Below are 56,373 nucleotides of genomic sequence, written 5' to 3' on the forward strand. Positions count from 1 at the left end.
AGAGGTTCGCCGTCAAATACCCGAGGTGGGAGCCGTATGCGGGAAAGCCGCACGTACGGATCTGTGCGGGGGGCGCTCAGCAATGAGCGTCCCTACCGCGATCCCCGAAGCGTAACGGAGGAAGCCCGAGGTGGACGGATGTCCGCCGCCCGGCGTGTGAGGGACAAAAATTTAAAGCAGGGCAACCGGGTTCACCCGATTGCCCTGCGCCCCCTTGCCGCAGGACGGTTTCATGGCCAGATTAAGGGTCGTCGTCCGCGATCCTGCCGCGCCTTGACGGAGGGGTCCGGCAAACTTTAGAGTCGCGGCTCAAGATTCGAAGGCCCTGCGCCTGGTCGCTGCAAAGGTAGGAAGATAATGAAACATATCACGGATAGCTCGTTTGAGGCGGACGTGCTCAAGGCGGGCGGACCGGTGCTCGTGGACTTCTGGGCGGAGTGGTGCGGTCCCTGCCGGCAGATCGCCCCGGCCTTGGAGGAGTTGTCCACCGAACTGGTCGGCAAGATCACCGTCACCAAAATCAACATCGATGAAAACCCGCAGACCCCCAGCAAATACGGTGTCCGCGGAATTCCGACGCTGATGATCTTCAAGGACGGTCAGGTCGCCGCCACCAAGATCGGCGCCCTGCCGAAGAGCAAGCTCTACGAGTGGGTCCAGTCGGTGCTCTAAGGCGGCCGGCACCCCTCGTCGATGTCACAGGCCCCGCCTCCGCCAGGAGAGCGGGGCTTTTTTTAACTCCTCCGCCTCGGCGATGGGAGTCGTATGATGAGAGTGGTCACCCTGGGGAGAAATAAGCGTGGAACCGGCGCCGGCGGCTGAAAACATTCCCCCACGTCCGACCACCATGGGTGCCAAGGCGATTGCCGCCGCCACGGTGGGCAACCTGCTGGAAATCTACGACTTCATTGCCTACGCCATGTTCGCCGTACCGATTTCCAAGGCTTTTTTCCCGCCGGGTAACGACTATGTCGCCCTGATCCTGACCTTCGTGACCTTTGGCATGGGGTTTCTGGCCCGGCCGCTGGGTGCGCTCGTCATCGGCGCCTATGCCGACCGGCATGGCCGGAAGGGCGCCTTGAGCGTGACGATCCTGATGATGGCGGCCGGGACCGCCGTCATCGCTTTTTGCCCGACCTACCACAGCATCGGGCTGGCCGCCCCCATTCTGGTCACCCTGGGGCGTATCCTCCAGGGGTTCTCGGCGGGCGGCGAAGTCGGCGGAGCGGTGGCCACGCTGCTCGAAAATGCGCCGTTGAAGCGGCGCGGCTTTTATTCCGCCCTCCAGCAGACGTCGCAAGGCTGCGCCGTCCTCGTCACCGGCCTCGTCGGCGTCGTGATGACCCAATTGTTTTCGCAAGACGAGATCATGAACGGCTTCTGGCGAATAGCCTTCATGATCGGACTGCTGATCGCGCCCGTCGGCTTCTATATCCGCTCGCGCGTCGAGGAGACGCCGGCCTTCCTGTCGGTCAGGAAAGAGGCGCGGGAGTCACGCATATTGACGCTCGTCGTCCGCCATATCCGCTCCGTTCTCCTCGGCATCTTGGTCATGGTGCTGTGGACGGTCGCCACTTATGTCTCCAATTATTTCACCACCTACGCCGTTCGCGAAATTCATCTCAGTCTGCAGCAAAGCTACATCGGCCAGATTTCCTACGGCATCACCATGCTGATCGTCTGCCCCCTGGCTGGCCGGCTGAGCGACGCCGTCGGCCGGCTCCGCTGCCTGATAACGGGCGCCATCGGCATCGGCCTCGTCGCCTATCCGGCCTTCTGGTTCCTGATCAATCATCCCGGTCTCGGCAGTCTTTGCCTCGCCCAGATCTCCATCGCTCTTTTCCTGGCGCTTTACGCCAGTACCGCATCGACCGTCCTCGGGGAGCTTTTCCCCACCACGGTCAGGGCCACGGGCGTCTCCCTGTCCTATTCGTTCGGAGTGACGATCTTCGGCGGCTTCACGCCGGTCATCGTGACGGCGCTGCTGGGCTACACCGGCGATAAACTGGCCATCGCCTATTATCTGATCGGCGCGGCCCTGTTCAGTATCCTTCCCCTACTTTTGATGCGACGGCGCCCAGCCCTCCCGGCATAGCCGTCTTGACATTCTGTATGCCAGCATGCTGTATGTCAGTCTTCAAGATCAGCCTTGATGTCATTCCCGTCCCAGGGGGCAAGGCATTGGGAGGAATCGCCAATGATAAGAACGTCCGTTTTCCCCAGACGCTATGTGCAAGGCGCCGGGGCGCTGCATCAACTCGGTCCGGAACTCAAGCGGTTGGGCAGCAAGGTGTTCGCCCTGGTCGATCATTTCGTCGCCGACCAGATCACACCCTATCTCGACGGCTTGACCGACGTTTCCGTCGTCAGCCATCTCTTCACCGGCCATTGCACTCATCCGATCATCGAAAATATCGCCGCCATCGCCAAGAAAAGCGACGCCACGGTCCTGGTGGCCTTCGGCGGTGGCAGCGTCCTCGACGTCGGCCGCTCGGCGGCATCGGCAGCGGGCATGGCTTTCGTCAGTGCCCCGACCATTGCCGCGTCCGATGCCCCCTGTTCGGGAATTTCCATTGTCTATGACGAGAACGGCGTGATGAGCGGACGGCTCACTCTACGCAATCCCGACCTGGTGATCGTCGATACGGCCCTGATCGCCAAGGCCCCCGTCCGATTTTTCGCCGCCGGCATCGGCGACGGCCTGGCGACCTGGTATGAAGCGGATTCCTGTCGCCGCTCCCATTCGGGCACCATTTCCGGGGTCACCGGAACTGCCCTGGCCCACGCGGCCGCCAGGCTCTGCCGCGACACCATTCTCGAGCGCGGACGCCAGGCGGTGAACGATTGCCGGGCGCATCTGGCCACGCCGGACCTGGACGCCGTCGTCGAAGCGACCGTCCTGCTGTCGGGCATTGGCTTCGAATCCGGCGGTCTGGGGGCGGCTCATGCCATCCATAATGGATTGACCATGCTGCCGCAGACGGCCCGCTACATGCACGGCGAGAAAGTCGCCTTCGGTCTGCTCGCCTCCCTTTTCCTGTCCGAACGCGCCGAGGAGGAACGCCGCGCCCTGTTCGCGTTCTGCCGCGACGTCGGATTGCCGGTCCGGCTGAGCCAGATCGCCTGCGACGCCGGCGACGACGAAGCCCTGACGACCGTCGCGGCCAAGGCTTGCCAGCCCGGATCCAACATCCACAACGAACCTTTTCCGGTCACCCCGGATATGGTGGTCACGGCGTTGAAGGCAGCCGATCTTTTTGGAGCGCACTATTCGGCCGCATCCCCTTCGGAGTAACGCCGCCATCCCGGCCGGAGAGACCGTCGTCGAGATTCCAGAACGACCCCTCTCTCCGGGCGATATGGGCGTCGAGCAGTTCCAGCGCCTCGCCCAACCCGCCCCGCGCGATTAGCTCGGACAAGCGCAAATGCTCGGCGAACCCTTTCTTCAAATGGTCGGGATGGGAGCCGAGGCGGTTCCGCAGCGCGGCGATTTTCGACGCGACCGTCTGATAGGCGTCGTTGAGAAAGACATTGTCCGCATGGTCGAAAATCCGCTGATGAAACTGCGTGTCGAGCCGCAGATAGGCCCGGGTCTGGCCCGTCTCGCGGGCCTCGGTCATCCGCCTCGTCGTTTCGGCCAGGGCGGCGGCCAGATCCTTCCGGCGCCGCTCCATCGCCAAGGCCAGCGCCTTGGCCTCAAGGCAACAACGCACATCGCAGATATCGGCGAAATCTTTCGGTCCCAGGGTAAAGACGCGGGTGTTTTTTTGCGGTTCGGCGAAGACCAGGCCTTCGATTTCCAGGCGGGCGAAGGCTTCCCGGACGGGGGTCCGGCTGACGTCCAGGCGGCTGGCGATCTTCGACTCGGACAAGGCTTCGCCCAGCTCCAACTCACCCTCGACGATGGAATGGCGCAGGGTGTTGGTGACAAGCTCGGTCAGCGACTTCGCACGTTCTATGCGCTCCATCCAATCCTTCCTTCGAATTCAATGGGCGCCGCCGATTGCCCTTTTTTAATGAAATATCCAACGCCCGAAGGCCTACCCTCCGGGCGTCATCATGGACCAGAACCGTCGTCGGGCCAACCCGTCAGGCGCGCATCCGGGACCGGTCGAGCAGGTCTCCATTGACGAGATTGCGCAGTTTTCCCTCGGTCAGATAGGTCATCACCGTCTCGATCGACAAACGGCGGGCGTCAAAGCGGCTTTCCGGGCTGTTCCAGGCGCCGTGCGGGGTCAGCAAAAGGCGTCCCTTGAGCCAGTCGGCCTGGGCGAGATAATCGCGAATGAGCGGCTCATCGGGTGAAGGCGGTTCCGTGGGCAGCACATCGAGCGCCGCGCCGGCAACCTGTCCGCTCCGCAAGGCCTGATGAAGCGCGTCGAGATCGACGACCGGCCCGCGGGCGGTATTGAGGAACAGGGCTCCCGGCTTCATGGCGGCGAAGGCCGCCGCATTCATCAAACCGGTAGTTTCCGGGGTCAGAGGGCAGTGCAGGCTGACGATATCGCTGAGGCCGAGGAGGGCTTCGAGCGATTCGACCCGTTGCACGCCGACGGCGATCTCGGTTCCCCGCGACACATAAGGATCATAGACGACCACATGCAGTCCGAAGGCTTTCGCCCGCAAGGCGGTCGCCGTTCCGATACGGCCGAGACCGACCAGACCGAGCGTGGTGCCCCGGATGCGCCGCATGCAGGTCGTTTCCGGATATTGCCAGGGACTGCGGATGTCCCGGCGCATGCGATCCTGAAATTCGGGAATGCCGCGGGCCAACGACAGCAGAAAGGCGATGGTGTGATCGGCCACTTCGCTGGTGCCGTAGTCGGGCGTGTTGCACACCGGAATTCCGGCGGCGGCGGCATCCTCCAGATTGATATGGTTGAACCCCACCCCGGCCCGCACGATGACGCGGCACTTTTTCGCCTTCCCGATCAGAGTCCGATCGATCTTCATCTCGTGCCAGACGAGGAAAGCGTCGCATGCCTCGAGATCCTCCAGCGGAATCGCCGCCGGGTCGCGCGTGCGGTGAAGACGGAATTCGACGTCCGGACCGGCGACTTTCCGTTCAACGAGAGCGTCATCCGGGTATTGGGCATCCGGGGTCAGGATGGTGAAACGCATTCTGGATTCTCTCCTTCCACTTATTTTTACATTTTATCTCAAGGTATTATGTCCTGACGCGAGGACCGGAATGCCGGTCATCGCCCAGGTGCGTGGCAATTCGGCAGACAGACCGTGTCTGTGACATTCTGTATGTCAGTATGCTAGTTTTCCGGATCCAATTGAAGTCAAATATGGCGATGAGGACCGATGCGATGACCGTTACGATAGCGGTCTGAATTCGTGGCCGCTTAACCCTCGCCCGCTTTGCGGGAGAGGGTGGCCGCTTTAGCGGCCGGGTGAGGGGGACTTAGCGTCCGCGCCACATAAAGACTTGTTTGTTTCTGCACACTTCTTCCGCGCTCGACGCGCGCAAGTCCCCTCTCCCGCAAGGGGCGAGGGTTAAGGCGTCCCTGCCGGTGTTCCGGCGGAAGCCGGAAAGGGTCCGCCTGTCGGCGGATCACCGGCACGGAGAGACCGGTGCCACTGTTTTATCCAAGGATGACAATGCACTGATAAGACGACAAATTAGCCATGCGTGAATGCCATAGCCTACAAGGGGCGGGCTTATCCTGCACTTATAGGCGAACCCGTCAGCCATTCTCGGCCAGCACCGTGCCGGCCAGATAGAGGCTGCCGCAAATCAGGATGCGGCCGACATCGGGTTTTCCGCACAGATCCGCCAAGGCGTCCGCCACGCTGGCGGCGGGCTCGGCGACCAGCCCTTCGTCGCGCGCCGCGGCACAGACCTGTTCGGCGCTCCGCGAATGGGCCTCACCGGGAATGGAGACACCCTTCATGCGACGGACCAGCGGCGCCAGGGGGGAGAAGAACCCCCGGCTGTCCTTGGTATCCAGCATCCCGGCGACCAGATCGAGCGATCGGTCGGTCCAGTTTTCCGCGATGAACCGGGCCAGCGCCTGACCGGCCGAGGGATTGTGTCCACCGTCCAGCCACAATTCGGCGCCGTCGGGCAAACAGGAGATCAGCGGACCGCGGCGCAGCCGCTGCAATCTCGCCGGCCATTCGGCCTGCCGCAGGCCGGCGGCCAGGGTGGCGGTGGCCGGCGCCATGACGCCCGCCAGAAGCCTGGTCGCGGCGACCGCCAGACCGGCGTTGTGGATCTGGTGCGGACCGGGCAGGGCGGGAAGAGGAAGGGAAACCACTTCCGCCCCCATGATAAAGCGGAATCCGCCGGGGGTCGGCTCGACCCGCCAATCGCGATCCTCGACGAACAGCGGGACGTCCAGGGCCTCGGCGCGCCGGCCGATGACGGCCATCGCCTCCGGCTCCTGACGTGCCGAAACGCAGGGAACGCCCGGTTTCATGATGCCGGCCTTCTCGAAGGCGATGGCGTCCAGGCTGTCGCCAAGGAAGGCCTGATGGTCGAAGGATACCGGCGTCAACAGGGTGAGCGCCGGCCGCTCGATGACGTTGGTGGCGTCGAAACGGCCGCCGAGACCGGTTTCCAACAGGCAAAGATCGGCCGAAGCGCGGGAGAAGGCCAGGAAGGCGGCCGCCGTGGTGATTTCGAAAAAGGTGATCGGACGGCCGGCGTTCCGCTCTTCGCACAGGGCCAGGATGCCGTCCAATGCCGCATCATCGATGATTTCCCCGGCGACGCGGATGCGCTCGGCGAACCGCACCAGATGCGGCGAGGTATAGACGTGAACGTCCTTCCCCGCCGCCTCGGCGATGGATCTGAGATAGGCGAGCGTCGAGCCCTTGCCATTGGTGCCGGCGACATGCACCACCGGTGGCAGGGTCCGTTCCGGATGGCCGAGGGCCTCCAGCAAGCCGAGAAGGCGGTCGAGCGCCAGGTCGATGACCTTCGGATGCAGTCCCTTGAGACGCTCGAGTGTGGCGTCAATCACCCGTATCGGTCTCGAAACTATCTGGAATATCCACCGGCAGGCTCAAGACCTGGCCGGCCGGACCGCGATGGCGCAAAAGGCCGAGCAGCGTCGCCAGGGTCTCGGGCAACTTGTGGCGATGCACGACCATGTCCACCATGCCATGCTCCAGCAGATATTCGGCGCGCTGGAACCCGTCGGGGAGCTTTTCGCGAATGGTCGTCTCGATGACCCGGGCACCGGCGAAACCGATGACCGCGCCGGGTTCGGAGATATGGATGTCGCCCAGCATGGCGAAGGAGGCCGAGACGCCGCCGGTGGTCGGATCGGTGAGCAGGACGATGTAGGGAAGCCCCTTCTCCTTCACCTTGTCGACGGCGACGGTCGTGCGCGCCATCTGCATCAGGCTCAGAATTCCTTCCTGCATACGGGCACCGCCCGACGCCGGAATGAGGATCAGGGCGGCGTCCTGCAATATGGCCAGTTCGGCGGCGGCGACGATGCCGTCACCGACGGCCATGCCCATGGATCCGCCCATGAAGGCGAAATTGAAGGCGGCGATCACCGTGTTGGTGCCGCCGATCTTGCCATGGGCGACAACGATGGCGTCCTGCTCCGAGGTCTTGGCCTGAGAATCCCGCAGACGGTCGACATAGCGCTTGCTGTCGCGGAACTTCAGCGGATCGACCACGCTCTTCGGCAATTCGATGCGCTGATATTGGCCGCCATCGAACAGCGAGGCGAGGCGCGCCTTCACCTCCAGACGCATGTGATGGTCGCAATGCGGGCAGACCGACAAGGTCTTGGCGAGATCGCGATGAAAAATCATATGGCCGCATTGCGGGCATTTATCCCACAGATTTTCCGGCACCTCGCGCGGACGAACCAGTCGCTGGATCTTCGGACGAACGAAATTGGTAAGCCAATTCATGGAACTAGTCCTGCTCTCATCTGCATCATCTGCGGAGTATTCAAGCCTTCACCAGCCGCAGACCCGCGGACAGTTCACCGACGAAGGCCAGCACCTCACCGACCAGGCCGGGCTTGGGCTTGCCGTCCGGCATCAGGCCATCGGCCAGTTTTTGCACGATGGCCGATCCGACCACCGCGGCATCGGCGAGCTTGCCGACCGCCGTCACCTGTTCGGCCGTTTTCAGTCCGAAACCGACCGCGATCGGCAGGGAGGTATGCCGGCGCAGACGCGCCATGGCCCCGCCGATGGTATCCAGGCTGGCCGAGGCCGTGCCGGTAACACCGGCGATCGAGACGTAATAGACGAAGCCGGAAGCGCTGGCCAGGACGACGGGCAGACGCGCGTCGTCGGTGGTCGGAGCCGTCAGGAAGATGAAATCGATTCCCTGATCGCGGGCCGGCCCGGCCAATTCCTCGGCCTCCTCCGGCGGCAGATCGACGATGATCAGGCCGTCGACGCCAGCGGCGGCGGCCTCCACACAGAAAGGGGCCACGCCATGGGCGTGAACGGGATTGTAATACCCCATCAGGATGATCGGCGTCAGTTGGTCCTTGGTCCGGAATTTACGGACCATCTCCAGGGTGCTGACCAGATTGGCGCCGCCGTTCAACGCCCGGAGCGACGAGGCTTGGATGGCCGGTCCGTCGGCCATCGGATCGGAAAAGGGCATGCCGATCTCGATCAGGTCCGCACCGGCGGCCGGCAACCCGTCGAGCAGGGCCTGGCCGGTGGCGCGATCCGGATCGCCGGCGGTCAGAAAGGTGACCAGCCCGGCCCGGCCTTCGGCCTTGAGCGCGGCGAAACGTCCCGCGATGCGGCTCATGACAGATCTCCCGGGGGAAGGGCCCCATCGGCGAGGGCCTTGGCCACCGTCGCCACATCCTTGTCGCCACGACCCGAGAGCGATACCACCATCAGATGATCAGGCCCGAGATCACGGGCGACCGTCTTCGCATAAGCGATGGCATGAGATGATTCCAGCGCCGGAATGATTCCTTCGAGGCTCGTCGTCAATTGAAAAGCCTCAAGGGCTTGATGATCGGTCGCCGAGACGTATTTGACGCGGCCGATATCGTTCAGCCAAGCGTGTTCCGGGCCGATGCCGGGATAGTCGAGGCCGGCCGAAATGGAATGGGCTTCGTTGATCTGGCCATCATCGGTCTGCAGCAGATAGGTCCGGTTGCCGTGCAACACCCCAGGAGCGCCGCCCTTCAGCGAGGCGGCGTGCTTCGCGGTGTCCAGGCCGTAGCCGGCCGCCTCGACGCCGAAGATCTGCACGTCCGAATCGTCGAGGAAAGGATGAAACAGGCCCATGGCGTTGGACCCGCCGCCGATGCAGGCCACCAGGGAATCCGGCAGCCGCCCCTCGGCGGCCATGATCTGCGTGCGGGTTTCCTCGCCGATCACCGACTGGAAATCGCGTACCATGGCCGGGAAGGGATGCGGCCCCGCCACCGTGCCGATCATGTAATAGGTATCGTCGACATGCGCCACCCAGTCGCGCATGGCGTCGTTCATGGCGTCCTTCAGGGTTCCGGCTCCCGAGGTGACCGGCCGGACCTCGGCGCCGAGCAGCTTCATGCGGTAGACGTTGGGCGCCTGCCGCTCGATGTCGGTGGCCCCCATGAAGATGATGCATTTGAGGCCGAACAGCGCGCAGACGGTGGCCGTCGCCACGCCATGCTGGCCGGCGCCGGTCTCGGCGATGATGCGCCGCTTGCCCATGCGCTTGGCCAGAAGGATCTGGCCCATGCAATTGTTGATCTTGTGGGCGCCCGTATGGTTCAGGTCTTCGCGCTTCAGATAGATCTTGGCGCCGCCGAACGCCTCGGTCAGACGCTGGGCGAAATAGAGCGGACTCGGACGGCCGACATAGTTCGACAGATAATAGGAGAGTTCCGCCACGAAGCCCGGATCGGCTTTGGCGGCGGCGTAGGCCCGCTCGACGGAGAGGATCAGCGGCATCAGGGTCTCGGCGACATAGCGTCCGCCATAAATGCCGAAATGCCCGCGCTCATCGGGACCCGCGCGAAGGGTGTTCCTGTTCTGCATAAACCTGCCTAATCGGCTCGAAAGGTGGCTAATAAAGCACAAACCGGCGACGATGCGGAGAAATTTTCGAGCCCTCTAAACGCCAAGGCGCCGAACGGACTCGGGAAAGATCGCTATGGTGTCTCCAGGGTCTGGCTGAACCGCCAAGGCTTCAAGACGGCAAGGACCACACCGGCCCCTATTTTCCTTTCGCGGCCGCAATGAATTTGGCGATGAGGTCGGCGTCCTTTACCCCCGGCGCGCTTTCAACGCCGGAGGAGACGTCCACCGCCTTGGCGCCCGAAAGACGGATCGCCTCGGCCACGTTCGCTTCCGTCAGTCCTCCGGCCAGAAACCAGGGACAGGGCCACTTGCGGTCCTTGAGGATGCTCCAGTCGAAGGCCTGCGCGTTGCCGCCGGGGCGCGAGGCCCCGGCCGGCGCCTTGGCGTCGAACATCAGCCAGTCGGCCACCTCGGCATAGGCTGCCGCGGCATCGAGATCGGCCGCGGCGGAAATCCCCACCGCCTTGATCACCGGCATGCCGAATTCCTGCCGGACCTGCTCCACGCGTTCGGGCGTCTCGGCTCCGTGCAACTGAAAGAAATCCAAACGGACCTGGTTCATCACCTCGTTCAACAAGGCATCGTCCGGCTCGACGAAGAGACCGACCTTGCGCACCTCTTCGGGGACCCATTGCAGGATCTCGGCGGCGCGGAGGGGCGACAGCCCGCGCGGACTCTTATCGAAGAAGACCACTCCCAGGAAATCGGCGCCGGCCTCAAGCGCCGCCTCCACCGCATCCTCGTCGGTCAAGCCGCAAATCTTCACCTTGACCGGATCGGTCCGGCTCACGATATCGCCCCCGCCAGTTCGTCCTGGATACGACGCGCCGCCTCCGCCGGATCGGCGGCGGCGGTGATCGGCCGGCCGATCACCAGCCAGTCCGCGCCCTTGGCCAGGGCTTCAGCCGGGGTCAGGACGCGCTTCTGATCGTTGGCCGCCGCCCAGGCCGGACGGATGCCCGGAATGACCAGGCGGAATTCGGGGCCGCATTGGGCACGCAGAACATCGACCTCGTGTGGCGAACAGACGACGCCGTCCACTCCGGCTTCCTGGGCCAGGGCGGCCAGACGCCTGACCTGATCGACCAGGGGACCGGTCACGCCGCTTTGCGCCAGATCGTCCTGACTCATGCTGGTGAGCACGGTGACGGCCAGCAACTGGGGCCGCGCCACCCCCCATTTCGTCGCGGCGTCCGCCGCCGCGTCGACGGCCGCCTTCATCATCTCGCGACCGCCGCAGGCATGCAGGGTGGCCATCTGGGGACCCAACCGTACAGCACCACGAACGGCACCCGCCACGGTGTTCGGAATATCGTGGAATTTAAGATCGAGAAACAGCGGCAAACCGCCGTCGGACACCGCGCGCACCCCCTCTGGGCCATTGGCCGAAAAGAATTCGAGACCAAGCTTCAAGCCGCCGACCAGACCGGCCAGACGCCGCGACAAGGCCAGCGCCGCCTGGGGATCGGTGGTATCCAGGGCGCAAAAGACGGGATTACGGGTCATGGTATTAAGCACGGTCTCCGGATAAAGGCGGCGGAAGCGCCAAATCGGCCGGCGAAGCGGATGGCCTCGCCGCCTCCAACTGACGTTCGAGATCGGCCACGCGCTTCGTCTGCCGGCGGGCGGTCCGGCGATATTTCAATCCCTTGAAGCCGGCAAACGCGGCACCCGCCAGAAAACCGGCGATCAGCGGCGCCAGCGCGATCAGATAGACCGGCAGATCCATTCCGTCTTCGAACGGCCACAGGCCGATGATCGCCCCTTGGCGATTGGATAGGGCGAACAGCACAACGACGACGGCCAGGGGCAAACCCACAACCCACGAGACGATCTTCACCGGGGCCCCATATCGCTCAGGGCAAACCGCGCGTCGACGGATACGGGCGTCATTTTCCCGTGTTCAGCCGCTCGCGCAACAATTTGCCGGTTTTAAAAAACGGAACGGCCTTTTCCGAAACGTCGACGGATTGGCCGGTCCTGGGATTGCGCCCCAGACGAGCGTCACGCCTTTTCACCGAAAAGGCTCCGAACCCACGCAGTTCAACGCGATCGCCACGCGATAGCGCGGTGGCGATTTCATCGAAAATGGTGGTAACGATCCGCTCGACGTCGCGCTGGTAGAGATGAGGATTCAACTCCGCCAGGCGGGCGATCAGCTCCGACTTGGTCATGGGCGTTTCTGGCTCCTGGCTTGAGAGGTAATCTCAGATACGCGGAAGAGCCTGCCAAAGCCTGGGCTCACCGTCAAGATAAGCCTTTATGATGGTTAGTTTTTTTATAAAACCGCCGGACGTGAAAAAGGCGCCCCGGTATCCCCGAGGCGCCCTTTTCCTGGTTCAAGCGTCAGTCCGCAAGACTTACTTGTCTTCCGAATGAGCCTTCTCTTCCTTGGCGCGGTTGAAGGCCGCACCCAGGATATCGCCCAGCGAGGCGCCCGAATCGGACGAACCGAATTCGGCCATCGCCTGCTTCTCTTCCTCGATCTCGCGAGCCTTGACCGACAGGGTGACCTTGCGGGTCGCCTTGTCGATGGCGGTCACCTTGGCGTCGAGCTTCTCGCCGACGGCGAAGCGATCCGGACGCTGATCGGAACGATCGCGCGCCAGCTCGTTCTTGCGGATGAAGCCGGTCAGACCGTCGACGGCCACTTCCAGGCCGTTCTCGGTAACCTGGGTCACCGTGCAGGTCACCACGTCGCCCTTCTTGACATGGGCGATGGCTTCCTTGAACGGATCGGCGCCGAGCTGCTTGATGCCGAGGCTGATGCGTTCCTTCTCGACATCGACATCCAGGACCTTGGCCTTGACCATGTCGGCCTTCTTGAAGTCGAGAATGGCTTGCTCGCCGGGACGCTCCCAGGCGATGTCGGACAGATGGACCATGCCGTCGATCTCGCCGGGCAGGCCGATGAACAGGCCGAACTCGGTGATGTTCTTGACCTCGCCCTCGACCTCGGTTCCGATGGGGAACTTCTCGAGGAAGCCTTCCCACGGATTGGCCATGGTCTGCTTGAGGCCCAGGCTGATGCGGCGCTTCTGGGCGTCGACGTCGAGCACCAGAACCTCGACCTCCTGGGAGGTGGAGACGATCTTGCCGGGATGGACGTTCTTCTTGGTCCAGGACATCTCGGAGACGTGCACCAGACCTTCGACACCGGCTTCCAGCTCGACGAAGGCGCCGTAGTCGGTGATGTTGGTGACGCGGCCGACGAACTTGGCACCCACCGGATACTTCTGCTCGACGCCATCCCACGGATCGGCCTCAAGCTGCTTGATGCCGAGGCTGATGCGCTGAGTCTCGGAGTTGAAGCGGATGACCTGCACCTTGACCGACTGGCCGATGTGCAGCGCTTCCGACGGATGGTTGATGCGCTTCCAGGCGATGTCGGTGACATGCAGAAGACCATCGACGCCACCCAGGTCGACGAAGGCGCCGTAATCGGTGATGTTCTTCACCACGCCCTCGAGGATCTGGCCTTCCTTCAGGCTTTCGATCAGCTCGGAACGCTGTTCGGCGCGGGTCTCTTCGAGAACGGCGCGACGCGACACCACGATGTTGCCGCGCGAACGGTCCATCTTCAGGATCTGGAAGGGCTGCGGGGTGCCCATCAGCGGGCCGATGTCGCGGACGGGGCGGATATCCACCTGGCTGCCCGGCAGGAACGCCACGGCGCCCGACAAATCGACGGTGAAGCCGCCCTTGACGCGGCCGAAGATGACGCCGTTGACCCGCTGGTTGTCCTGGAAGGACTTCTCGAGCTGGGTCCAGGCTTCCTCGCGCCGGGCCTTTTCACGGCTCAGCATGACTTCGCCGTTCTTGTCCTCGTAACGCTCGATGAAAACCTCGACCTCGTCACCGGCCTTGATGTCGGCGGGACGGCCGGGGATGCCGAATTCCTTGAGCGGGATGCGTCCTTCGGACTTCAGTCCGACGTCGATCACCGCGAAGTCGCCGTCGATCTCGACAACGGTTCCTTTTACCACGGAGCCTTCGAAGGCGCCCGATTCACCGAACGTCTCGTCCAGCAGGGCCGCAAAGTCTTCCGTCGTCGCAAATTCAGTGGCAGTCGTCATAGTAAGAATTCCTTTCAGTACTTCTTTATCCGGGCCGGCCGGTTGTCTCCGGCGGTCTTCGGCGGAAAGTGAAAACACTTCGAGCCGCTCCCCCGCCGAGAGGAACGGCCACCCTGCTTCCGCGAAACCGGCGTCAGCCGGCGAAGCGTCGCTGGGAAATAATCCGCACGGCGGCGGCAAAAGCCGCATCCGCGTCCATCTCCGATGTATCCAGCAACACCGCATCGGCGGCCGGAACCAGGGGAGCCACGCTCCGCGCGGAATCACGCGCGTCGCGATCCTTCATCTCTTGAAGGACGCGCTCTCCTATAGCCGAGAGTCCCTTGTCAAGCAACTCTTTCAAGCGCCGTTCGGCACGCCTTTCCAAACTGGCCGTGACGAAGAGTTTCACGGGAGCGTCGGGGCAGACCACGGTGCCGATGTCGCGACCGTCGAGGACCGCCCCCGGCGCCCGGGCCGCATAGGCCCGCTGAAAATCGAGAAGAGCGGCGCGAACCCCCGGAATCGCCGCTACTTTCGAGGCCGCGCCGCCCGCTTCCTCGCCGCGCAGGGCGGGATCGGCGAGCCCCGCCGGATCGAGGGCCCGCGCCGCCGCCTCGGCCGCCGGCGGATCGGCCGGATCGCCGCCGGAGCGCAGCACGGCAACGCCGACGGCGCGATAAAGAGAACCGGTGTCGAGATAGTTCAGACCGAAGTGGGCGGCCAGCCGCTTCGCCAAGGTCCCCTTGCCGGCCGCAGCCGGCCCATCGATGGCGATGATCATTGTAAATAGCCCTCAAACGCCGGGCGGGGGTTTATAATTTGTCCCTCAGGCGCCGGGCGCCGGCATCCGCCGGCTTGGCTGGCGCGCCAACGATGGCGCGGGGCCTCAACGGCCCAGTCGCGGGCAAGGGTTTGTATAATTTGTCCCTCAGGCGCCGGGCGCCGGCATCCGCCGGCTTGGCTGGCGCGCCAACGATGGCGCGGGGCCTCAACGGCCCAGTCGCGGGCAAGGGTTTGTATAATTTGTCCCTCAGGCGCCGGGCGCCGGCATCCGCCGGCTTGGCTGGCGCGCCAACGATGGCGCGGGGCCTCAACGGCCCAGTCGCGGGCAAGGGTTTGTATAATTTGTCCCTCAGGCGCCGGGCGCCGGCATCCGCCGGCTTGGCTGGCGCGCCAACGATGGCGCGGGGCCTCAACGGCCCAGTCGCGGGCAAGCCCGCTCCGGTGGTTCAGCCTCATTCTGCGACCCGCGAAATCTTTGCTCCCAGGCCGTTCATCATCTCGGTGAAGCCGGGGAAGCTGGTGTCGATGGCACTGGCGTCGTCGATCTGAACCGGCCGGCGGGACGCCATGCCCATGACCAGAAAGGACATGGCGATACGGTGGTCGAGATTGACCGGGACGGACACCCCTCCTTCCGGCAGGCCGCCGTCGCCATGGACGATCAGGTCGTCGCCCTCGACCTCCAGCGTGACGCCGGCCGCCTCCAGGCCGCGCGCCATGGCCGCCAGGCGATCGCTTTCCTTCACCCGCAGTTCGGCCAGGCCGCGCATGCGGGTGGTTCCCTTGGCGAAGGCCGCGGCCACCGCCAGGATGGGATATTCGTCGATCATCGAAGGCGCCCGCTCCGGCGGCACGTCGACCCCCTTGAGTTCCGATCCCCTGACCAGCAGATCGGCCACCGGCTCGCCGCCCTCGACACGGGCGTTGGCGTAGGTGATGTCCGCGCCCATTTCCAGAAGAGTCTGATAAAGGCCGCAACGCAACGGATTGGTGCCGACCGCCTGGACGGTGATCGCCGAACCGGCAACCAACAGGGCGGCGACCACGGGAAAAGCGGCGGAGGATGGATCGGCCGGGACCTTGATGGACTGGCCGGTCAATTCAGGCTGGCCGGTCAGCGAAATCGCCCGTGCGCCATTGGCCAGGACCTCGACGGTCAGCTTCGCGCCGAATCCTCTCAGCATCAGCTCGGTATGATCGCGCGTGGCCTCCCGTTCGATCACCGTGGTGGTTCCGGGGGTATTGAGGCCGGCCAGCAGCACCGCCGACTTGACCTGGGCGGACGGCATCGGAAGCTCGTAGGAAATAGGGATGGGCGAGGCCGTACCGATGACGGCCAGCGGCAGCCGTCCACCCGAACGGCCGACGAACCCGGCCCCCATGCGGCCCAACGGCTCGGTGACGCGGCGCATCGGCCGCGAACGCAGGGAGGCATCGCCGGTGAAGACCGAGGTGAACGGGTGGCTGGCCACCAGGCCCATCAGCAACCGGGCCCCGGTTCCGGCATTGCCCATGTCGAGAACGTCCTCCGGTTCGGCCAAACCGCCGACACCGCGGCCGAACAGCGTCCAGCGCCCATCGCCGCCGCGCGTCACCTCGGCGCCCAGCGCCCGCATGGCCGCGGCCGTGCGCAGAACATCCTCGCCCTCCAACAAACCTTCGATGCTGCTTTGACCAATGGCCAGGGCGCCGAACATCAGCGCGCGATGGGAGATGGACTTGTCACCCGGAACGCGGACTTGTCCGGAGAGCGACGCGGCGGCATGGGATATCAAGGGTTTGGCGGACATGGGCAAGATTGCTTTCGCTGATCGGAACCGATGGAATATGGCTTCCTACCACAGGCGGACGGCGCAAGGTAGAGGCCGACGCGGTGCTCGCCGACAAACTATCGGACGTCTATTGTCGATTTTTCGTTTTGACACGGCCTGGGTTACGTGGCAAATGGCCCGACAGCAACCTAGTCAGCGAGTTTCAAGGAGGATACGGGTGGCCAAACCGGAATGGGGTGCGAAACGCACCTGCCAGAGCTGTAGCGCCCGCTTCTATGATATGGCGCGTTCGCCGATCATCTGCCCGAAATGCGGCGCAACCGTCGAGCCCGAGGTGACCTTCAAGGCGCGCCGGCAGTCGGCGCCTGTCGCCGAAGCCAAGGCTCCGGCCGTCGTCCGCGACGTCAAGAAGGTCGATCTCGACGAAGCCGGCGAGGAACTGGAGGTCATCGAGGAAGAGGAAGGTACCGTCGCCGCCGGCGAAGAGGCCGAGGAAGACGAGAGCCTGATCGAGGACGCGTCCGATCTGGGCGAGGACGATGACGACATGGCCGAGGTCATGGAACACATCGACGAGGACCTCGATCACGAGCTCTGACGGGGATCTCCGAGAAAGCGTCGCGAGCATGCTTTTTTTGCTTGCACGGTCCTTTCGGAATCCCTATGTTCCCGCACCTGCGCGGCCAACCACCGCGCCCCAGAATTCGGGGCCATAGCTCAGCTGGGAGAGCGCTACAATGGCATTGTAGAGGTCGACGGTTCGATCCCGTCTGGCTCCACCAAACTAAGAAAAAGGCTTAGCGAGAAATCGCTAAGCCTTTTTGGTTTGCGGGTGAGCGACCCGCAGAAATGACGCCGGCCTTTCGGTCACCGAATGCCGGATCATCGCCTCCTGCCGGATCCCGACATTATCCGGCAGACCTTCAGAACTCCTGGCGGATCTGCAAGAGCCCGGTGTGGCTGCGGTAGTCGGAGCGGTAGTCGCCATCATATTCGAGACGAATGGACAAATCGTCCGAACGTTCCAGTGTGGCGCCAAGACCGAGACGGGCACCGTCCGCCGCGGGACGCTCGCTTCGGCTTATGAAGGCGACGCCGCCCATCGCGACCGACACCGACACCGGATTGTTGGTATAGGAATGCACCCAACCGGCCTGGATATCGCTGGCCAGCACGCCCCAGGCGATGGGAACCCGCGTGGCCAGCCGGCCGCCCAATTCGCTCTCCACCGAATCGAAGCCCTTGGCTTTCACCGAGAGGTCGGCCAACCCGGCCCCGCTCTCCGCATAGCCTGAGAGTTCGGAACGAATATATTGCAGGCTGAACAAGGGCGAGAGCGTCGCCGGGTGGGGGATGCCCTCCAGGGCGAAGTCGTAACCGCCGCCCAGCTTCGCCTGGTAATGCTGCCCGTCGTAATCAGCCGACGCTCTCGATCCCAGAAAATCGATGGGCCGCGACTGGTCGTACTGGTCCTGCCCGAAGGCCAGAAGGCCGTTCAGGAAGGCCTGCCCCCCTTCCGGCCGCCAGCTGCCGTAGGCGGCCAGCTGATAGCTGTCGGCCATGGTTCGATTTCCCGAACTGTCGCCGGTGCCATGCGCGTTGGTTCTGAGCCAGCTCGCCGCCAGTCCGCCGGTGACGTCCGGGATCAGTTCGAGATCGCCGCCCACCAATAGTCCCCAGGACGCGGCGGAATAGGCGCCGTCGAGACTGGCCCCGCTGCCCAGCACTTGGCCCCACAGGGCCCGGCGGTCGGCCGGCGAGCCCGCTGCCAGGCCGACCGCGTCACCGGCCCGGGCCATCTGATGCTGTTCGATGACCGCCGTCGTCGGCGTCGCGAAGGCGGCCCCGGTGTTGATCTGCACCGTCGTCGGCGATCCGCCCAGCTGTTTCAACGCGCGAGCCTGCCCGGCCGACGACAGCTGGGTAAGCTGGCTCAACAGAGACTGATAGGCCGTATTGGACGACAGCATGTCGAGGGTGGACCCCACCGATCCCCCACCGGTCGCGGCGACCGCCGCCCAGGGCAGCGCCGTCATCGCGATGGAGGTTCCGGTGATCGTATAAACGGTGTTGAAGAGAAGATTCGAACTGGTCTGCAGATTGCTGGCGGAAAGGCTGCCGGCGGAAACGATGGTCACCGTCTGGCCGGCCGTCACGACGCCGCTGTCGGAAACCACCTTGAGCGAGCCCGACAGCGAGGCGCTTCCCGTGATCACCAGCGCGCCGCTGCTCGACGAGGACAGGACGACCACCAGCGCGCCGCCGGAACCTTGCACATAGTTGCCGGATATGGTTACGGCGCGGCCTATCTGCAGGCTGGCGGCGTTGGTCACCGTGCCCGCGCCTCCGTTCACCACCACATTGTCGCCCAAAAACAGGCTGCCCGAGGTGAAGGCCACCCCGGTCGCCGTGATGGTGCCGACGCCGCCCGCGAGTCCGCTGAGCGTCCCGACGGTCCCGTTGTCACCGCCGGCGATGAAAAGCCCGTCGCCGGCGGTGATGTCGCCCCTGATGATGCCGCTGTTGGTAAGCGTATCGCCGCCGCCGCCGGTGGAGACGCTGCCGACGATCAGACCCGCATTAACGATGGTGTCGGAAAAGCTATCGGTGATCGAGATGGCCTGGCCGTTGTTGCCGATGATCGTTCCCGTTGGCGAATTGATGATGGTGGTCGCGGCGAAGGCGTTGCCGCCGTTGCTGTCATCCACCGTGATGGCTCGCTGCACGCTGGTGATCAGCCCCGAATTGGTGATGGTGCCGCCGCCCACGGTAATGGCTTCCGACAGACCACCGCTCCAGGTGCCGGTCGCCCGGATGGTGCCGGCGTTGGTGATGTTGACCAGATAGTCGACGTCGATGCCATCGCCGTCCGATGTGCCCGAGGCATTGCCGGTAATCAGTCCGCCCGCCGCATTGACGATGGAGGCAACACCACTGGTGGTATCGAGATTGATGCCCGAGCCCAGGTTCCCGATGATGGTGCCGGCGTTGTAGACGGTAATATCGCCTGAGCCGGTAATGCCGTGCCGGGCGCCGCTGATGGTGGCGCCGGCATAGTTGTTGACCGTCCCCGTGGCATGGCTCTGAAAATCGATACCGTCGTTCCCGGTGTCACCATTGACCGAGGCTCCGATGATGGTGCCCCAGTTGTTGACGGTGGCGTTTTCGCCCGGCCGGATGGCGTCCGAATCGGCGGACGAAATCAGGCCGCCGGCTCGGTTGTCGATGACGATCGAGATCGTCCCGCCGGTGTTGTCGAGGTCGATGGCCTGGCCGTTGGTGCTTGACGTGGTGCCAAGGGATCTGATGGTACCCGAATTGTCGATGACGATCGACCCGCTCAAGATCTTGGTGGAGGACGATCCGCCGTGGATGGCGTCGTCGCCGGTGGCCGAGACGGTGGCGCCGGCCGCGTTGATGATGGTGGTATTCTGGATGGTGCCGGCCAGGGTAATGGCCCGCTTGCCGCTGGCAGTGTCGCTGATGATGCCGGAATTGGTGATAGTGGCGCCGCTCGACTGAGCGGTGATGGAAACGGCGGTACCGCTGCTCAAGGCCACCGAACCGCCACTGCCGACAACCAGCGAACCACCGCCCGCGAGCGTTTGGCAGATGGTGGTCGCCGAGGTGATGGTCCCGCCCGAGGCGCAGGCGGCTGCCCATGCCTGGGCGTTTGGCAGGATACCGAGGACGCCGAGGGCGATGGCGCCGATGGCGCCGGCATGGTCCCGCCGCCGATTGCCGCGATGAAGATGTCCAGGAATCCGCAGAAACATCACTGCCGCATGGTCGAATAACACGATCATCCCCCCGGAGGACTGGTTAAAGACTGCGGCCTGGATTAACAGAGGCTGGAATTATCTAAAATTGATAAAATATTATCTTTTTATGAAGGCCTTATTTATCAAATATTACTTTGTCATGATTGTCATCGCGAATTCTAATTCAACCGGCAGTCACTCCGACATCGGAAAGTGATCCGGAAAACGATGGACCTGCTGGCCGATATGGCCGATTTCCATGGACAAGGAAATATCGGCCCACAAGCGGAAACCGGCCCGCCGGGCGCGGTCGCAAAACGCGTAATCCTCGCCGATCACCTCGCCGCTCGTCTCGTCGTATTCGAAGCGGAAATAGGGCCGCGTCAACCGGTCGAACGCCGACATGCGGATCAGGAGGCAGCCTGTGGGAATACGCGTCATTTCCAGCAGGCCGGCCGGAGCGTCCGCTGGCTGTTCTTCAAGGGTGGAGCCGAGCAGGGGATAGGGCGGGATCCGCTTGGTGTAAAGAGCGCCGACCACATCCTGCCCATGGGCCAGCAGCCGGTGTAGCGTCCGCTTGGGAAACACCATGTCGCTGTCCAGATAGAGCAGATAGTCGACCCCCATGTCCTGGGCGGCTTTGACGCCATTGTTGCGGGCGACGGCGACGATCGAGGATTTGTTGCTGACGATTTTCAGATCGATATCCCTCGCCTCGTGGCACAGGGCGGCCAGGGCGAGGGTAAAATCCGCATGAACCATGTCCCCGCTCGGCACGGAGATGGCGACGGACGGCATTTTCTTGGGCATAAAGGGCTATTCCTGGCGGGGGTGACCTCTTCTTACACGGCCGGGCGGACATTATCCGGGTCCCCCGGTCCGGATTAAGAAGCAAGGACCAAATCTCAGCGCAGGGCGGATTGCACCCATATCGCCTTGAAGACGAACCCAAAAACGCTTTCCAGGGATTTGGCGAGGGCCGCCGTCAGATCTTTCCCGACCGGCGTGTCGTCTGTGTAGACGGACCGCTTCAGAGAAATGGCCAGATTGTGCACCATCTCGCCGCGCACGAAGGACAGACCGATCGCCACGTCGACCTTCTTCAGCTCCCGGCCCAGCTTTTCCTCCAATATCCGCTGGAGCATCGGCTTCTCTTTGGCGTTGGGAAGAGTGATATATTTTATGGTGCTGAGCCGCAGTTCGAACAATTTCCTGGCCAGGCTGTCGCTTCCCGTTTTCAGCTCCTCCCTCGCGCGATCATAAAGGGCCTTCATTTCTTCCGGAGCGCCGGGGGGGCCGATCAGGAAGCTAGCCTGCATGGTCTCCGGCGCGATTTCCGGCACGGATGCCGCCGCGGGTTTGGCGGCGGGTTTGGGTACGGAACCAGGCGCGGGGGCCGGGGCGGGCCCAGAAGCGGCCGCCGGGGCGGGCATGGAGTCCGCATGGGGTCTGGGCGGCGATTTCGGCAGCGGTTTTGGCAAGGGTTTTGCCAGGGGTTTCGGCAAAGGCTTCGGCAGGGGTTTGGGTGGAAGAGCTGGCATAAATCCTCCGCACTCTGAAAATAGTTTTGCCCTTCTCGCCTCGTTCCGCGGACCGCCTGGAGCGGTACCGGGAAATGCGGACAAGATTTTAGCGTTTTGTTCCGGTTGCGCCAGACCCTTCAACGAGAAAAGATCGGCGGCCCGCGACTTTCACATGGTTTGGCGGCGCAACAGATCGCTCACGATCTTGTCGGACTTCTGGCAATGGAGGATGACTTCCGGAGCGTTCAGCCGTGCTGCCTCGACACTGATGCGCAGCAACAGCAACCTCATCTGACGAAGCAGATCGGCGGGAACGACGATGTCGGCGAGATCAGTCATCGGAAAGATCCTCTTTGGAACGAAACACGAGCCTGCAAAAGCTGCCGGTGAGAAGATTTTGCCGGGCACGCCCGGTTGAAAAACTTCATTCCCCGCCATCCTCTTCCGCTCTGTCCGCAGTAGCTTCCTCGACGATCCAGCTTTGGATGGCGGGAAAGGACGTCGCCTGCTCGCGCAAGCGGAACAAGGCGATATCCCTTGATATCGGCGCGGTGCATTCGGTCCGCCCCCCGGGCGTGGCCTGCCAGCACAGACGATAGCTATCCATGGCCTGTCCCTCCCACGCCGGTCCATCCCCGGATCGACGTTCACTGTGACACCGTAACTGAAGCAAAATTCACGCCAGCAGCGGCCAAGGAAACACCCCCTCCGACAACTCAGATGGCGAGAGTCTCTTGACGAAAAGATGCGGCGGACCGAAATATCTAAGCGGTGGTGCCTTTCGGACCGCCGGTTAGGGTGCCGATCCGGACCCGAAGCCGTACTCGCTCATCGTGAGGAGGACGTCACTTGACGCGCGTTTCCCTGTTCAATAGCCCGTTGCTGCTTGGTTTCGACCATTTCGAACGGGTCCTTGACCGTATCTCCAAAACCTCTGCCGAGGGCTATCCGCCCTACAATATCGAGCAGATTGGCGATCATGGCCTCCGTATTACCCTGGCTGTGGCTGGTTTCTCCATGGATGACCTGCAGGTTTCCGTCGAGGACAACCAATTGATCGTTCGCGGCCAACAAAACGACGACGACCAGAATCGCATTTTCCTGCATCGCGGCATCGCGGCCCGCCAGTTCCAGCGCGCTTTCGTGCTGGCCGAGGGTATCGAGGTCCGGAACGCCACCATCGACAACGGCTTGCTGCACGTCGATCTGGAGCGTCCGGTACCTGAAAACCGGGCCCGTACCATCAAGATCGAGAAAGCGGCGCAAAACCGTCTCGCCGCCACCATCGATGTTGAGTCGGGCAAGTGAGGGCGATCATGCGATCAGAGGCTTTTGAGGAGGTCATTATGAACGAAGAGTCCCAAAAGACGGCGTCGACATGGCGCGCCATGTCCGTGCAGGATTTGGCCCTGTGGGGCATACAGGACGTCGCCTATGTCAAGCGCGTGGTGGTCAACGATCAGGTCTGCTGGTCGATCCACAGCGCCGACGGCAGCAACATCGGCATGGCCCCGGGCCGCGATCTGGCTTTCGCCGCGGTGTCGCAGCATGATCTGGAACCGGTGAGCGTTCACTGAAGCGGCCCCAAGAGGGCCATTCAGATCAAACGGCTCTACGAGCACCCCGCGAGGGCGCGGTAGGAACAATGGGCGCTCCTCTCCACCTGAAGGGGAGAGGAGCGCCCGATAGAAAACCCGCCCGTCTCGCGCGGTTTTAGGCCGCCCGGCTGGCGGGGCTTTCCGTCAACAACGCATAAAGACCTTCGGCCGAGTCGGTGCCGCGAAGCTTTTCGCAGACCGTCTTGTCGCGCAACAGACGCGAAACCCGGGCCAGGGCTTTCAGATGATCGGCGCCGGCCGACTCCGGAGCCAAAAGCAGGAAAATCAGATCGACGGGCTGTTCGTCGATGCTGTCGAAGCCGATCGGCTTTTCCAGACGAGCGAACAATCCGTAAAGGCGGGGCAGGTTGGACAACTTTCCGTGCGGAATGGCGATGCCATTGCCGACACCGGTCGTGCCCAGACGCTCGCGTTCCAGCAACACGTCGAAAATAGCCCGTTCGTGCAGGCCGGTCAGCTCGGCGGCGCGGCGCGCCAGCTCTTGCAAAGCCTGCTTCTTGCTGGTCGCCCGCAAATTGGGCACCACGCTTTCCGGGCTGATCAAGTCAACGATCTCCATGGCAGGTCCTCATTGTGGAATACCGGCGTCCGTATTCATGCGCCACACCGGTCGAACAGGCCATCGGAAGGACGGCCCGTAGGGTCCAGCGCGCCTCGTAAATCATATGGTCATCCGACGCTCCGGCGTCGGATATCCGGCCTCGCTGGTCCGCAAGGGGCGGGACAATAGGCTCACCATCCGGGCGAGTCAAGCGAAGGCCGATCAGGCGATAAGACGACTGCGCCATCAACTTCCCATTGTTTTTTCACGGCGTCTTTGCACCGAAGACGCAATATGCATGGCTTCCCGATATTTCGCTACGGTCCTCCGCGCGATATCCACGCCATCGGCTTTCAGGATATCGACAATCCGGTCGTCGGACAGGATATCGTTCGGCACCTCGGCGTCGATCAATGATTTGATCCGATGCCGGACGGATTCCGCAGAATGGGCTTCGCCCCCGTCCGACCCGGCGATCGCCTGGGTGAAAAAATATTTAAGCTCATAAATGCCGCGCGGGGTCGCCATATATTTGTTGGCGGTCACCCGGCTCACCGTGCTCTCGTGCATGCTGATGGCGCTGGCGATGTCTCGCAAGACCAGCGGACGAAGATGCTGGATGCCCTTCTGAAAAAAGGCCTCCTGCTGGCGAACCAGTTCCGATGCCACTTTGAGAATGGTGTTGGCGCGCTGATGGAGAGACTTGACCAGCCAGTTGGCCGACTGGAATCGTTCGGACAGATAGCTTTTTTCTTCCTTGTTTCGCGCCGACGTCACGACCTTGGTGTAATAGCGCGTATTGACCAGGACGCGCGGCAGGGTGTCGCTATTCAATTCGACGATCCATCCACCGCCGGGTGCCGGCCGCATCAGCACATCGGGCGTGACGGGTTGCGCCACCACATGGTCGAAGATCAGGGCGGGCTTGGGATCGAGAGCGCGGATCTCGGCGATCATCTCGCTCAAATCCTCGGCATCGACGCCGCAGACGCGCATCAGGGCAGTGATTTCGCGCCGCGCCAGCATGTCCAGATGTTCGATCAGGCTTTGCATTGCGGGATCGAAACGATTCTTGTCCTTAAGCTGTAAGGTCAAGCACTCCGCCAGATTTCGGGCGAAAATTCCGGGCGGATCGAAGCGCTGCAAGCGTTCCAGAATCGCCTCGACCCGTTCGAGCGGGCATCCCAGCGTCACCGCCGCATCCTCGATCGAGCCGATCAGATAACCCGCCTCATCGACCATTTCGACCAGATAGACGGCGATCAGACGGTCGGCCGGATCCGTCAGATCGACGTTGATCTGGCTGACCAGATGGTCGCGCAGCCCGATTTCGCGAGCCACCGTCTGCTCGTAGCCGCTGTCGCCGTCCTCGAAGTCGAGCCGTCCGCCACGCCCACCCCAATCGGTCAGGCCACCGCCGCCGTCGGCCTGGCTGTCGTTGTTCCAGGTATTGTCGTAATCGAGATCGAGCGGTGCTTCCTCCTGCTGGCCGGGCAGGGAATCGACCAGGGGTTCGTCGGCACTGGTGCGCGTGTCCGCCTCGACCGCCGGCTCATCGGGGGTCCGCTCCCGATCGTCGGTCTCAAGCAGCGGATTGCGCTCGAGTTCCTCCTCGACGAAAGCGGTCAGTTCCATGTTGGACAACTGGAGAAGCTTGATCGCCTGCTGAAGCTGAGGCGTCATCACCAGCGATTGGGTTTGGCGCAGATCCAGACGGGGCGATAGGGCCATCGGCTATTCCCGCCCTACAGACTGAAATGTTCGCCGAGATAAACCCGCCGCACCCCTTCATGGGCGACGATCTCGGCGGGCTCGCCCTCCATCAGCACGACACCGTCGTGAAGAATGTAGGCGCGATCAATGATATCGAGGGTTTCGCGGACATTATGATCGGTAATCAGAACCCCGATACCGCGGTGCTTCAAATGCCCGACCAGATCACGAATGTCGGATACGGCGATGGGATCGATACCGGCCAGGGGTTCGTCGAGCAGGATGAAGGCCGGATGGGACGCCAGCGCCCGGGCAATTTCGACGCGCCGCCGCTCACCGCCGGAAAGCGCCAGGGCCGGGGCGCGGCGCAGATGGGTGACGGAGAATTCGCTGAGCAGATCCTCGAGCATCGCCTCGCGCTTTTCGCGGTCGGGCTCGGTCGCCTCAAGGACGGCGCGGATGTTGTTTTCGACCGACAGGCCGCGGAAGATCGAAGCCTCCTGCGGCAAATAACCGATGCCCAGGCGCGCACGGCGATACATCGGCAAACCGGTGATGTCATGCCCGTCGAGGGAAATGCTCCCCATGTCGGGATTGATCAGGCCGGTGATGCAATAAAAACAGGTGGTCTTTCCCGCGCCGTTGGGGCCCAGCAGGCCCACCGCTTCACCCCGTTGCACCCGCACGGATACCCCGCGCAGCACCGGACGGCGCTTGAAATTCTTGCCGATGTTGGTCGCCACCAGGCCAGTCGATTCGGTCGGCCTGGTGGAACCGGTTTCATCCGCCGGCATCGTGGAAAGACCCTGTGCCGTCATCGTCACTGAGTCCTGGACGGTTGGTCCGTCCCGCCCTGAGCGGGTGACGCCGACGGCGCACCGCCCGAAGACGGCTCGGCGGAAGAAGGGGCGGATTGCTTTTTCTGCGGCACGAACAAAGCCTTGACCCGTTGGTCGGCACCTTCGGCCGCCCCGGGGGCGACCGGAAAAATGCGACTGATGCCGGTATTCAGATTGACCACTGCGTATCCGCCGTTCACCTGATTCTCTTCTCGGGTGATCTTAACCGAACCGGTCACCGTCACGATACCGGTTTCCACATTGTAGTCGGCGCGGTCGCCGGTCACGACCTCCCTGGGCGTGGTCAAGATGACATGGTTGTAGCCGTGCGCCCGTTGCATCGCCATCTGCTTCTCGGCGTTCTGGGCGAAATCGGCGACCAGGATGTCGGCCTGGATGCGCTTTTCGGCGCGAACCGCCACGGCATTGCCGCGAGCCACCGCCTGCTGCTTATGTTCCCAATATTCCAGGCTGTCCTGCGCCGTCACCACGTCGGTGGGCGTCAGCATCTTCAGGTCCTTGCCGGTAATGACGACGACGGCATCGTCGATATTGTAGTCGGCGTGGTCGCCATAGGCGGCCTGGGTCGGCGTGGCGATGGAGACGTGGCCGTCCGCCTCGACGCGCCAGACTTCATTGGAGCCGCCGTCCTGCTTGTTGCCGTCGGGGGGGGGCTTGGCGGGTTTCGGCGCCACCGGCTGGCCCGGAGGGGGGGCCTTCGGCCGGTAATGAGCCGTCAGCACGTCGCCATTGACCGTGACGCGCCCGCGAATGGCCTTGGCATTGACCCGTCCGATCACGGTTTTGGAATCCTGCGACAGCTCCAAGCCCTGATCGGCGTAGATCTCCAGCGGGGTTCCCGACTTCTCGGCGAAATTCAACCCGCCCCCGTCGTTGGCGGCATTCGCCTCGGTCTTCGCCGGCTGTTGCGGTTTGGCCGCCTTGTCCTTGGCCATGGCCACGCCACCCACGGCGAGCAGATCGACGCAGAACAGTCCCGCCAGCAAAAACCGGACGACACGTGCGTTCATGACTTGCCTTTGTTTTTCGCCATGGTCAGCACGGCTTTCGACTTGCCGGTGAACAGGATCGTCTTGCCTCGCTCCCACAGACGGAAGCCCTCCCCTTCGATGGTGCCCGAGGGACCATGCCCATGGGCGGGCTCATCCCCGGTCGCGTTGCCGGGTCCCACCTCGATCCGGGCGCTGTCCGTATGCATCTCGTAACCGCTGTCCTGGAAGAGGTCAACATGCCCCATCAGATCCAGCGTGCCATCCTTCTGACGATAGAAGCCTACGTCGGAATTGACCACCATGCCGCTACCATCTTTGTTGGTCAGGTCAGCGACGGGTTTTTCCAGCGCGACCGCCATATTCTGCTGATCGACCTGGGTGGCCGTGTCGGCGGTGAGGGTGAAGGGCAGGTTTTTGTCATCGGTGCCGAAATAGCGGGGCTTGGCCATCGACAGGGTATCGACGGCCTTCATATTGAAATTGGCGAAAGCCACCTGGAAGGCCTCGTCGCGCGGCGCCAACTTGGGCCAGACGAAAATCAGGCCGAGCAAGGCGGCGGCGATGGCCGGCAGGGCCATCTTCATCAGGCCGACGAAACGGCTGTAGCGGGCCTGCAGCAGACGCGCCGCCGGTCCGACCAGATCGCGGGGTCGGGAAAGAGTCTTGGAAATCGGAGTGGCGCGCGGGCTCATGACGGGTAGGGACCCCGCGGGCTCAGGCTATGCCGGCCCGCAGGCAGTCATGCATATGGACGATTCCGACCGGATGCTTGTTCTCGTCGACGACGAACAGGCTGGTGATCGACCGGGCGTTCATCACGTGCAGGGCCTCGGCGGCCAAAGCGCCGGCGCGGGTGGTCTTGGGATCGGCGGTCATCACCTCGGCGGCGGTTCGCCCAAACAAACCGGGCTCCATATGTCTGCGCAGATCGCCATCGGTAATGACGCCCGCCAGACGGCCGCCCTCGTTGGTGAGAACGCCGACGCAGCCGAAGCTCTTGTTGGTCATCACCAGCAGGACCTGACCCATGGGCATGGCGGCGGCGACCAGGGGAAGCTCGTCGCCCGAATGCATGAGATCGGACACCTTGAGCAGCTTGCGGCCCAGCTTGCCGCCGGGATGGAACACCTTGAAGTCGGCCGAGGAGAATCCCTTGCGTTCGAGCAGCGCCACGGCCAGCGCGTCGCCCAGAGCCAGCATCAGGGTGGTCGACGTGGTGGGCGCCAGCCCCATCGGACAGGCCTCGTCGACCTGCGGCAGAATCAAGGCGATATCCGCGGCCTGCGCGAGCGCGCTGTCGGCTCGGCTGGTCATGCCGACCAGGGGAATGCCGAAACGCCGCGAATATTGCACCACATCGGTCAATTCGGGCGTCTCGCCCGAATTCGACAGGGCCAAAATGGCGTCATGCTGGGTGATCATGCCGAGATCGCCATGGCTGGCCTCGGCGGGATGCACATAGATCGAAGGCGTTCCGGTGGACGCCATGGTCGCGGCGATCTTGCGCCCGACATGGCCGCTCTTGCCCATGCCGCTGACGATGACCCGGCCGGCACCCTTGACGGTCAGCAGGTCGAGCGCCTGCGAGACGACGTCCGTCTGTTGCTCGGCCATGATCCGCAGGGCTTCGGATTCGGCCAGCAGGACGCGGCGGACGGATGCGACGTCGGAGGCGGCATTCCCCGGCGAAACGATGGCATGGCGCGATGTCATGGATGTTTCTTCCTGGCCAGTTGCAAAGCGGCCGTTCGTTGAGGCGTCCCCAGTGCGGGAGCGCATTGAAACTTTCGGCGAAGTATGCGTTGGACGAGTCTTTTTGTGAAGTCCCCGTCACGAGGCCCTGCACTCACTTTTACGTTGCGATCACCGTCTGATATAGCCCGGAGCGGACCACCCGCAACCTCGCGGCGCAGCGACAAGCCTCCGGCGCGGCGGCGGCGGCTGGATCCCACCCGGTTGGTGGCGATCTCAATGCGCAAAGATGTCCTCTTCGTCCCAGCCGGCCAGATCCAGGGCGGCGCGGATGGGGAGAAAACTGAAGCAGGCTTCGGCCAGAGGCCGGCGGCCTTCCCGGTCAAGCAGCGCGTCGAGCTTGGCGCGCAAGGCATGCAGATGCAAAACGTCGGAAGCGGCGTAGGCGATCTGCTCCTCGCTCAGCGTGGCGGCCCCCCAATCCGAGGTCTGCTGCTGCTTGGAAAGCTCGATACCCAGAAGATCGCGGCAAAGATCCTTGAGGCCATGGCGGTCGGTGTTGGTGCGCACCAGCTTGCTGGCCACTTTGGTGCAATAGACGGGAGCGCAGACGATGCCGAAATGACGTTGAATCATGGCAAGGTCGAACCGGGCGAAATGAAAGAGCTTGGTCACCCGATGATCGCCCAGCAGCGCGCGCAGGTTGGGCGCGCGGTAGTCGCGGTCGGGAAAATGCACCACGTGGGCGTTGCCGTCGCCAGCCGACAGTTGAATGACGCAGAGGCGGTCGCGCTGAAGGTCCAATCCCATGGTTTCGGAATCGATAGCGACGCTATCGCCGAATGAAAGACCCGCCGGCAAGTCGCCGCGATGATAGGAGATCGACACGATTAATTCCGCCTGCTCGGATCAGAGGAGCGTCTCATGACCATCTTCCCCGGTGGGGCGGGAGCTTATCGCTCCGCCCCACCGGTTGGAAGGTTGGTGCCCAGGAGAAGACTCGAACTTCCACGACCTTGCGGCCGCCAGCACCTGAAGCTGGTGCGTCTACCAATTCCGCCACCTGGGCGCAGCAGCAATCCGCCGTGGGCGGGCGTGCCGAGGTCGAGAGGGATACTGGGATGGAGGAAGGATGTCAACGACTTTCATCGCGGGAAAAATCATCGGCCGGCAAAGAGATCATCCGCAACGACGAGCCCTTCCGGCCGGCTACATTGCTTTCGACCCGGTGGACGCCTAAGTTATAGTGAAAATTCAAGCTCGTATCTTCTTTTAGGGAGGCTCCAGGATGCCCACACGCTTGGCGACCGTTTTCGGCGGCACCGGCTTTATCGGCCGCCATCTGGTGCAACACCTGGCCTCGCGCGGCTGGCGGGTCCGGGTCGCCGTCCGCGACCCCGATGGCGCCGGATTCTTAAGACCGCTGGGCGACGTATCGCAAGTCGTCCCCGTTTTCGCCGAAATCACCGACGAGGCTTCGACGCGGGCCGCCGTCGAGGGGGCGCAATGGGTCTTCAACGCCGTGGGCATTCTGACCGAGCACGGGCGGAGCAATTTCGAGAACATCCATCTGATCGGCGCCCGCAACGTCGCCACGGCGGCGAAGGCGGCCGGCGCCAAGACGCTGGTTCACATTTCCGCCGTCGGTGCCGACAGCCAATCGGCCTCGGCCTACGCCCGCAGCAAGGCGGCCGGCGAAGCGGCGGTGCGCGCCGCCTTTCCGGATGCGGTGATCTTGAGGCCCAGCGTGGTCTTCGGCCCCGAGGACGATTTCATCAACCGTTTCGCCTCGCTCTCCAGCTTCAGCCCGGTCTTGCCGGTATTCGTCACCGACGGCCACCTGTTTCCTTCCGGGCAGACCGGCGATTGCCCGTTGTTCGGCACGGGCGGCACCAAGCTGCAGCCGGTCTATGTCGGCGACGTAGCCGGTGCCGCCCTGGCCGCCGCCAGCTCGCCGGATCACGCCGGCAAGACTTTCGAATTGGGCGGGCCGCAGGTCGTCAGCCTGAAGCAATTGCTGGAATTGATTCTGGCCACCATCGGGCGGCGTCGCCTGCTGATTCCGCTGCCGCTGTCCGTGGCCCGGCTGCAGGCGTTGCTGATGCGGGTCCTGCCCAATCCGCCACTGACGACCGATCAGGTGAAACTGCTGGCCAAGGATAATGTGGTGGGGCAGGGCGTTCCCGGACTCGCCGATCTGGGAGTCGTTCCCACGGCCCTGGAATCCATCATTCCCGGCTATCTGGGCCGCTTCCGGAATCCCTACGCGCCGGTGACGTAATACCGGCGGACCGCTTCACCCTCTTGATGGTTCCGGTGCTCTCCGGCTTTTGATGAACCACCAAGGCACCAAGTCACCAAGGTGACGGAGCGTGCCACAGGCATTTTCCCGTCCTGTCATCGGCTGTCGGCCGCGTGCCTGCGGCGCAGGTTGGCCGCCGCCGGATGGTCCGAAAGACGCCTTGGTGTCTTGGTGCCTTGGTGGCTCAAAATATCCGGGGTTTCCTTTCAAGCCATTGGGAAACCAGAGGAAACGAGAGAGCCTCAAGGGGGTATGGCCATCTGAATGTCCACGCGCCCTAAGGCCGCATCTACAGGGACGCCAGGGCGATCAGGCCGGCGCCGACCAGCAGTCGGTAAAGAGCGAAGGGCAGCAGGCCCGCGCCGCGGATCCAGACCATGGTCAGGGGAACCGCGAGAAGCACGAAAAAAAAGGTGACGCCGAAGGTCAGAAGGTCGCTGTCGGCGGGCTGCAATCCCTCCAGGGAATATTGAAGGGCATGCATGCCCCCGTCGACCAGGAGGATCGGGATATTGGCGAGCAGCACGAACCGATAGGCATCGGGACGTTCCAGACCGAGCAGCCGCGCCGTGGTCAAGGCGGCGGCCACCCGGCCGACCCCGGGAACCAGAGCGAACAGCTGCACCACGCCGATGACCAGAGCGGTGGCGGCGCCCAGATGTTCGATGCGTTTGACCGTCATGCACAATTTATCGATTACGCCCATCAGCAGAGCGCAGGCGATGGTCACCCCACCCACCAGGGAGAGATCCGTCAGTCCGGGAACCGGGGGCGCCCCGAGGATGGCCGTGGCAATCAGCCAGGGAGCCGTGGCGATCAGAATCTTGGCCAGAAGATGCGCGCCCGGTTCGATACGACCCCGGCGCAGCTTCCACAGCCCCTGACCGATCAGCGCGACATCGCGCCAAAGATATAAGAGAAGCGCGAAAGCGGCACCGAGATGAACGGCGGTCCCGATCGTACCCGCACGCCAGCCCAGAAGCTTGGCGACGGCGAGAGCATGCCCCGTGGCGTCGATCGGCAAAACGTCGGCAACGCCTTCTGTCAAAGCGAGAATAACGAGATCTGGCAGTTGCAACCCGACTTACCCCCCAAGCGTCGTGGTCTTATAGCATTGTTAAGGATTTGAAGGAACAACCATATAGTACCGGTTTGGTACCTATTTTTTACCCCGCATTCGAGCCGATGCCCAAAACGAGTCAACCTCGGAGGACAGAAGATAAAAATAGGTCATATCTGCTGACTATTATTTCTCTTTTCGCTGGCCTTCCCCGGGAAATCGCGATAATACCGTCGCCTTCGCACGCCTTACCTGAACCAACGGTCCTTGCACGGGAGCCTGTGTCATGCCGTCGAAAATGCTGCAATTCATCCGCCTCGCGCAGGCCATGCCGGACAAGCGTCCCAGCGCCGAACGGCGGCGCGATTTCGATGAAATCTATCGGCCGTTCGAGGCTCCGGCGGCCACCGGACAAGCATCGCGCTGCGAGCAATGCGGCATACCCTTCTGTCAAATCCATTGCCCGGTCGGCAACAACATCCCCGACTGGCTGATGCTGGCCGCGACGGGCCGTCTCGACGAAGCCTACGCCCTGTCCTCGGCGACCAACAATTTTCCCGAGATCTGCGGACGCATCTGTCCCCAGGACCGCCTGTGCGAGGGCCATTGCGTCCTGGAGCAGAGCCACCATGGGGCGGTGACCATCGGCGCGATGGAAAAACACATCACCGATACCGCCTGGGCCAAAGGTTGGGTCAAACCCGTCAAGCCCATCCGCGAACGCGCCCAAACAGTGGGTATCGTCGGGGCGGGACCGGCGGGGCTGGCCGCCGCCGAGCAGTTGCGCAAGCAAGGCTACGGCGTTCACGTCTACGACCGTCATGACCGCGCTGGCGGCCTGCTGATCTATGGCATTCCCGGCTTCAAGCTGGATAAGGAGATCGTCACCCGGCGCACCCGCCTGCTCGCCGACGGCGGCGTCGTCTTCCATCTCAATTTCGAAATCGGCCGCGACGGTTCTCTCACCGAACTGCGCCAGCGCCACGACGCCGTCCTGATCGCCACCGGTGTTTACAAGGCCAAGGCGTTGTCGGTACCGGGAGCAGGTCTTTCGGGACTGCGCCCCGCCCTCGACTATCTGATCGCCAGCAACCGGGTCGGCCTGGGCGACAAGGTGCCCGCCTTCGAGGACGGACAGTTGAACGCCGCCGGAAAAAAGGTGGTGGTCATCGGCGGCGGAGACACCGCCATGGACTGCCTGCGCACCGCCATCCGACAGGGTGCCCAGTCGGTGAAGTGCCTCTACCGGCGCGACCGGGCCAATATGCCGGGGTCGCAGCGCGAGGTCGGCAACGCCGAGGACGAGGGCGTGGAATTCATCTGGCAGAGCGCCCCCGAGGCGCTGCTGGGCGACGGCCATGTCACCGGCGTCCGCTCGGTCAGGATGCATCTCGGCATCGCCGACACCACCGGCCGGCAAGTGCCGACGCCGATCGAGGGGTCGCACTTCACCGTTCCGGCCGATCTGGTGATCACCGCGCTGGGCTTCGATCCCGAGGACACCCCGGCGCTGTTCGGCGCCGACGATCTGGCGGTTACCCGCTGGGGAACGCTGGCCGTCGATTCGCGGACGCAGATGACCAGCCTGCCGGGCGTTTTCGCCGCCGGCGACATCGTGCGCGGCGCCTCGCTGGTGGTCTGGGCCATCAAGGACGGACGCGCCGCCGCCGCCGCCATCGACCAGTACATCCGCGCCGGCGAGACCCGGCGCGCCGCCGAATAGGCGGTCGCCCGGACGCCACCGGAACCATCGACATTACCGAAAGTAGGCCGAAACGCGGCCGAAGGAGAAAGACCATGAGCGACCAATCGCTGCCCGAGGGACAGGCCTTCGTCTCCCAGTATCTCGCCAACCAGGCGATGCTGGAGGCCGCCGGAATCGATACCCGGCCGCACGACGCCTGTGGCGTCGGCCTGGTCGCCGCCCTGGACGGCAAACCGCGCCGCTCGGTCGTGGTCGCCGGCATCGAAGCCCTGAAGGCGGTCTATCATCGCGGCGCCGTCGATGCCGACGGCAAAACCGGCGACGGCGCCGGCATCCATGTCGAAATTCCCCAGGACTTCTTCAAGGAACACATCCGTCATCAGGGGCATGAGCCGGTTCCCGGGCGCCTGGCCGTCGGACAATGCTTCCTGCCCAAGACCGACCTGTCGGCCCAGGAGCGCTGCCGTTCGATCGTCGAAACCGAGATCCTGAAATTCGGCTACACCATCTACGGCTGGCGGCAGGTCCCGGTGGAAGTCGCGGTGATCGGCGAGAAGGCCAACGCGACGCGCCCCGAGATCGAGCAGATCATGGTCGCCAACGCCAAGGGCGTCGACGAGCAGACCTTCGAGACCGATCTTTACGTCATCCGGCGGCGCATCGAAAAGCAGGTGCTGGCCGATCATATCTCGGACTTCTACATCTGCACGCTGTCCTGCCGTTCGGTGATCTACAAGGGCATGTTCCTGGCCGAGCAGCTTTCGGTGTTCTATCCCGATCTTCTGGACGAACGCTTCATCTCGTCCTTCGCCATCTATCACCAGCGCTATTCCACCAACACCTTTCCCACCTGGCGCCTGGCCCAGCCCTTCCGCATGCTGGCCCACAATGGCGAAATCAACACGCTGACCGGCAATCTCAATTGGATGAAATCCCATGAGACCCGGCTCGCCCATAAGGTCTTCGGCGAGCTCGTCAACGACATCAAGCCGGTGGTCCAGGCCGGCGGTTCGGATTCGGCCGCCCTCGACAACGTGTTCGAGTTGCTGGTCCGCGCCGGGCGCGACGCCCCCATGGTCAAGTCGATGCTGGTTCCGGAAAGCCTGGGCAACAACGCCGTCATGCCGCAGACGCACCGGGAATTCTTCAGTTTCTGCAATTCGGTGATGGAGCCCTGGGACGGACCGGCGGCGCTGGCCGCCACCGACGGCCGCTGGGTGATCGCCGGCATGGACCGGAACGGCCTGCGGCCGATGCGCTACACCATCACCACCGACGGGCTGCTGATCGTCGGGTCGGAAACCGGCATGGTCCGCATCGCCGAGGCCGATGTTCTGGAAAAAGGCCGGGTCGGTCCGGGCCAGATGATCGGCGTCGATCTCAAGACGGCGAAGTTCTACAAGGACCGGGCGCTCAAGGACCTGCTGGCCGCCCGCCAGCCTTACGGACAATGGATGAAGCGCACCACGCCGCTCGACAGCCTGATTCGCAGCGATGCCCCGGAACCCTCCGAGCTTTCGGCCGAGGATCTGCGCCGCCGCCAGTATGGCTACGGCATCACCATGGAGGATCTGGAACTGATCCTCCAGCCCATGGTCGAGGATGGCAAGGAGGCGATCGGTTCGATGGGCGACGACGCCCCGCTGGCCGTGCTGTCCAACCGTTACCGCAGCCTGCACCACTATTTCCGCCAGACCTTCAGCCAGGTGACCAATCCGCCCATCGATTCCTTGCGTGAAAGCCGGGTGATGAGCCTGAAGACGCGGCTGGGCAATCTGGGCAACATCCTCGATGAGGAAGAAAGCCAGTGCGACCTGCTGCAATTGGAAAGCCCGGTGCTGTCCAACGCGGAGCTCCACGCCATGCGGGCCTATATGGGCCGCACCGCCGCCGAGATCGACTGCGTCTTCGACCCCAAGGCCGGCGAGCATGCCCTGTCGGACGCCATCCGGCGCATCCAGCGCGAAGCCGAGGACGCCGTGCGGGGCGGATGCACCCACGTCATCCTGTCGGATGAGAAGAGCGGGCCCGATCTGGCGCCGATCCCGATGATCCTCGCCGCCGGGGCGGTGCACACCTACCTGGTCCGCCAGCAGCTTCGCACCTTCACCTCGCTCAACGTGCGCTCCGGCGAATGCCTTGACGTGCATTACTTCGCCGTGCTGATCGGCGTCGGCGCCACCACCGTCAATGCCTATGTCGCCCAGGAAGCCATCGCCGACCGTCATCGTCGCGGACTGTTCCCCGGACTGAGCCTGGAGGAATGCATCCGGCGCTTCAGCCATGCCATCGACCAGGGCCTGTTGAAGGTCATGTCGAAGATGGGCATCTCGGTGATCTCCAGCTATCGCGGCGCCTATTGCTTCGAGGCGGTCGGGCTGTCGCGCGCCCTGGTTGCCGAATTCTTTCCAGGCATGAGCTCGCGCATCTCCGGGCTGGGGCTGGCCGGCATCCAGCTCAAGGTCATCGAGATGCATGAGCGCGCCTATGGCGAGGAGGCGGTGACCCTGCCGGTCGGCGGCTTCTACCGGTCGCGCCGGGACGGCGAGGCCCACAGCTTCAACGGCAAGCTGATCCATACCCTGCAGACGGCGGTGGCGACGGACAGCTACACCACCTACAAGCGCTATGCCGAAGGCCTGCGCAAACTGCCGCCGATCAATCTGCGCGATCTTTTGGAATACAAGCCGGCCGGCGCCGCGGTTTCGACCGACGAAGTCGAATCGGTCACCGAGATCCGCAAGCGCTTCCTGACGCCGGGCATGTCGCTGGGCGCCTTGAGCCCCGAGGCCCACGGCACCTTGAACATCGCCATGAACCGCATCGGCGCCAAGTCGGTTTCCGGCGAAGGCGGCGAGGATCCCGCCCGCTACAAGCCGACCGCCAACGGCGACAACGCCAACTCGGCGATCAAGCAGGTCGCCTCGGGCCGCTTCGGCGTCACCGCCGAATATCTGAAGAACTGCCGCGAGATCGAAATCAAGGTGGCGCAGGGAGCCAAGCCGGGCGAGGGCGGCCAGCTTCCCGGTTTCAAGGTGACGGTGGAAATCGCCAGGCTGCGCCACGCCACGCCCGGCGTCATGCTGATCAGCCCGCCGCCGCATCACGACATCTATTCCATCGAGGATCTGGCCCAGCTCATCTACGACCTGAAGCAGATCAATCCGGAAGCCAAAGTCTGCGTCAAACTGGTCAGCCGTTCCGGTATCGGAACAATTGCCGCGGGCGTCGCCAAGGCCAAGGCCGACATCATCCTGATTTCCGGTCATGTCGGCGGCACCGGGGCAAGCCCGCAGACCTCGATCAAGTTCGCCGGTCTGCCTTGGGAAATGGGGCTGTCCGAAGTGCATCAGGTGCTGACGCTGAACCGTCTGCGGCACCGGGTCAAACTGCGCACGGACGGCGGCATCAAGACCGGCCGCGACGTGGTCATCGCCGCCATGCTGGGCGCCGAGGAATTCGGCATGGGCACCAATTCGCTGGTGGCCATGGGCTGCATCATGGTCCGCCAATGCCATTCCAACACCTGTCCGGTCGGCGTCTGCACCCAGGACGAGGACCTTCGCAAGAAGTTCGAGGGCACGGCGGAGAAGGTGGTCAACCTGTTCAGTTTCGTCGCCGAGGAGGTTCGCGAGATCCTGGCCTCGCTGGGCGTGCGGACGTTGAACGAGATCATCGGCCGGTCCGATCTCCTGGCCCAGGTCAGCCGCGGTTCGTCCCATCTCGACGACCTGGACTTGAATCCCATCCTGGTCCAGGCCGATTCGGGAGGATTCCCGCGCTACTGCACGCAGGAGGGCCGCAACGAGGTGCCCGAGACGCTGGACGCGCAGATGATCGCCGACGCCAAGCCGGCGCTCGAGGAAGGCGAAAAGATGCAGCTCACCTACACGGTGCGCAACACGCACCGGGCGGTGGGCACCAAGCTGTCCCACATGATCACCAAGCGCTACGGCATGTTCGGATTGCAGCCGGGCCATATCACGGTGCGCCTGCGCGGGTCCGCCGGCCAGTCACTGGGCGCCTGGGCGGTGCAGGGCCTGAGACTGGAAGTGTTCGGCGACGCCAACGATTACGTGGGCAAGGGTCTTTCGGGCGGCATGATCGTCGTGCGTCCGGCCGTTTCCAGCCCGCTGCGGACCAACGAGAACACCATCATCGGCAATACCGTTCTTTATGGCGCCACCGCCGGCAAGCTGTTCGCCGCCGGACAAGCCGGCGAGCGCTTCGCCGTCCGCAACTCGGGCGCCGACGCGGTGATCGAGGGATGCGGCTCCAACGGCTGCGAATATATGACCGGCGGCACCGCCGTCATCCTCGGGGCCGTCGGCGCCAATTTCGGCGCCGGCATGACCGGCGGCATGGCCTTCATCTATGACCCGGCAAACGCTTTCGAGCATCAGGTCAACACCGACACCGTCGTCTTCCAGCGGGTCGAGACCGAGCATTGGGAAGGGATCCTGCGGACCCTGATCCAGGAGTATGTCCATGAAACCCACTCGCCTCACGCCGAGGAGATCCTGGCCCATTGGGAACGCGAGCGGGACAAGTTCTGGCAGGTCGTGCCGAAGGAAATGCTCAACCGTCTCGCCTATCCAGTGCGGCGGGAAGCGGTGGAAAAGGTCCGCGCCTGAGGCGCCGGGCTTACCCAGACGCTTGGGGACCAAGCGTCTGGGTCGGACCACTAACGCCAATGGCCTTCGATCAGGAACCATCCGTTGGCATGCTGCTCCCAATGAGGAGGCACCCACTCGGCCACATGGGGCGGACGTTCGAACCAATGGCCGGGATGCCAGACATATTCACGGCCGTCCCAGCGCCAATGGCCCTTCTGCCAGACCCAGATCGGACGCGGGTCGGGTGGCGGCGGCATTGCCTCGACCATTTCGGCCGGCGGTGGCCGTGGAATATAGACGACGGCCGGAGGGGGGGGAGGCGGAGGACCGGCGCGATGGGCGACACAGCCCGCCAACATCAGGCAAGACAGCGCCGAGGCAACCGCCAGCGATCTTATCGATTTCATCAAATCCCACCATTCGATCTGGATTACCGAGGATTATGATATAGATCACGACCCTTATGGCGGGAAAAAGGCGGTTGAAACCGGCCCGATATTCCGTTTCCGAAGTTCGAAGTGCTTCGGTCGCGGGAGTCTTGAACTTCGGAAACGATCGGAACACTGCCCGCAATGGCGTCGGAACTTCAAAAATGCGCCGCGTGCGACGAAACGGTGTCCCTTTTCGTCTCGTCATACCATAATCCTTTGCAGGAGGGCCCTCTGCTCGGCTAAATAGTCGCCATGCGTACGTTGCACCACCAATGGCTCGACCCATTTTCCCGAAAAGTCCGTATCGCTCTGGCCGAAAAAAAATTGGCCTTCGAGATGGTTGCGGAGAACGCCTGGGAAGAATCCTCCGATCTCGCCGCCCTCAATCCGGCCTGTGACGTTCCGGTCCTGGTTGATTCCAACGGAGCGGTCCTGTCCGATTGCACGGCCATCGCCGAATATCTGGACGAGTGTCATCTCGAACCGCCCCTGCTTGGCACCGAACTGCTGGTCCGCGCCGAAGTACGGCGTCTCGTCGGCTGGTTCGACGTCAAGTTCAACCGCGACGTGACCATTCCCCTGGTCGGCGAGAAGGTGTTCAAGCGTCAGATCGGCATTCCCGGCGGTCCGGATTCAAATCTGCTGCGCATCGGCTATGGCGCCATCCGGGAACATCTCGATTACATCGTCTGGCTGGTCGAACGGCGTAAATGGTTGGCCGGCGAAACCTTCTCCCTGGCCGACATCACCGCCGCCGCCCATCTTTCCTGCGTCGATTACATCGGCGATGTTCCCTGGGACGCCTTTCCCCAGGCCAAGGACTGGTACGCCCGCATCAAGTCGCGACCCAGTTTCCGCCCCCTGCTGAGCGATCATCTGCCGGGCATTCCGCCTCCGAAACATTATGCCGACCTGGATTTCTAGGGGCCTGCTTTCGGCCGCGTTCTGCGCGCTCTGCGCCGACGTGGCGGGGGCCGATGTCATCACGCGACTGCCTACCGACGAGCCGGTGGTCGCCTTGACCTTCGACGCCTGCGAAACCAGGACGCCGACCCTCCTCGACCGGAAGATCAGCGACTATCTGGTGCGCGAGAAAATCCCCTTCACCATCTTCGTAAGCGGTCGTTTCGCCCGGCACAACGCGGAGAGCCTGGCCGCGCTGTCCCACCTGGATTTCGTCGAGATCGAAAACCATTCGCTAAACCACGACAATCACATGGACCGGCTGGACGATCTTGCGATCCGCCGCGAGGTCGAGGAGAACGACGCCCTGCTGGCCGGGATCACCGGCCGGCACAGCCGCTATTTCCGCTTTCCGGCGGGCAATGTTTCACCGCGCTCCCTCAAGGATGTCGAGGATCTCGGATATAAGGTGGTGCATTGGAGCTTCCCCAGCGGCGATCCCGTCCGCGATCTCACGCCCTCGGCACTGACCCGCTGGGTTTTGGCCAAGACCAGACCGGGCAGTATTCTGATCTTTCATATCAATGGACGCGGCTGGTCCACCGGCGAGGCGCTGCCCGCCATCGTCGAACAACTGCGCGGACACGGCTTCCGCTTCACCCGGCTGGACGCCCAATTGCCATGACCCTGACCGCCACCCGGGACGCTTTCGCCCCGGGCACCCACCTCCTCACCGATGACCTCGTCCTGCGCCCCCTGGCCGAGGGCGAGGCGGAACGGTTGGGAGCCCTGTGCGCCGCCTTCGATCCCTATCACCGGCTCGGCCAGACCGCCGATGCCCTGTCCGGATATCTGCGCCGGCCCGACCCGGCGCTCTTTCGTTTCGCTATCGAAAGACATTCCTCCCTGGCGGGCATCGTCGCCGTCCGTACCCCCTGGCTGCGCGGCCCCTTCCTGGAGATGCTGGCATTGCTGCCCGCCGGCCGAGGTCATGGCCTCGGCCGGCAGACGGTCGATTGGGTGGCGGCGGAAGCAAGCCTGATCTCCGCCAATCTGTGGACCACGGTCAGCGATTTCAACGAAAGCGCCCGCGCCTTCTATCGGCGCCTGAACTTCCAGCCGGTCAGCGAACTGCCCGGACTGATCACCGAAGGCAGCACCGAGATCCTGCTGCGCCGACGCCTCAAAGACCGTTAGAATGTGTGGACATTTGGCAATTGGCCAGATGGTCTTCATCATCCTGATGGTTTCGGTGCGCTCCGGCTTTTGATCAACCACCAAGGCACCAAGACACCAAGGTGGCGGAGTGTGCCACTGGCCTTTTCCCGTCCTGTCATCGGCTGTCGGACGAATGCCTGCGGCGCAGATTGGCCGTCACCGGATGGTCCGAAAGACGCCTTGGTGCCTTGGTGCCTTGGTGGTTCAAAATATCCGGGGGTTCCTTTCATGCCGTTGGGGAACCAGAGGCAACGGGAGAAGCCTTAAGGCGCTCCCCTCAAGGATGGCTCAACGGGTCGGGATCCGGTGACCCGAAAGATCGTGCAGCGACACGACCTTGAGATCGCCCCGGCAAAGCTCGGCACGGCCGACGGACAGCGCCACCGGGATCGCCCCGCCATCGGGACGTTTTAAGACCGCTTCGCCGCCTTCATCGAAAAAGCCCGCCAGTTCGGGAAACAGCTCCGCCGCCGGCTTGCCGGACAGGGCGGCGGAAAGACGGCCGGACAAGGTTTCAAAGGCTCGGTTGACCGATTCGATCCGGCCGTCTCCGTCAAGGATCAGCACGCCTTCGGGCACCACGGCGACGATCGTCTCCAGGCGCGCCCGGCTGTCCCGCAGGGCCGCCCGGTCGCGGCGACGCTCGGTAGCGATCGCGCCCAGAAGCAGGCTGGTTAGGGACAGGGCCAGCAGGAAGAACTGCACCTCGGTCAGCACCTCGGCCGTCAGATGAGCCTCCTGGATGGCGACGATCATGCCGATCTGAGTGGCGAACAGGGCGACCGTGACCCCCCTCAGGCCGTGCCAGGCGCCCACCCAGACCAGGGGCATGAACAGCGGATAATAAAGCGTCGGATGCTGGGCGAGATCGCCCCCGAAAACGATCCACAGGGAAAGCAGGATGCTCAACCCCTGCAAAAGATTGATCCAGGGCGAGCTATGCGCCGCCTCGCCGGGCGGCAGGGCTTGGCCCAGGGACAGGAACAGGGGCGCGAAGATCGCCACGCCGATCATGTCGCCGATCCAGAAGCGCAGGATGGTGACCCCCACATCCTCCGTGGGAATGACGCCGCCCCAATGATAGATGCCGACATAGCCGGCCGCGACGATCAGCGCGGTGGGAACCTGAAGCCCCAGAAGCGTCGCCACGTCCTTCAGACTTTGCAGGCGCGGCGAAATGCGGAACACCCGGAGCAGCAGCCAGGCGGTCACGGCGTAACCGGTGGCTTCCAGCAGATCGGCGAACAGGGTGGGAACGATGGGTGCGGCGAAGCCGCGGACGACGGCATCGGACAGCAGGGCCGCCACATAAAGCAACGGCGAGAAGCGCAGTCCCCTCAGCAGGAGAAAGGCCAGACTCAATCCGGGCGGCGGATTCCAGGGCGTGATGTCCAATGTGCCGTAAGGCTCGATATAACTGATCCAATCGAGCAAAATGTAGAAGATCAGATATCCTGCCGCCCACAGGACGTCTTCGCCGAAACGCCGAAGATCCGGACGCTTTCCCCCGTTCGTCACCGGCCCGTCCATCACTGGCTCTCCCCTCGGCCCTTTCTTTCGTCTAGGATGCCTGGAAAAGCAGCATGGTGCCAGAGCGTGAACGAAAAGACACCGATCCCTTCTTCGTCCTTCGCCGCCGGCCGGCGCCTTGCCGGCCTTTCGGCGAGCCTCAAACGGATATCGATCCGGGGCCGCGTGGTCGTCTGGCTGCTGATGTTTATCTCGGCCTACCGCCTGGGCATGCCGATCCTGTTTTCGGCGGCGTTGTCGGGTTTGCCCTGGCTCATGCTGCCCGGCAAGGCCGGCGAGGAGCCGCTGTCCGATCCGCCGGAACCGTCTGCGGGTTAACCCTGGTTCAGCAGATCGGCGACGAACTCCGGGACGACCTGGCTGGCCGGACCGTAGATGGTTTCGTGGAACATGGTGGCGCCCTGCGACGGCTCGAGATTGAGTTCGACGGTCCGGGCCAGTCCCTTGCTCCGCAGATGGCTGACGAATCCCGCGGCCGGATAGACGTTGCCCGAGGTACCGATCGACAGGAACAGGCCGCATTGGTCGAGCAGTTCGAAGATCTGCGGCATGTCGAGCGGGATCTCGCCGAACCAGACGATGTGCGGACGCAGGGCGCCGGCTTTCCGGCAGGACGGGCAGATGCTGTCCGCGCCCATATCGCCCGACCAGGTAAAGACGGCGTTGCAGGATTGGCAGCGGCCTTTGCGCAGTTCTCCATGCATATGAAGCACCCGCTTGCTGCCGGCGCGCTCGTGCAGGTCATCGATATTCTGGGTGACCACCGCCACGTCGCCGTCCCACTCCTCTTCCAGCCGCGCCAACGCCAGATGGGCGGGATTGGGCAACGCTTCGCCCGATTCCAACTGCCGGCGGCGGTCGTTGTAGAAGGATTGGACCAATGCCGGATTGCGGCGGAACCCTTCCGGAGTGGCGACGTCCTCGATGCCGACCTTGTTCCAAATCCCGTCGGCGTCGCGGAAGGTATCGAGACCGCTTTCCTTCGAAATGCCGGCACCGGTCAAAATGACGATCGAACCCTGGCCCATCGCTTGTCCTTAATATCCGAGATTTTCCGAGACAGGGCCGTTCTGGTCCCGGCCCTTCCAATGGTCAAGGGTCTTTTCACCGGCTGAGGAAACTGATGATCTGATCAGAAAGAATTCCCGGATGTTCGAGGGCCGGCAGATGGCCGCAGCCGGGCAGCAGCAACACGGTGGCCCGCGGCAGATGGGCGGACAGGGGAAGGGTCGTGCCCTCGGCCGGAAAAAGAAGATCGTTACGGCCATGGATCATCAGGACGGGACAGGCGATTCGCGCCAGATCGGCGATCGGGACCGCCGCCTCGTCGATGTAGCGTTGTTTGTCGCCGTGGAACATCGCCCGAAAATAGGGTCCGTAGACGCCGTCGTGCAGGAGGCTCATCCGATCGTCCAGCAGGCTTTCGGTGATGCCGGCGTGATCAAAGGTCAGGGCCTCCATGGTCTTCCTCAGATCGTCCCGGGTCTCCGGAAAGGTCCAGCAGCGCTGGGTATGGGGCGTTTCGGCGAAACTCCAGCCCATGGTGGCCGTGGTGATCACCCTGGTGATCCGCCGTTCCCGGGCGGCCAGGCGCAAGGCGAGCGCTCCCGACAGCGAATGGCCGACCACGCCGACCTCCTCTTCCGGAACGACCGCCAGCAAGGCGTCGAGCTGGGCCTCCCAAAGCGCCATATCGAAGAAGGGGGCTTGCGTTTTTCGTCCGGACCGCCCGAAGCCGATCAGATCGCTGGCATAGACATGGTAGCGCGCCGTCAGGGCTTCGAAGACGTGGGCCCAGGTGCCCAGGCTGGCGGCTCCCGCTCCCGAGCCATGCAGAAGCAGAAGCGGGAAGCCGTGCCCGCCTTCCCAGCAGCGGGCCGGGATGCCCAGGACATCGATCTCGAATTCCCTCAGCCTCATCACGACCTCCATTGCTCAAGGCCGTCGAGCAGACGCGCCGCCGTATGATCGACATGCTCCCGCGTCAGGGCGGCGACCCCGGCGGCATCGCCCGCGATGAACCCTTCCAGGAGGCGGTCGTGTTCGGCCTCCGCCTGGTCGAGATCTCCCGTCAGCCGGGATTCCACGCGGATATAAGGCTCCACCATCCGCTGCAGGCCGTTGACGATCCGGTGAATGACCGGCCGGTCCGGCAGCCCCAGCAGAACGTCGTGAAACCGGATATGCAGTTCGAACCAGGACTCGGCCGCCGCCAGGCCGGCCGTCGCCGCATTGGCCATCTGGCGGCGCAGCACGCGCGCCTGGGCGATGTCCTCGTCGCTTCGCTCGGCCGTGGCGACGGCGGCCATATGTTCCTCGATCCGGGCCCTGAGGGCGAAGACCTCGCCGATCTCGCGGGGATCCAGGGACAGCACCGCATATCCCCGGCGCGGATGCAGGACCACCAGGCCCTCCGCCTCCAGACGGGCCAGGGCCTCGCGCAGGGGAACCCGGCTCACGCCCAGACGGCGGGCGATATCCTCCTGGCGCAGCATCTGCCCGGGAGGATAGACGCCGTTCAGGATGGCGGTGCGCAGACCCCGATAGACGGTTTCCGGCAATGACAGGACCGAATGATCTTTTGGAATCATTGTAATTTACCTATTGCCGATTTTATACAATCGACGTTATCGTTCAATTCGATTTTCACCAAGCACGGGTTTCGCGATGCCGAGCCAGATCGATTACCTCAATCCGTCGAATGCTCCGCCGGCCCAGGGCCTTTATTCCCACGCCACCCGGGTCAGCGGCGGATCCCTTCTGTTCGTCGCCGGGCAACTGGCCGTCGGAACCAACGGAGACGTTGTTGGGAAAGGCGATTTCGAAGCCCAGTTTCATCAGGTTTTCAAGAACTTGGCGGTTGTCCTGCAGGGCATCGGCGGCGACTTCCGCAGCGTGGTGAAATTCACCACCTATCTGGTTCATTCCCAGGATATCGATCGTTTCATGGCCTTGCGCGCCGCCCTGTTTCCCGGTCTTTTCCCCAACCGCCTCTATCCGCCGAACACCCTGCTGATCGTCGATCGCCTGGTGAAGGAGGACTTCCTGCTGGAGGTGGAGGCGGTGGTGGGTTCAGGCTAATACACTGATAAATAATGTATATTTTCTCTGTGGTTAAATTGAATACAATCGGCATTTATTGACGAGGTGCTCTGATGACCTTGATGGCCGTTCCCGTGATCGATATCGCCGCGGCGTCCTCGCCGGAGGGCCGGCTGGCCGTGGCCCGCGCCGTGGGAGAGGCCTGCCGCGACATCGGTTTCCTCGTCATCACCGGGCATGGCGTGCCGAAAACGCTCATCGAGCGCGTCGAGCGGACCGCGCGGGACTTTTTCGAATTGCCCACGGCCGAGAAGACGGCCTTGAAGCGCCCCCGCGAAGATCAGGTGCGGGGCTACAGCGCCGTGGGGGACGAGGGATTGTCCTATAGCCTGGATGAAAAGGCCCCCGGCGATCTCAAGGAATCCTTTTCCATCGGCCCGATCGACGTTCCGGACACCGCCTATTTCACCGGGCCCGCCGCCGGGCCGCACTTCGCCCCCAATCTCTGGCCGGGGCAAATTCCCGATTTCCGGGAGTCCTGGAGCGCCTATTTCGAAGCCATGTCCGAACTGGCCGCCACGCTGATGCGCCTGTTCGGCATTTCCCTCGGCCTCGATGCCGACTTCTTCGGAGACAAGATCGACCGGCACATCAGCATGTTCCGGGTGCTGAACTATCCGGCGCAGACGGAACCGCCGCTGCCGGGTCAGATGCGCGCCGGCGCCCATTCCGACTATGGCAGCCTGACCATCGTCAAGATCGAGGATCGTCCCGGCGGCCTGCAGGTCTTCAACAAGGAAGGCGAGTGGGTCGACGTTCCGGCCGTTCCCGACGCCTTTGTCGTCAACATCGGCGATCTCATGATGCAATGGACCAACGATCTCTGGACCTCCACCCTTCATCGGGTGGTCAATCCGCCGGTCGACCGGGCGGGCGACAGCCGTCGCCAGTCGCTGGTCTTCTTTCATCAGCCGAATTACGACGCCCTGGTCGAATGCCTGCCCGGTTGCCGGAGCCCCGACCGTCCGGCGAAATATCCGCCCGTCACCTCGGGGGATCATCTGCGCAGCAAATTCGTCAAGCAGACCACCTTCGGGGCGGGCCTGGTGGAGGGAGCGTAAGTCATGCCGGAGCTTTCCTATGTCAACGTCTTCGCCCGCGACATCGTGGCCTTGAGCGGTTTCTATGCCGATCTGTTCGGCTTCAAGGAGATCGAAGCGATCCGTTCGCCCATCTTCCGCGGGCTCGACACCGGGCGCAGCGCCCTGGGCTTCAATGCCCTCGACGCCTATGAATTGCTGAAGCTCGAAGCCTTCTCCTCGCCCAGCGGCGTCAAATTCCTGCTCAATTTCGACGTCGCCTCGCCCGGCGAGGTCGACGGCCTGACCCCTGTCGCCGTCGCCAGGGGCGCGCAGCTGGTCAAGGCTCCCTACAAGACCTACTACAACTGGTATCAGGCCGTACTCCTGGATCCCGAGCAGAACGTCTTTCGCATCAATCACATGCTCGAATAGCTCGCATACGATGCCTCCGGGGGGAGGAAACCTCCGTCGGGAAGATCGCACGCTTACACCTCGACGCAAAAGGAGATGGCAAATGGGATCACGGTGGTTGCGCGGCTGCCTCGCCGCAGGGCTCGTCCTGATGGGGTTCTCATCGCAGGCGCTGGCCGACGGCTTCACCCTGGAGGGCAAGCCCAAGGTCGCCTTCCTCTATTTCGACGCCAAGAACGACGGCGGCTGGACCCAATCCTTCGAGGAATCGCGGGGGGCCATCGAAAAGGCGATGGACGAGAAAATCCCCTACGTCGAAAAGGTGCCGGAAAACGCCGCGCAGATCCGTCCGGCGGCCGAAAAGCTGATCGCGCGGGGCTACAACGTCATCATCGGCACGGCCTTCGGCTATTCGGACACCTTCAAGGAACTGGCCGGAAAATATCCCAAAGTGGTTTTCCTCAACGCCGCCGGGACCACCAACGGCCCCAATCTGCAATCCTTCTACGGCCGCACCTACCAAAGCCAATATCTCTGCGGCATGGTCGCCGGCGCGATGAGCAAATCGGGCAAGCTCGGTTTCGTCGCCGCCCATCCGTTCGGCGTCGTCAACTGGACGATCAACGCCTATGAGATGGGGGCGAGGCTGGTCAATCCGAACGCGACGCTGACCGTCGTCTACACCGGCGCATGGAACGATCCCGTCAAGGAGCGCGCCGCGACCGAGGCCCTGATCGATCAGGGGATCGACGTCATCGGCCAGCATGTCGACACCCCCATGCCCCAGATCGTCGCCCAGGAGCGGGGCGTCTACGCCACCGGCCATCATCGCGACATGCGGGAATTCGCCCCCAAGGCGACGCTCTGTTCCTCGGTCTGGGTGTGGAGCAAGTTCCTGGTTCCCGAACTGAAGACCATCAGCGCCGGCAATTGGACGCCCGAGCCGTTCGGCGCCTTCCCCTCGATCAAGGAAGGCGGGACCGACATCGCCTGTTGCGGCCCGGCCGTGCCCAAGCCGGCGGTCGACAAGGTGATGGCCGAGCGCCAGGCCCTGCTCGACGGCAAGCAGATCTTCGCCGGGCCGCTCAGCGACCGTGACGGCAAGGAGCGCGTGCCGGCGGGCAAGGTGCTGGCCGATGGCGACCTCTGGAAGATGGACTGGTTCGTTCCGGGCGTCATCACGCAGAGATGACCCCTGACAGCGCAGCCCGGCGGGAGTTCTGAAAAAGCAATGGACAGCGTGTTGGAACTGCGGGCGATCCGGAAGTCCTTCGCCGGATTCGCCGCGCTGGACGGTGCCGACTTCACCCTCCGCCGGGGTGAGGTCCACGCCCTCCTGGGGGAAAACGGCGCGGGGAAATCCTCGTTGATGAACGTGGCGGCCGGCCTTTACGCCCCGGATGGCGGGCGGATCCTCATCGGGGGGCGCGAACAGCGCCTGGGCGGCCCGCGCGAGGCGACGGCGCAGGGAATCGGCATGGTTCACCAGCACTTCCACCTGGTGAAACCCTTCACCGTGGCCGAGAACATTCTTCTGGCCAACCCTCGCGGGCGCTTTTCCCGGGGCATCGAGACCATCGAGCGGGAAATCGCCTTCTGCACGAATATGCTGGGCTTCGTCGTCGATCCCCACCGCCGGCTCGACAGCCTGTCGGTCGCCGAACAGCAGCGGGTGGAGATCGTCAAGGTGCTGCTCGGCGGCGCCACCATCATCATCCTGGATGAACCGACGGCGGTGCTGACCGACGAGGAGGCCGACGGCCTGTTGACCACCATGCGCCGGCTGGCCGCCCAGGGAACCGCCGTGGTGCTGGTCACTCACAAACTGCGCGAGGTGACCCGCTATGCCGACCGCGTCACCATCATGCGCGGCGGACGCCACGTCGCCGCCTGCGATCCGAAAACCATGAGCACCGCGCAATTGACCGAATTGACGGTGGGGGTTGCCTTGCCCTCGCCGGTTCGGGAAAAAACCGCACGCGGCGAGTTGCGCCTGATCGTCGCCGGCCTGCGTGTCGAGCATGAGACGGGCCGGACCGCGCTCGACGGGGTGGGCTTCCAAGTGCGCGCCGGCGAGATCTACGGCATCGCCGGCGTCAGCGGCAACGGACAGAGCGAACTGGTCGGCGCCCTGACCGGAACCACGGCGGTCGCCGCCGGCGATATCTGGATGTCGGGCGCCGGGCACATCGCCGACCGGCCGCCGGCGATCCGGCGATCCGGCGGACTGGCGGCGATTCCCGCCGACCGCTACGCCCAGGCGCTGGCCGGCGGCCTGTCGATCACCGACAATTACGCGGTCGCCGGCGTCATGGCCGGCCGTTACGGTCCCTGGGGATGGCTCGACCGCAAGGCCATGGCGAAGGCCGCCGCCGCCGCGGTGCGCGCTTTCGACGTGCAGGGCGTGCGCGGCCTGAAACAAAGGGCGGGCCTGTTGTCGGGCGGCAATGCCCAGAAACTGGTGTTGGCGCGGGAATTGGCCGGCGATCCCGTCCTGATCGTCGCTCACGGCCCCAGCCGGGGCCTCGACGCAAGGGCCTGCGCGGCGGTGCATGAACGGCTGCTGGCCGCCCGCGCCCGGGGAAACGCCGTGGTTCTGGTAAGCGACGACCTGGACGAGGTGATCGGCCTCGCCGACCGCATCGGCGTCATGAGCCGGGGCCGCATCGTCGCCGAATTCGACGCCCCCGCCGACCGTCAGGCGATCGGCCGCGCCATGGTGGATCATGGCTAGCCCGTCTTTCCTGCCCGCAGGCCGGCTCAATCTGGAAATCCGCACCAATCTGGCGATGGGTCGCCAGATGCTGATCCTGGTGGGCGCGGCGCTGATCGGGATCCTCGTCTCCGCCGCGATCCTGGTGGCCGCCGGCGTCCCCTTCGGGGAGCTGCTCAGCGAATTCGTCATCCAGACGCTGCTTGATCCGGCCAGCCGGCAGGCCGTTCTCGCCCAGGCCGGACCGCTCGTTCTGGTCGGATTGGCCGGATCGGTGGCCTTTCGGACGCGCTTTTGGAACCTGGGCCTGGAAGGGCAGATGATCTGGGGATCGATCGCGGCAACCGCCCTGTCGGTCTTCGATTTCGGTCCTCCCGGCGTCCGTCTGCCGCTGATGCTGGCGGCGGCGGCCACCGCCGGCCTCGCCTGGTCGGGGCTCGCCTTCTATTTGAAGGAGCGCTTCCGGGTCAACGAGATCATCTCCACCCTGCTGCTCAATTACGTGGCCCTCTATCTGCTGCTCGATCTGCTGTACGGCGCCTGGCAGGACCCGAAGGATTCATTCCCCCATTCGCCGCAATTCCGCGATTTCGAACGCCTGCCCGACTGGGGCTGGCCGATCCACGGCGAACTGCTTCTCGCCCTGCTGGCGACCGTCGCCGTTTTCTGGCTGCTGTCGCTGAGCCGGTTCGGGCTCTACATCCGCTTCGTTCACGAGAACAAAGGCGCCGCGCGCGCCCTGGGCGTACCGGTCCGCGCGGTGATGCTGGCCTCCGTCCTGCTGTCGGGCGCCCTGGCCGGATGGGGCGGCTTCATCATCACCGATGTCCAGGAGGGCCGGCTGACCCAGTCCTTTTTCGACGGCTACGGATTTTCAGGGATCCTCATCGCCTTTCTGGCCCGCAACAATCCCCTGGCCGCGGCGATGGTGGCGGTGTTGATCGCCGTGCTCTTCGTGACCGGACAAAGCCTGCAGATCTTCTATCAAATTCCTTTTTCCATGGTGCAACTGATCGAAGCCATCATCGTGATGACGGTCGCCGCCTCGGAATTCCTGATCCGTCACCGCCTGCGCTGGGTGGCCTGATGGCTATCTGCGAATTCATCGTCAATTGGGCGGGCGGCGTGCCCGCCACCGCCTTGCCCTACGCCCTGGCCGCCCTCGGCCTGATCGTCAGCGAAAGGGCCGGCGTGCTCAATCTGACGGCCGAAGGGTTGCTGCTGGTCGGCGCGCTGGCGGGCATCGGCGCCAGCCTGGCCATCGCCGACCGGCCGTGGGTCGCGCTGCCGGCCGCCGTCCTGGCGGCGATGGCGGTCGGTCTGCTGTTCGCCGGCCTGGTGGTGCTGTTGCGGGTCAATCAGGTGATCGCGGGACTGGCGGTGGTGTTTTTCTGCCAGGGGCTGACCAGCCTGCTCGGCACTCTGGCCGAATGGCAAAATCACCCGATCTCCGGATTGGGCAAGCTGATCGTCTGGCCGCTTTCCGAACTGCCGGCGGGGACCCACGCGCTCTTCCAGCAGGATGGCCTGGTTTACGCCCTTTTGCCGATCTTCTACGGCGTGCACCGCGTCCTCTTCAAAAGCATGACGGGATTGCGCCTGCGGGCCGTGGGCGAAGCGCCGGAAGCCGCCGACAGCGCCGGCCTCGGGGTGACCCGCTACCGCGTGCTGGCGGTCGTCGCCGGATCGGCCCTGATCGGTCTGGCCGGCGGCTATCTGGCGGTGGGCGGCACCAAGATGTGGTTCGGCGGAATGACCGGCGGACGCGGCTGGATCGCCGTCGCCCTGGTCATCTTCGCGCGTTGGCGGCCCTGGCGGGCGCTGTTCGGAGCGCTGCTGTTCGGCTGCATCGAATCGATGGTGCCGCGCATCGCCGCCGCGGGGATCAGCGTTCCCCAATATTTCATCCTGATGACCCCCTACCTCGTCACCATCGCCGTGATGGTCTGGGCGGGACGCGGGAAAGGCGGCGCGGACCTCGACGAACCGGGCGCCCTGGGCCGCCCCCATGTGCGCGAGGAACGGCGATAGCGGCTGCGTTCGGTACCTCCGGCATGAAAAGCTGCCACAGGATATTTTGAACCACCAAGACACCAAGACACCAAGACACCAACGTGTTTCCTGAGGGCGATGCGACGGATGATTACGAACTCGCGCCGCAGGCATTCCCCCGATCATCCGACGAAAGGACGGGAAAATGCCTGCGGCACATTCCGCCGCCTTGGTGACTTGGTGCCTTGGTGGTTAATCAAAAGCCGGGCCGCACCGGAACCATCCGGAGGAGAACCACTTGGCCAAATGTATCCCAGCGCCTCAGCGGGCGCGGCGGGATTTCTTCGGCGTCATCATGACCGGCGAAAGGCCATGCCGGCGGATGCTGTCGACCAGACGGTTCATCGACCCCAGGCAATGATCGCGGCTGATCTCGCCGGCCCGGGTGGCGTCGCGGTCCTTGAAGGCGGCGAAGAGGGCCCGGTGTTCCGCCGCCGCGTCATCGACCTGTCCGGTGAAATAGCTCTCGATGCGGACATAAGGTTCGATGGTGTCGCGCAGATTGATGGTAAGCGTGCTCAGGCGCTGACGCCGGGCGCTGGCGATCAGGCGATTGTGGAATTCGCGGTTCACATCGAGCCATGCCGGAAGATAGCCCTCGGCCTGGGGGTCGAGGGATTCCATCGCGGTCAACAGCGCCTCCACCGCCAGGACGTCGCTTTCGGTCCTGAGACGGGTGGCGGTTTCCAGGGCATGCTGTTCCAGCACCATGCGCAGTTCGAAAACCTCGATGATTTCGGCGAGATCGAGCGAGGTGACGGCGAAACCCCGGCGTGGGCGAAGGATGATCAGGCCCTCGGCCTGCAGGCGGCTCAACGCCTCGCGGACGGGAACCCGGCTGACGCCGAATTGCTTGGCGATCAGTTCCTGGCGCAATTCGCTGCCCGGCGGCAGCGACCCGTTCAGAATGCTTTCGCGCAAGGACTGATAGAGAACGTCCGGAAGGGCACGGAACTCCGCCTGCAATACATTTACTTCCGGATGATCTATATCCATGATTCTTCTATTTTTAATAGGTATTTCCATAAATCGTATACAAAATCGGCGGCTGACGCAATTGCGTCAGCCTTTGCTCGGGCCCCCGTTCCCCGCCTCGCGCCAGACGCGCAGAAGCTCCCCGGACTCCATCACAAGCCCCAGATGGATGGACATCATGGCGAGCGCGCCGGCCTCGAGGGAGGGATCGGTGCCGCGCACCAGGTCGGGGGGAACGATCACCCGGTAATCGCGATTGGCGCCATCGAAGGCCGTATTCAAAACGCAGCAATCCGTCATGCCGCCGGTCAACACGATGATCCTGACCCCGAGATTGCGCAGCAGCAGGTCGAGATCGGTGGAATAAAAGGCGGACAGGCGCTTCTTGCCGCTGACGATCAGGTCGTCCGCGGCCACATGGGTGACGAATTCGTTCCAGGGCGATCCCTCGATGGCATGGTCGTTGGAATTGGGGATCGGCCCGACCAACAGGGGAAACGTCCGCCGCCAGGCCGAGGGGATGCCCTTCACATCGTCGACGCCGCCCTTGCGCAGAACGCTGCGCACATGAATGACCGGTATGCCGAGGGAGCGGGCCGCCGCATGGAAGGCATCGACGGGTTTGACGATTTCGCGCATGCGGGGCGCCGGACAGGGGCAATCCCGGCGTTCCGACAGATGGCCGGCATGCATGTCGATGGACACCACGGCGGTCCGGGCGGGATCGGCGTAGTCGGCGAAACCATCCGGCAGGATCCGTTTCTCGCCATAAACATAAGCTTCCATGGAACTCCCTATGATCTCGGGGTCAGGGGGTGATGAACCGGCCGCGGGTCGCCGGATCATAGTGCAGACGGCCGTTCAGGAAGATCTTGTGCCGCTCGAAATACCATTCCTTCTTGCGGGGCGGCGGCGGTGTCAGATCGACATCCTCGCCGCCCTTGAAGACATGAAGAATTTTGTTTCGATCCATTAACAATCTGATGTCGGCAGTGGGATCGCCGTCGAGCACCAGAATATCGGCATGGCGTCCGGCCTCCAGCTTGCCGATCTTTTCGCCGAAACGCCGGAAGACGCCGGTCGCGCCCAAGGTGGCGCAATGAATCGCCTCCAGCGGCGAAAAGCCCAAAAGCTCGACGAAGATCGCCAGTTCCCGGGCATGCCATTCGCCGTAGGGCACCGGCGACCAGCCGCTTTCCGAGCCGCAAAGGAACGGCACGCCGGCACGGAAGGCCTTAGGCAGATTGGCAACGGCCGCCTCGACCTCGCGCTTGAAGGCGTCGATCCCGGAAACACCGGCCATGACCTCGCCCGCCTCGATCAGATTGACCAGAAGGGTCAGGGTCGGCGTGATCACCGCGCCGCCGGCGAGACAGGCCTCGATCCCCGCCTCATCGATGTGGGAAGCATGAAAGATCACGTCGAATCCCGCCCTGGCGGCACCCAGCACCGAATCCCGGGTCCGGGCATGAACGGTGCAAAGGCGCCCCAGCCGGTGGCATTCGGCGGCGATCAAGGCATATTCCTCGTCGCTGATCGCCGAATTGTCGAGGGAGTCGGGCGTGATCAGATTGTCGTTCGAGCCCGAGACCTTGATGGCGTCGACCCGGTCCTTCACCTGATAGCGGATCGCCTCGATGAAGTCGTCGCGGCTCTTGATCAGCACCGCCGCCTGGCCCGGCGGAAAGGCCATCTCGTTGGGAAAGGAGTCTTCCAGGCCCTGATGGGTGGTGAGCTGGCGCCCCGACACCGCGAAACGCGGTCCGGGAAACAGGCCGGCGTCGATGGCGTCGCGCAGGTTCTGGGCGATGTTGTAGGTGGTCGCGGCGTCGAAGGCGCTGGTGACCCCCGCCTGCAAGATCTTTTTGGCGTTCCAGGCGGCTTTCAGCGTCCGGTATTCGACCGGCGTGTAAAGAGCCAGCTCCTCTTCCGAACGGGCCTCGCCGAAGGCGACATGGGTATGGGCGTCGATCAGACCGGGCATGATACTGCGTCCGGCACCGGCGATCCGGCGGTAGTCCGGACCGGCATAGCGCTCCGGCAGCGCCGGCTCCGGGCCGACCCAGGCGATGGACTCGCCCTCGAAGACCACGGCGCCGCGCTCGATCGGCGGATTCAGGCTGCCGTCGATGACTTTCCCCAACAGAACCGTGCCGTGGACGGAATCGCTCATGGATCGGGCCTTTCTCTCGGGCGGGCAGGATGCGCAACGGCTTCGCGTGAAAACGTATGCAATTTTTTCCTTGCCGACAACCGGAAATCAGCGGAATAACCTCCCCCACGTCACCTCAACCATCCGGGTATCATAACAAAATATGCAGTTATATAAGTATGTTAATTCAAATTTTATAAGAGATAAAATTTTTTCCTTGCCCGGCCAGAAAGGATTTTGGTAATAGTAGATTGTATACAGTTTATCGATGGCACGGAGAGCGCCTCATGAGCGACAGGGACATCGTTTGGCCGGCCGCCGATTTTTCCCGCGTTCCCTTCGCCGTCTATCACGATCCGGCGATCTACCGGCGGGAGCAGGAACGCCTGTTCCGCGGACCGACCTGGAATTACCTGGGTCTGGCCGCCGAACTGGCTGAACCGGGGGATTTTCTCACCACCCGGCTCGGCGAAACGCCAATTCTGGTTACCCGGGCCATGGACGGCCGCATCCACGCCTTCGTCAATCGCTGCATGCACCGCGGCGCCCAGTTGCGGCGCGAGCCCTGCGGCAACGCCAAGTCCCATATCTGCGTCTACCATCAATGGTCCTATGGCCTGGACGGCAGTCTGCGCGGCGTGCCCTTCCCCAAGGGCGTGAAAGGGGCGGGAGGGCTGCCGGCCGATTTCGATCGCGGCGCGATCCATCTCGAGGAACTCGTCGTCGAGCTGCATAAGGGCGTCATCTTCGGCACTTTTTCCCGCCACGCCGAGCCCCTGGCCGATTATCTGGGCCCCACGGTGATCTCCGAGCTCGATCGCCTGTTCGCCAAGCCGATCAAAATTCT

55 protein-coding genes and 2 tRNA genes (1 of these 57 only partly in view) are annotated in these 56,373 nt (G+C 63.6%); 22 read left to right on the forward strand and 35 right to left on the reverse strand.

Annotated features, from left to right (window positions below; translation table 11 throughout):
* The first annotated feature begins 357 nt into the window (after positions 1 to 357).
* The 3 genes from trxA (at position 358) to CWS72_RS16185 (ending at position 3,295) form a co-directional block, all read left to right on the forward strand.
* Entirely contained in the window at positions 358 to 672 is a 315-nt protein-coding gene (gene trxA / locus CWS72_RS16175) for a thioredoxin TrxA (RefSeq protein WP_101251670.1), read from the forward strand.
* 127 nt (positions 673 to 799) lie between these two features.
* Positions 800 to 2,095 (forward strand): MFS transporter, encoded by a 1,296-nt coding sequence (locus CWS72_RS16180; RefSeq protein WP_199175729.1) that lies wholly within the window; start codon positions 800 to 802, stop codon positions 2,093 to 2,095.
* A 102-nt stretch (positions 2,096 to 2,197) separates the two neighbouring features.
* Positions 2,198 to 3,295, forward strand: coding sequence for a glycerol dehydrogenase (locus CWS72_RS16185; protein ID WP_158240686.1), 1,098 nt, complete (start codon positions 2,198 to 2,200; stop codon positions 3,293 to 3,295).
* Here the strand turns inward: CWS72_RS16185 and CWS72_RS16190 are convergent.
* From CWS72_RS16190 to aroA, 13 genes are all read right to left on the reverse strand, one after another.
* Positions 3,231 to 3,968 carry a GntR family transcriptional regulator gene (locus tag CWS72_RS16190; protein WP_101251673.1) on the reverse strand — a complete coding sequence of 246 codons (738 nt, stop codon included), beginning with the start codon at positions 3,966 to 3,968 and terminating at the stop codon, positions 3,231 to 3,233. The two genes, CWS72_RS16185 and CWS72_RS16190, sit on opposite strands and share 65 nt — an antisense overlap.
* A 121-nt stretch (positions 3,969 to 4,089) precedes the next feature.
* Positions 4,090 to 5,121, reverse strand: coding sequence for a C-terminal binding protein (locus CWS72_RS16195; protein WP_101251674.1), 1,032 nt, complete (start codon positions 5,119 to 5,121; stop codon positions 4,090 to 4,092).
* 572 nt (positions 5,122 to 5,693) lie between these two features.
* On the reverse strand, positions 5,694 to 6,974 hold the full coding sequence (locus CWS72_RS16200; RefSeq protein ID WP_101251675.1) for a bifunctional folylpolyglutamate synthase/dihydrofolate synthase: 1,281 nt from the start codon (positions 6,972 to 6,974) through the stop codon (positions 5,694 to 5,696).
* Entirely contained in the window at positions 6,967 to 7,884 is a 918-nt protein-coding gene (gene accD, locus CWS72_RS16205) for an acetyl-CoA carboxylase, carboxyltransferase subunit beta (protein WP_101251676.1), read from the reverse strand. The genes CWS72_RS16200 and accD overlap by 8 nt, the downstream gene beginning before the upstream one ends.
* Before the next feature lie 40 nt (positions 7,885 to 7,924).
* Positions 7,925 to 8,749: a tryptophan synthase subunit alpha gene (gene trpA, locus CWS72_RS16210; protein WP_101251677.1), complete on the reverse strand. Its 825-nt coding sequence runs from the start codon at positions 8,747 to 8,749 to the stop codon at positions 7,925 to 7,927.
* Entirely contained in the window at positions 8,746 to 9,978 is a 1,233-nt protein-coding gene (trpB, locus tag CWS72_RS16215; protein ID WP_101251678.1) for a tryptophan synthase subunit beta, read from the reverse strand. Before trpB ends, trpA begins: the two co-directional genes overlap by 4 nt.
* A 178-nt stretch (positions 9,979 to 10,156) precedes the next feature.
* Positions 10,157 to 10,810, reverse strand: coding sequence for a phosphoribosylanthranilate isomerase (locus CWS72_RS16220; RefSeq protein WP_101251679.1), 654 nt, complete (start codon positions 10,808 to 10,810; stop codon positions 10,157 to 10,159).
* Positions 10,807 to 11,526: an orotidine-5'-phosphate decarboxylase gene (pyrF, locus tag CWS72_RS16225; protein WP_101251680.1), complete on the reverse strand. Its 720-nt coding sequence runs from the start codon at positions 11,524 to 11,526 to the stop codon at positions 10,807 to 10,809. Before pyrF ends, CWS72_RS16220 begins: the two co-directional genes overlap by 4 nt.
* A 4-nt stretch (positions 11,527 to 11,530) precedes the next feature.
* Complete coding sequence (locus CWS72_RS16230) at positions 11,531 to 11,860, reverse strand: lipopolysaccharide assembly protein LapA domain-containing protein (protein ID WP_101251681.1); 330 nt, start codon at positions 11,858 to 11,860, stop codon at positions 11,531 to 11,533.
* Positions 11,861 to 11,909: 49 nt separating this feature from the next.
* On the reverse strand, positions 11,910 to 12,194 hold the full coding sequence (ihfB, locus tag CWS72_RS16235; RefSeq protein ID WP_101251682.1) for an integration host factor subunit beta: 285 nt from the start codon (positions 12,192 to 12,194) through the stop codon (positions 11,910 to 11,912).
* Positions 12,195 to 12,380: 186 nt separating this feature from the next.
* Entirely contained in the window at positions 12,381 to 14,096 is a 1,716-nt protein-coding gene (rpsA, locus tag CWS72_RS16240) for a 30S ribosomal protein S1 (protein WP_101251683.1), read from the reverse strand.
* Between the two features lie 133 nt (positions 14,097 to 14,229).
* Positions 14,230 to 14,859: a (d)CMP kinase gene (locus CWS72_RS16245; protein ID WP_101251684.1), complete on the reverse strand. Its 630-nt coding sequence runs from the start codon at positions 14,857 to 14,859 to the stop codon at positions 14,230 to 14,232.
* Between the two features lie 454 nt (positions 14,860 to 15,313).
* A complete protein-coding gene (gene aroA, locus CWS72_RS16255) occupies positions 15,314 to 16,651 on the reverse strand; it encodes a 3-phosphoshikimate 1-carboxyvinyltransferase (protein WP_101251686.1) in 1,338 nt (445 codons plus the stop codon).
* Between the two features lie 199 nt (positions 16,652 to 16,850).
* Here aroA and CWS72_RS16260 point away from each other — a divergent pair, with 199 nt between their 5' ends.
* Both CWS72_RS16260 and CWS72_RS16265 read left to right on the forward strand, forming a co-directional pair.
* Positions 16,851 to 17,231 (forward strand): TIGR02300 family protein, encoded by a 381-nt coding sequence (locus CWS72_RS16260; RefSeq protein WP_101251687.1) that lies wholly within the window; start codon positions 16,851 to 16,853, stop codon positions 17,229 to 17,231.
* A 108-nt stretch (positions 17,232 to 17,339) separates the two neighbouring features.
* Positions 17,340 to 17,415, forward strand: a tRNA-Ala gene (locus CWS72_RS16265).
* A gap of 141 nt (positions 17,416 to 17,556) precedes the next feature.
* On the opposite strand, the gene CWS72_RS16270 is transcribed toward CWS72_RS16265, so the two are convergent.
* From CWS72_RS16270 to CWS72_RS16285, 5 genes are all read right to left on the reverse strand, one after another.
* On the reverse strand, positions 17,557 to 20,433 hold the full coding sequence (locus CWS72_RS16270; RefSeq protein WP_146002776.1) for an autotransporter outer membrane beta-barrel domain-containing protein: 2,877 nt from the start codon (positions 20,431 to 20,433) through the stop codon (positions 17,557 to 17,559).
* Positions 20,434 to 20,589: 156 nt separating this feature from the next.
* Entirely contained in the window at positions 20,590 to 21,204 is a 615-nt protein-coding gene (locus CWS72_RS16275; RefSeq protein ID WP_241911760.1) for a glycosyltransferase family 2 protein, read from the reverse strand.
* Positions 21,205 to 21,299: 95 nt separating this feature from the next.
* On the reverse strand, positions 21,300 to 21,737 hold the full coding sequence (locus CWS72_RS27860; protein ID WP_158240687.1) for a hypothetical protein: 438 nt from the start codon (positions 21,735 to 21,737) through the stop codon (positions 21,300 to 21,302).
* Positions 21,738 to 22,085: 348 nt separating this feature from the next.
* Positions 22,086 to 22,256, reverse strand: a complete 171-nt coding sequence (locus CWS72_RS27865) for a hypothetical protein (protein ID WP_158240688.1) — start codon at positions 22,254 to 22,256, stop codon at positions 22,086 to 22,088.
* Positions 22,257 to 22,341: 85 nt separating this feature from the next.
* The gene (locus CWS72_RS16285; RefSeq protein WP_101251689.1) at positions 22,342 to 22,524 is read right to left on the reverse strand and encodes a hypothetical protein; all 183 of its coding nucleotides are present in this window, start codon (positions 22,522 to 22,524) and stop codon (positions 22,342 to 22,344) included.
* 242 nt (positions 22,525 to 22,766) lie between these two features.
* Here CWS72_RS16285 and CWS72_RS16290 point away from each other — a divergent pair, with 242 nt between their 5' ends.
* Together CWS72_RS16290 and CWS72_RS16295 are read left to right on the forward strand one after the other, a co-directional pair.
* Positions 22,767 to 23,225, forward strand: coding sequence for an Hsp20 family protein (locus CWS72_RS16290; protein ID WP_101251690.1), 459 nt, complete (start codon positions 22,767 to 22,769; stop codon positions 23,223 to 23,225).
* Positions 23,226 to 23,263: 38 nt separating this feature from the next.
* The gene (locus tag CWS72_RS16295; protein ID WP_101251691.1) at positions 23,264 to 23,494 is read left to right on the forward strand and encodes a DUF1150 family protein; all 231 of its coding nucleotides are present in this window, start codon (positions 23,264 to 23,266) and stop codon (positions 23,492 to 23,494) included.
* Positions 23,495 to 23,630: 136 nt separating this feature from the next.
* On the opposite strand, the gene ptsN is transcribed toward CWS72_RS16295, so the two are convergent.
* The 8 genes from ptsN to CWS72_RS16335 form a co-directional block, all read right to left on the reverse strand.
* Entirely contained in the window at positions 23,631 to 24,095 is a 465-nt protein-coding gene (gene ptsN / locus CWS72_RS16300; protein WP_101251692.1) for a PTS IIA-like nitrogen regulatory protein PtsN, read from the reverse strand.
* A 228-nt stretch (positions 24,096 to 24,323) separates the two neighbouring features.
* Positions 24,324 to 25,808, reverse strand: a complete 1,485-nt coding sequence (gene rpoN, locus CWS72_RS16305) for an RNA polymerase factor sigma-54 (protein ID WP_101251693.1) — start codon at positions 25,806 to 25,808, stop codon at positions 24,324 to 24,326.
* 14 nt (positions 25,809 to 25,822) lie between these two features.
* Positions 25,823 to 26,584 carry an LPS export ABC transporter ATP-binding protein gene (gene lptB / locus CWS72_RS16310; RefSeq protein ID WP_241911765.1) on the reverse strand — a complete coding sequence of 254 codons (762 nt, stop codon included), beginning with the start codon at positions 26,582 to 26,584 and terminating at the stop codon, positions 25,823 to 25,825.
* Between the two features lie 26 nt (positions 26,585 to 26,610).
* On the reverse strand, positions 26,611 to 27,660 hold the full coding sequence (locus CWS72_RS16315) for an LptA/OstA family protein (RefSeq protein ID WP_101251695.1): 1,050 nt from the start codon (positions 27,658 to 27,660) through the stop codon (positions 26,611 to 26,613).
* Positions 27,657 to 28,334: an LPS export ABC transporter periplasmic protein LptC gene (lptC, locus tag CWS72_RS16320; protein WP_101251696.1), complete on the reverse strand. Its 678-nt coding sequence runs from the start codon at positions 28,332 to 28,334 to the stop codon at positions 27,657 to 27,659. The genes CWS72_RS16315 and lptC overlap by 4 nt, the downstream gene beginning before the upstream one ends.
* 22 nt (positions 28,335 to 28,356) lie before the next feature.
* Complete coding sequence (locus CWS72_RS16325) at positions 28,357 to 29,355, reverse strand: KpsF/GutQ family sugar-phosphate isomerase (RefSeq protein ID WP_101251697.1); 999 nt, start codon at positions 29,353 to 29,355, stop codon at positions 28,357 to 28,359.
* A 255-nt stretch (positions 29,356 to 29,610) separates the two neighbouring features.
* Entirely contained in the window at positions 29,611 to 30,222 is a 612-nt protein-coding gene (locus tag CWS72_RS16330; protein WP_101251698.1) for a ribonuclease D, read from the reverse strand.
* A gap of 94 nt (positions 30,223 to 30,316) precedes the next feature.
* Positions 30,317 to 30,403, reverse strand: a tRNA-Leu gene (locus CWS72_RS16335).
* A 219-nt stretch (positions 30,404 to 30,622) separates the two neighbouring features.
* Here CWS72_RS16335 and CWS72_RS16340 point away from each other — a divergent pair.
* A complete protein-coding gene (locus CWS72_RS16340; RefSeq protein WP_101251699.1) occupies positions 30,623 to 31,615 on the forward strand; it encodes a complex I NDUFA9 subunit family protein in 993 nt (330 codons plus the stop codon).
* A gap of 310 nt (positions 31,616 to 31,925) precedes the next feature.
* On the opposite strand, the gene CWS72_RS16345 is transcribed toward CWS72_RS16340, so the two are convergent.
* Positions 31,926 to 32,714 carry an undecaprenyl-diphosphate phosphatase gene (locus CWS72_RS16345; RefSeq protein ID WP_101251700.1) on the reverse strand — a complete coding sequence of 263 codons (789 nt, stop codon included), beginning with the start codon at positions 32,712 to 32,714 and terminating at the stop codon, positions 31,926 to 31,928.
* Between the two features lie 268 nt (positions 32,715 to 32,982).
* Between CWS72_RS16345 and CWS72_RS16350 the strand changes: the two genes are divergently transcribed.
* The gene (locus CWS72_RS16350; protein ID WP_101251701.1) at positions 32,983 to 34,419 is read left to right on the forward strand and encodes an NAD(P)-dependent oxidoreductase; all 1,437 of its coding nucleotides are present in this window, start codon (positions 32,983 to 32,985) and stop codon (positions 34,417 to 34,419) included.
* Positions 34,420 to 34,493: 74 nt separating this feature from the next.
* The gene (gene gltB / locus CWS72_RS16355; protein ID WP_101251702.1) at positions 34,494 to 39,035 is read left to right on the forward strand and encodes a glutamate synthase large subunit; all 4,542 of its coding nucleotides are present in this window, start codon (positions 34,494 to 34,496) and stop codon (positions 39,033 to 39,035) included.
* Positions 39,036 to 39,085: 50 nt separating this feature from the next.
* On the opposite strand, the gene CWS72_RS16360 is transcribed toward gltB, so the two are convergent.
* Positions 39,086 to 39,424: a YXWGXW repeat-containing protein gene (locus tag CWS72_RS16360; RefSeq protein WP_146002778.1), complete on the reverse strand. Its 339-nt coding sequence runs from the start codon at positions 39,422 to 39,424 to the stop codon at positions 39,086 to 39,088.
* A gap of 276 nt (positions 39,425 to 39,700) precedes the next feature.
* Between CWS72_RS16360 and CWS72_RS16365 the strand changes: the two genes are divergently transcribed.
* Genes CWS72_RS16365 through CWS72_RS16375 form a run of 3 tightly spaced genes read left to right on the forward strand, consistent with a single transcriptional unit; the run spans position 39,701 to position 41,548 of the window.
* Entirely contained in the window at positions 39,701 to 40,372 is a 672-nt protein-coding gene (locus CWS72_RS16365; RefSeq protein ID WP_101251703.1) for a glutathione S-transferase family protein, read from the forward strand.
* On the forward strand, positions 40,353 to 41,036 hold the full coding sequence (locus CWS72_RS16370; RefSeq protein ID WP_101251704.1) for a polysaccharide deacetylase family protein: 684 nt from the start codon (positions 40,353 to 40,355) through the stop codon (positions 41,034 to 41,036). The genes CWS72_RS16365 and CWS72_RS16370 overlap by 20 nt, the downstream gene beginning before the upstream one ends.
* Entirely contained in the window at positions 41,033 to 41,548 is a 516-nt protein-coding gene (locus tag CWS72_RS16375) for a GNAT family N-acetyltransferase (RefSeq protein ID WP_101251705.1), read from the forward strand. The genes CWS72_RS16370 and CWS72_RS16375 overlap by 4 nt, the downstream gene beginning before the upstream one ends.
* Before the next feature lie 309 nt (positions 41,549 to 41,857).
* Here CWS72_RS16375 and CWS72_RS16380 read toward each other — a convergent pair whose 3' ends face one another.
* Positions 41,858 to 43,099: an MASE1 domain-containing protein gene (locus CWS72_RS16380; RefSeq protein WP_101251706.1), complete on the reverse strand. Its 1,242-nt coding sequence runs from the start codon at positions 43,097 to 43,099 to the stop codon at positions 41,858 to 41,860.
* A gap of 66 nt (positions 43,100 to 43,165) precedes the next feature.
* Between CWS72_RS16380 and CWS72_RS16385 the strand changes: the two genes are divergently transcribed.
* On the forward strand, positions 43,166 to 43,417 hold the full coding sequence (locus tag CWS72_RS16385; RefSeq protein ID WP_101251707.1) for a hypothetical protein: 252 nt from the start codon (positions 43,166 to 43,168) through the stop codon (positions 43,415 to 43,417).
* On the opposite strand, the gene cobB is transcribed toward CWS72_RS16385, so the two are convergent.
* From cobB to CWS72_RS16400, 3 genes are all read right to left on the reverse strand, one after another.
* Positions 43,414 to 44,127 (reverse strand): Sir2 family NAD+-dependent deacetylase, encoded by a 714-nt coding sequence (gene cobB, locus CWS72_RS16390; protein ID WP_101251708.1) that lies wholly within the window; start codon positions 44,125 to 44,127, stop codon positions 43,414 to 43,416. The genes CWS72_RS16385 and cobB overlap by 4 nt on opposite strands.
* 76 nt (positions 44,128 to 44,203) lie before the next feature.
* A complete protein-coding gene (locus tag CWS72_RS16395) occupies positions 44,204 to 45,019 on the reverse strand; it encodes an alpha/beta fold hydrolase (RefSeq protein ID WP_101251773.1) in 816 nt (271 codons plus the stop codon).
* Positions 45,019 to 45,690 carry a GntR family transcriptional regulator gene (locus CWS72_RS16400; RefSeq protein WP_101251709.1) on the reverse strand — a complete coding sequence of 224 codons (672 nt, stop codon included), beginning with the start codon at positions 45,688 to 45,690 and terminating at the stop codon, positions 45,019 to 45,021. Before CWS72_RS16400 ends, CWS72_RS16395 begins: the two co-directional genes overlap by 1 nt.
* 76 nt (positions 45,691 to 45,766) lie before the next feature.
* On the opposite strand from CWS72_RS16400, the gene CWS72_RS16405 reads away from it, so the two are divergent.
* From CWS72_RS16405 to CWS72_RS16435, 7 genes are all read left to right on the forward strand, one after another.
* The gene (locus CWS72_RS16405; RefSeq protein ID WP_101251710.1) at positions 45,767 to 46,180 is read left to right on the forward strand and encodes a RidA family protein; all 414 of its coding nucleotides are present in this window, start codon (positions 45,767 to 45,769) and stop codon (positions 46,178 to 46,180) included.
* A 74-nt stretch (positions 46,181 to 46,254) separates the two neighbouring features.
* The gene (locus CWS72_RS16410; RefSeq protein ID WP_101251711.1) at positions 46,255 to 47,262 is read left to right on the forward strand and encodes an isopenicillin N synthase family dioxygenase; all 1,008 of its coding nucleotides are present in this window, start codon (positions 46,255 to 46,257) and stop codon (positions 47,260 to 47,262) included.
* Positions 47,263 to 47,265: 3 nt separating this feature from the next.
* Positions 47,266 to 47,655 carry a VOC family protein gene (locus CWS72_RS16415; protein ID WP_101251712.1) on the forward strand — a complete coding sequence of 130 codons (390 nt, stop codon included), beginning with the start codon at positions 47,266 to 47,268 and terminating at the stop codon, positions 47,653 to 47,655.
* An 82-nt stretch (positions 47,656 to 47,737) separates the two neighbouring features.
* Positions 47,738 to 48,826: a BMP family ABC transporter substrate-binding protein gene (locus tag CWS72_RS16420; RefSeq protein ID WP_101251713.1), complete on the forward strand. Its 1,089-nt coding sequence runs from the start codon at positions 47,738 to 47,740 to the stop codon at positions 48,824 to 48,826.
* A 39-nt stretch (positions 48,827 to 48,865) separates the two neighbouring features.
* Positions 48,866 to 50,368 carry an ABC transporter ATP-binding protein gene (locus tag CWS72_RS16425; RefSeq protein ID WP_101251714.1) on the forward strand — a complete coding sequence of 501 codons (1,503 nt, stop codon included), beginning with the start codon at positions 48,866 to 48,868 and terminating at the stop codon, positions 50,366 to 50,368.
* Complete coding sequence (locus CWS72_RS16430; RefSeq protein ID WP_101251715.1) at positions 50,361 to 51,434, forward strand: ABC transporter permease; 1,074 nt, start codon at positions 50,361 to 50,363, stop codon at positions 51,432 to 51,434. Before CWS72_RS16425 ends, CWS72_RS16430 begins: the two co-directional genes overlap by 8 nt.
* On the forward strand, positions 51,434 to 52,378 hold the full coding sequence (locus CWS72_RS16435; protein WP_101251716.1) for an ABC transporter permease: 945 nt from the start codon (positions 51,434 to 51,436) through the stop codon (positions 52,376 to 52,378). Before CWS72_RS16430 ends, CWS72_RS16435 begins: the two co-directional genes overlap by 1 nt.
* A 282-nt stretch (positions 52,379 to 52,660) precedes the next feature.
* Here the strand turns inward: CWS72_RS16435 and CWS72_RS16440 are convergent, their stop codons facing one another.
* The 3 genes from CWS72_RS16440 to CWS72_RS16450 form a co-directional block, all read right to left on the reverse strand.
* Positions 52,661 to 53,395, reverse strand: coding sequence for a GntR family transcriptional regulator (locus CWS72_RS16440; protein ID WP_158240689.1), 735 nt, complete (start codon positions 53,393 to 53,395; stop codon positions 52,661 to 52,663).
* Between the two features lie 66 nt (positions 53,396 to 53,461).
* Entirely contained in the window at positions 53,462 to 54,160 is a 699-nt protein-coding gene (locus tag CWS72_RS16445; protein WP_101251718.1) for a cysteine hydrolase family protein, read from the reverse strand.
* A gap of 22 nt (positions 54,161 to 54,182) precedes the next feature.
* Positions 54,183 to 55,547: a metal-dependent hydrolase family protein gene (locus CWS72_RS16450; RefSeq protein WP_101251719.1), complete on the reverse strand. Its 1,365-nt coding sequence runs from the start codon at positions 55,545 to 55,547 to the stop codon at positions 54,183 to 54,185.
* A 266-nt stretch (positions 55,548 to 55,813) separates the two neighbouring features.
* On the opposite strand from CWS72_RS16450, the gene CWS72_RS16455 reads away from it, so the two are divergent.
* A protein-coding gene (locus CWS72_RS16455) for an aromatic ring-hydroxylating oxygenase subunit alpha (protein ID WP_101251720.1) crosses the window boundary here: on the forward strand, positions 55,814 to 56,373 show its start. 706 nt of this gene lie beyond the right edge of the window; the window shows 560 of its 1,266 coding nt (coding positions 1–560); it begins with the start codon at positions 55,814 to 55,816; the stop codon falls past the right edge of the window.

Source organism: Telmatospirillum siberiense (assembly GCF_002845745.1).
In the GTDB taxonomy this organism is placed as follows: Bacteria; Pseudomonadota; Alphaproteobacteria; order Rhodospirillales; family Magnetospirillaceae; genus Telmatospirillum; species Telmatospirillum siberiense.

Coding starts and splice junctions, on each gene's coding strand:
- trxA (WP_101251670.1), top strand. CDS start 358: ATGAAACATATCACGGATAGCTCGTTTGAGGCGGACGTGCTCAAGGCG.
- CWS72_RS16185 (WP_158240686.1), top strand. CDS start 2,198: ATGATAAGAACGTCCGTTTTCCCCAGACGCTATGTGCAAGGCGCCGGG.
- CWS72_RS16190 (WP_101251673.1), bottom strand. CDS start 3,968: ATGGAGCGCATAGAACGTGCGAAGTCGCTGACCGAGCTTGTCACCAAC.
- CWS72_RS16195 (WP_101251674.1), bottom strand. CDS start 5,121: ATGCGTTTCACCATCCTGACCCCGGATGCCCAATACCCGGATGACGCT.
- accD (WP_101251676.1), bottom strand. CDS start 7,884: ATGAATTGGCTTACCAATTTCGTTCGTCCGAAGATCCAGCGACTGGTT.
- trpA (WP_101251677.1), bottom strand. CDS start 8,749: ATGAGCCGCATCGCGGGACGTTTCGCCGCGCTCAAGGCCGAAGGCCGG.
- trpB (WP_101251678.1), bottom strand. CDS start 9,978: ATGCAGAACAGGAACACCCTTCGCGCGGGTCCCGATGAGCGCGGGCAT.
- pyrF (WP_101251680.1), bottom strand. CDS start 11,526: ATGACCCGTAATCCCGTCTTTTGCGCCCTGGATACCACCGATCCCCAG.
- ihfB (WP_101251682.1), bottom strand. CDS start 12,194: ATGACCAAGTCGGAGCTGATCGCCCGCCTGGCGGAGTTGAATCCTCAT.
- rpsA (WP_101251683.1), bottom strand. CDS start 14,096: ATGACGACTGCCACTGAATTTGCGACGACGGAAGACTTTGCGGCCCTG.
- CWS72_RS16245 (WP_101251684.1), bottom strand. CDS start 14,859: ATGATCATCGCCATCGATGGGCCGGCTGCGGCCGGCAAGGGGACCTTG.
- aroA (WP_101251686.1), bottom strand. CDS start 16,651: ATGTCCGCCAAACCCTTGATATCCCATGCCGCCGCGTCGCTCTCCGGA.
- CWS72_RS16275 (WP_241911760.1), bottom strand. CDS start 21,204: ATGCCCAAGAAAATGCCGTCCGTCGCCATCTCCGTGCCGAGCGGGGAC.
- CWS72_RS27865 (WP_158240688.1), bottom strand. CDS start 22,256: ATGACTGATCTCGCCGACATCGTCGTTCCCGCCGATCTGCTTCGTCAG.
- CWS72_RS16285 (WP_101251689.1), bottom strand. CDS start 22,524: ATGGATAGCTATCGTCTGTGCTGGCAGGCCACGCCCGGGGGGCGGACC.
- CWS72_RS16295 (WP_101251691.1), top strand. CDS start 23,264: ATGAACGAAGAGTCCCAAAAGACGGCGTCGACATGGCGCGCCATGTCC.
- ptsN (WP_101251692.1), bottom strand. CDS start 24,095: ATGGAGATCGTTGACTTGATCAGCCCGGAAAGCGTGGTGCCCAATTTG.
- rpoN (WP_101251693.1), bottom strand. CDS start 25,808: ATGGCCCTATCGCCCCGTCTGGATCTGCGCCAAACCCAATCGCTGGTG.
- lptB (WP_241911765.1), bottom strand. CDS start 26,584: ATGCCGGCGGATGAAACCGGTTCCACCAGGCCGACCGAATCGACTGGC.
- CWS72_RS16315 (WP_101251695.1), bottom strand. CDS start 27,660: ATGAACGCACGTGTCGTCCGGTTTTTGCTGGCGGGACTGTTCTGCGTC.
- lptC (WP_101251696.1), bottom strand. CDS start 28,334: ATGAGCCCGCGCGCCACTCCGATTTCCAAGACTCTTTCCCGACCCCGC.
- CWS72_RS16325 (WP_101251697.1), bottom strand. CDS start 29,355: ATGACATCGCGCCATGCCATCGTTTCGCCGGGGAATGCCGCCTCCGAC.
- CWS72_RS16340 (WP_101251699.1), top strand. CDS start 30,623: ATGCCCACACGCTTGGCGACCGTTTTCGGCGGCACCGGCTTTATCGGC.
- CWS72_RS16350 (WP_101251701.1), top strand. CDS start 32,983: ATGCCGTCGAAAATGCTGCAATTCATCCGCCTCGCGCAGGCCATGCCG.
- gltB (WP_101251702.1), top strand. CDS start 34,494: ATGAGCGACCAATCGCTGCCCGAGGGACAGGCCTTCGTCTCCCAGTAT.
- CWS72_RS16360 (WP_146002778.1), bottom strand. CDS start 39,424: ATGAAATCGATAAGATCGCTGGCGGTTGCCTCGGCGCTGTCTTGCCTG.
- CWS72_RS16365 (WP_101251703.1), top strand. CDS start 39,701: ATGCGTACGTTGCACCACCAATGGCTCGACCCATTTTCCCGAAAAGTC.
- CWS72_RS16370 (WP_101251704.1), top strand. CDS start 40,353: ATGCCGACCTGGATTTCTAGGGGCCTGCTTTCGGCCGCGTTCTGCGCG.
- CWS72_RS16375 (WP_101251705.1), top strand. CDS start 41,033: ATGACCCTGACCGCCACCCGGGACGCTTTCGCCCCGGGCACCCACCTC.
- CWS72_RS16380 (WP_101251706.1), bottom strand. CDS start 43,099: ATGGACGGGCCGGTGACGAACGGGGGAAAGCGTCCGGATCTTCGGCGT.
- cobB (WP_101251708.1), bottom strand. CDS start 44,127: ATGGGCCAGGGTTCGATCGTCATTTTGACCGGTGCCGGCATTTCGAAG.
- CWS72_RS16395 (WP_101251773.1), bottom strand. CDS start 45,019: ATGAGGCTGAGGGAATTCGAGATCGATGTCCTGGGCATCCCGGCCCGC.
- CWS72_RS16400 (WP_101251709.1), bottom strand. CDS start 45,690: ATGATTCCAAAAGATCATTCGGTCCTGTCATTGCCGGAAACCGTCTAT.
- CWS72_RS16405 (WP_101251710.1), top strand. CDS start 45,767: ATGCCGAGCCAGATCGATTACCTCAATCCGTCGAATGCTCCGCCGGCC.
- CWS72_RS16410 (WP_101251711.1), top strand. CDS start 46,255: ATGACCTTGATGGCCGTTCCCGTGATCGATATCGCCGCGGCGTCCTCG.
- CWS72_RS16415 (WP_101251712.1), top strand. CDS start 47,266: ATGCCGGAGCTTTCCTATGTCAACGTCTTCGCCCGCGACATCGTGGCC.
- CWS72_RS16420 (WP_101251713.1), top strand. CDS start 47,738: ATGGGATCACGGTGGTTGCGCGGCTGCCTCGCCGCAGGGCTCGTCCTG.
- CWS72_RS16425 (WP_101251714.1), top strand. CDS start 48,866: ATGGACAGCGTGTTGGAACTGCGGGCGATCCGGAAGTCCTTCGCCGGA.
- CWS72_RS16430 (WP_101251715.1), top strand. CDS start 50,361: ATGGCTAGCCCGTCTTTCCTGCCCGCAGGCCGGCTCAATCTGGAAATC.
- CWS72_RS16435 (WP_101251716.1), top strand. CDS start 51,434: ATGGCTATCTGCGAATTCATCGTCAATTGGGCGGGCGGCGTGCCCGCC.
- CWS72_RS16440 (WP_158240689.1), bottom strand. CDS start 53,395: ATGGATATAGATCATCCGGAAGTAAATGTATTGCAGGCGGAGTTCCGT.
- CWS72_RS16445 (WP_101251718.1), bottom strand. CDS start 54,160: ATGGAAGCTTATGTTTATGGCGAGAAACGGATCCTGCCGGATGGTTTC.
- CWS72_RS16450 (WP_101251719.1), bottom strand. CDS start 55,547: ATGAGCGATTCCGTCCACGGCACGGTTCTGTTGGGGAAAGTCATCGAC.